The sequence below is a fragment of the Nonomuraea sp. NPDC050153 genome (assembly GCF_044460125.1).
Classification (GTDB): domain Bacteria; phylum Actinomycetota; class Actinomycetes; order Streptosporangiales; family Streptosporangiaceae; genus Nonomuraea.
Map to the genome: position 1 here is coordinate 1 of NZ_JBITJQ010000050.1, position 56,628 is coordinate 56,628.

52 protein-coding genes and 3 pseudogenes (1 of these 55 only partly in view) are annotated in these 56,628 nt (G+C 70.4%); 20 read left to right on the forward strand and 35 right to left on the reverse strand.

Annotated elements, in window-relative coordinates; translation table 11 throughout:
- Positions 1-96: 96 nt before the first annotated feature.
- Positions 97-951 carry a formyltetrahydrofolate deformylase gene (gene purU, locus ACIBQ1_RS57150; protein ID WP_397291598.1) on the reverse strand — a complete coding sequence of 285 codons (855 nt, stop codon included), beginning with the start codon at positions 949-951 and terminating at the stop codon, positions 97-99.
- Between the two features lie 204 nt (positions 952-1,155).
- On the opposite strand from purU, the gene ACIBQ1_RS57155 reads away from it, so the two are divergent.
- Both ACIBQ1_RS57155 and ACIBQ1_RS57160 read left to right on the forward strand, forming a co-directional pair.
- Positions 1,156-2,106 (forward strand): anion permease, encoded by a 951-nt coding sequence (locus ACIBQ1_RS57155; RefSeq protein ID WP_397291600.1) that lies wholly within the window; start codon positions 1,156-1,158, stop codon positions 2,104-2,106.
- A 49-nt stretch (positions 2,107-2,155) separates the two neighbouring features.
- Positions 2,156-2,788: a DUF47 domain-containing protein gene (locus ACIBQ1_RS57160; RefSeq protein ID WP_397291602.1), complete on the forward strand. Its 633-nt coding sequence runs from the start codon at positions 2,156-2,158 to the stop codon at positions 2,786-2,788.
- Between the two features lie 13 nt (positions 2,789-2,801).
- Here ACIBQ1_RS57160 and ACIBQ1_RS57165 read toward each other — a convergent pair whose 3' ends face one another.
- On the reverse strand, positions 2,802-3,767 hold the full coding sequence (locus tag ACIBQ1_RS57165; RefSeq protein WP_397291604.1) for an SDR family NAD(P)-dependent oxidoreductase: 966 nt from the start codon (positions 3,765-3,767) through the stop codon (positions 2,802-2,804).
- Between the two features lie 44 nt (positions 3,768-3,811).
- Positions 3,812-4,699, reverse strand: a complete 888-nt coding sequence (locus ACIBQ1_RS57170; RefSeq protein WP_397291606.1) for a TIGR03620 family F420-dependent LLM class oxidoreductase — start codon at positions 4,697-4,699, stop codon at positions 3,812-3,814.
- A gap of 33 nt (positions 4,700-4,732) precedes the next feature.
- Here ACIBQ1_RS57170 and ACIBQ1_RS57175 point away from each other — a divergent pair, with 33 nt between their 5' ends.
- The gene (locus ACIBQ1_RS57175) at positions 4,733-5,110 is read left to right on the forward strand and encodes an ArsR/SmtB family transcription factor (protein WP_397291608.1); all 378 of its coding nucleotides are present in this window, start codon (positions 4,733-4,735) and stop codon (positions 5,108-5,110) included.
- The gene (locus ACIBQ1_RS57180; protein ID WP_397291610.1) at positions 5,107-5,586 is read left to right on the forward strand and encodes an NUDIX hydrolase; all 480 of its coding nucleotides are present in this window, start codon (positions 5,107-5,109) and stop codon (positions 5,584-5,586) included. The genes ACIBQ1_RS57175 and ACIBQ1_RS57180 overlap by 4 nt, the downstream gene beginning before the upstream one ends.
- Here ACIBQ1_RS57180 and ACIBQ1_RS57185 read toward each other — a convergent pair.
- From ACIBQ1_RS57185 to ACIBQ1_RS57195, 3 genes are read right to left on the reverse strand one after another with little or no spacing between them, the layout of a single operon-like run.
- A complete protein-coding gene (locus tag ACIBQ1_RS57185; protein ID WP_397291612.1) occupies positions 5,570-6,310 on the reverse strand; it encodes an MBL fold metallo-hydrolase in 741 nt (246 codons plus the stop codon). The genes ACIBQ1_RS57180 and ACIBQ1_RS57185 overlap by 17 nt on opposite strands.
- A gap of 14 nt (positions 6,311-6,324) precedes the next feature.
- Positions 6,325-7,116, reverse strand: a complete 792-nt coding sequence (locus ACIBQ1_RS57190) for a hypothetical protein (RefSeq protein WP_397291614.1) — start codon at positions 7,114-7,116, stop codon at positions 6,325-6,327.
- Positions 7,117-7,131: 15 nt separating this feature from the next.
- Entirely contained in the window at positions 7,132-7,749 is a 618-nt protein-coding gene (locus ACIBQ1_RS57195; protein ID WP_397291616.1) for a TetR/AcrR family transcriptional regulator, read from the reverse strand.
- 59 nt (positions 7,750-7,808) lie between these two features.
- On the opposite strand from ACIBQ1_RS57195, the gene ACIBQ1_RS57200 reads away from it, so the two are divergent.
- The gene (locus tag ACIBQ1_RS57200) at positions 7,809-8,735 is read left to right on the forward strand and encodes a zinc-binding dehydrogenase (protein WP_397291618.1); all 927 of its coding nucleotides are present in this window, start codon (positions 7,809-7,811) and stop codon (positions 8,733-8,735) included.
- Between the two features lie 36 nt (positions 8,736-8,771).
- Here ACIBQ1_RS57200 and ACIBQ1_RS57205 read toward each other — a convergent pair whose 3' ends face one another.
- From ACIBQ1_RS57205 to ACIBQ1_RS57225, 5 genes are all read right to left on the reverse strand, one after another.
- Positions 8,772-9,224, reverse strand: a complete 453-nt coding sequence (locus ACIBQ1_RS57205; RefSeq protein ID WP_397291620.1) for a hypothetical protein — start codon at positions 9,222-9,224, stop codon at positions 8,772-8,774.
- A gap of 31 nt (positions 9,225-9,255) precedes the next feature.
- Positions 9,256-10,905, reverse strand: a complete 1,650-nt coding sequence (locus ACIBQ1_RS57210; protein WP_397291622.1) for a tetratricopeptide repeat protein — start codon at positions 10,903-10,905, stop codon at positions 9,256-9,258.
- A 257-nt stretch (positions 10,906-11,162) separates the two neighbouring features.
- Entirely contained in the window at positions 11,163-12,386 is a 1,224-nt protein-coding gene (locus ACIBQ1_RS57215) for a DMT family transporter (protein ID WP_397291624.1), read from the reverse strand.
- Between the two features lie 316 nt (positions 12,387-12,702).
- The gene (locus tag ACIBQ1_RS57220) at positions 12,703-13,191 is read right to left on the reverse strand and encodes a GNAT family N-acetyltransferase (RefSeq protein ID WP_397291626.1); all 489 of its coding nucleotides are present in this window, start codon (positions 13,189-13,191) and stop codon (positions 12,703-12,705) included.
- Positions 13,188-14,738, reverse strand: coding sequence for an XRE family transcriptional regulator (locus ACIBQ1_RS57225; protein WP_397291628.1), 1,551 nt, complete (start codon positions 14,736-14,738; stop codon positions 13,188-13,190). The genes ACIBQ1_RS57220 and ACIBQ1_RS57225 overlap by 4 nt, the downstream gene beginning before the upstream one ends.
- A gap of 374 nt (positions 14,739-15,112) precedes the next feature.
- On the opposite strand from ACIBQ1_RS57225, the gene ACIBQ1_RS57230 reads away from it, so the two are divergent.
- The 4 genes from ACIBQ1_RS57230 (at position 15,113) to ACIBQ1_RS57245 (ending at position 18,645) form a co-directional block, all read left to right on the forward strand.
- A complete protein-coding gene (locus tag ACIBQ1_RS57230) occupies positions 15,113-15,301 on the forward strand; it encodes a hypothetical protein (RefSeq protein WP_355373592.1) in 189 nt (62 codons plus the stop codon).
- A 543-nt stretch (positions 15,302-15,844) separates the two neighbouring features.
- Entirely contained in the window at positions 15,845-16,708 is an 864-nt protein-coding gene (locus ACIBQ1_RS57235; RefSeq protein ID WP_397291630.1) for a mechanosensitive ion channel family protein, read from the forward strand.
- Between the two features lie 9 nt (positions 16,709-16,717).
- Positions 16,718-17,098: a globin gene (locus ACIBQ1_RS57240; RefSeq protein WP_397291632.1), complete on the forward strand. Its 381-nt coding sequence runs from the start codon at positions 16,718-16,720 to the stop codon at positions 17,096-17,098.
- Positions 17,099-17,115: 17 nt separating this feature from the next.
- A complete protein-coding gene (locus tag ACIBQ1_RS57245; RefSeq protein ID WP_397291634.1) occupies positions 17,116-18,645 on the forward strand; it encodes a glycoside hydrolase family 13 protein in 1,530 nt (509 codons plus the stop codon).
- Here the strand turns inward: ACIBQ1_RS57245 and ACIBQ1_RS57250 are convergent.
- The 5 genes and pseudogenes from ACIBQ1_RS57250 to ACIBQ1_RS57270 form a co-directional block, all read right to left on the reverse strand.
- Positions 18,608-19,771 (reverse strand): MFS transporter, encoded by a 1,164-nt coding sequence (locus tag ACIBQ1_RS57250; RefSeq protein WP_397291636.1) that lies wholly within the window; start codon positions 19,769-19,771, stop codon positions 18,608-18,610. The genes ACIBQ1_RS57245 and ACIBQ1_RS57250 overlap by 38 nt on opposite strands.
- Positions 19,768-20,193, reverse strand: a complete 426-nt coding sequence (locus ACIBQ1_RS57255) for an acyl-CoA thioesterase (RefSeq protein WP_397291638.1) — start codon at positions 20,191-20,193, stop codon at positions 19,768-19,770. The genes ACIBQ1_RS57250 and ACIBQ1_RS57255 overlap by 4 nt, the downstream gene beginning before the upstream one ends.
- Positions 20,194-20,207: 14 nt before the next feature.
- On the reverse strand, positions 20,208-20,633 hold the full coding sequence (locus ACIBQ1_RS57260; protein WP_397291721.1) for a hypothetical protein: 426 nt from the start codon (positions 20,631-20,633) through the stop codon (positions 20,208-20,210).
- Between the two features lie 59 nt (positions 20,634-20,692).
- A pseudogene (locus tag ACIBQ1_RS57265) lies at positions 20,693-20,893 on the reverse strand (MFS transporter); the annotation flags it as partial.
- A gap of 79 nt (positions 20,894-20,972) precedes the next feature.
- A pseudogene (locus tag ACIBQ1_RS57270) lies at positions 20,973-21,224 on the reverse strand (MFS transporter); the annotation flags it as partial.
- A gap of 62 nt (positions 21,225-21,286) precedes the next feature.
- Between ACIBQ1_RS57270 and ACIBQ1_RS57275 the strand changes: the two are divergent.
- Together ACIBQ1_RS57275 and ACIBQ1_RS57280 are read left to right on the forward strand one after the other, a co-directional pair.
- Entirely contained in the window at positions 21,287-22,186 is a 900-nt protein-coding gene (locus ACIBQ1_RS57275) for an SDR family oxidoreductase (protein WP_397291640.1), read from the forward strand.
- Between the two features lies 1 nt (position 22,187).
- On the forward strand, positions 22,188-23,015 hold the full coding sequence (locus ACIBQ1_RS57280; protein WP_397291642.1) for a MaoC/PaaZ C-terminal domain-containing protein: 828 nt from the start codon (positions 22,188-22,190) through the stop codon (positions 23,013-23,015).
- Between the two features lie 904 nt (positions 23,016-23,919).
- Here ACIBQ1_RS57280 and ACIBQ1_RS57285 read toward each other — a convergent pair.
- Positions 23,920-24,531, reverse strand: a complete 612-nt coding sequence (locus ACIBQ1_RS57285; RefSeq protein WP_397291644.1) for a TetR/AcrR family transcriptional regulator — start codon at positions 24,529-24,531, stop codon at positions 23,920-23,922.
- A 113-nt stretch (positions 24,532-24,644) separates the two neighbouring features.
- On the opposite strand from ACIBQ1_RS57285, the gene ACIBQ1_RS57290 reads away from it, so the two are divergent.
- Both ACIBQ1_RS57290 and ACIBQ1_RS57295 read left to right on the forward strand, forming a co-directional pair.
- Entirely contained in the window at positions 24,645-25,799 is a 1,155-nt protein-coding gene (locus ACIBQ1_RS57290) for an acyl-CoA dehydrogenase family protein (protein ID WP_397291646.1), read from the forward strand.
- A gap of 4 nt (positions 25,800-25,803) precedes the next feature.
- Positions 25,804-26,019, forward strand: a pseudogene (locus ACIBQ1_RS57295) (CoA-binding protein); the annotation flags it as partial.
- A 123-nt stretch (positions 26,020-26,142) separates the two neighbouring features.
- Here the strand turns inward: ACIBQ1_RS57295 and ACIBQ1_RS57300 are convergent.
- Positions 26,143-26,655, reverse strand: a complete 513-nt coding sequence (locus tag ACIBQ1_RS57300) for a VOC family protein (RefSeq protein WP_397291648.1) — start codon at positions 26,653-26,655, stop codon at positions 26,143-26,145.
- 162 nt (positions 26,656-26,817) lie between these two features.
- On the opposite strand from ACIBQ1_RS57300, the gene ACIBQ1_RS57305 reads away from it, so the two are divergent.
- From ACIBQ1_RS57305 to ACIBQ1_RS57315, 3 genes are read left to right on the forward strand one after another with little or no spacing between them, the layout of a single operon-like run.
- Positions 26,818-28,134 carry an MFS transporter gene (locus ACIBQ1_RS57305; RefSeq protein ID WP_397291650.1) on the forward strand — a complete coding sequence of 439 codons (1,317 nt, stop codon included), beginning with the start codon at positions 26,818-26,820 and terminating at the stop codon, positions 28,132-28,134.
- Entirely contained in the window at positions 28,131-29,078 is a 948-nt protein-coding gene (locus ACIBQ1_RS57310) for a ribonucleotide-diphosphate reductase subunit beta (protein ID WP_397291652.1), read from the forward strand. Before ACIBQ1_RS57305 ends, ACIBQ1_RS57310 begins: the two co-directional genes overlap by 4 nt.
- A gap of 3 nt (positions 29,079-29,081) precedes the next feature.
- Positions 29,082-29,492, forward strand: a complete 411-nt coding sequence (locus ACIBQ1_RS57315) for a hypothetical protein (RefSeq protein ID WP_397291654.1) — start codon at positions 29,082-29,084, stop codon at positions 29,490-29,492.
- 177 nt (positions 29,493-29,669) lie between these two features.
- On the opposite strand, the gene ettA is transcribed toward ACIBQ1_RS57315, so the two are convergent.
- The 11 genes from ettA to ACIBQ1_RS57370 form a co-directional block, all read right to left on the reverse strand.
- Positions 29,670-31,334 (reverse strand): energy-dependent translational throttle protein EttA, encoded by a 1,665-nt coding sequence (ettA, locus tag ACIBQ1_RS57320; protein ID WP_397291656.1) that lies wholly within the window; start codon positions 31,332-31,334, stop codon positions 29,670-29,672.
- A 902-nt stretch (positions 31,335-32,236) separates the two neighbouring features.
- Positions 32,237-33,442 (reverse strand): GGDEF domain-containing protein, encoded by a 1,206-nt coding sequence (locus ACIBQ1_RS57325; protein WP_397291658.1) that lies wholly within the window; start codon positions 33,440-33,442, stop codon positions 32,237-32,239.
- Positions 33,443-34,613: 1,171 nt separating this feature from the next.
- On the reverse strand, positions 34,614-35,426 hold the full coding sequence (locus tag ACIBQ1_RS57330) for a single-stranded DNA-binding protein (protein WP_397291659.1): 813 nt from the start codon (positions 35,424-35,426) through the stop codon (positions 34,614-34,616).
- Between the two features lie 933 nt (positions 35,427-36,359).
- The gene (locus ACIBQ1_RS57335; RefSeq protein ID WP_397291661.1) at positions 36,360-37,982 is read right to left on the reverse strand and encodes a GTP-binding protein; all 1,623 of its coding nucleotides are present in this window, start codon (positions 37,980-37,982) and stop codon (positions 36,360-36,362) included.
- Complete coding sequence (locus ACIBQ1_RS57340) at positions 37,979-40,285, reverse strand: dynamin family protein (RefSeq protein WP_397291662.1); 2,307 nt, start codon at positions 40,283-40,285, stop codon at positions 37,979-37,981. The genes ACIBQ1_RS57335 and ACIBQ1_RS57340 overlap by 4 nt, the downstream gene beginning before the upstream one ends.
- 464 nt (positions 40,286-40,749) lie before the next feature.
- Entirely contained in the window at positions 40,750-41,982 is a 1,233-nt protein-coding gene (gene cobA / locus ACIBQ1_RS57345) for a uroporphyrinogen-III C-methyltransferase (RefSeq protein ID WP_397291664.1), read from the reverse strand.
- Between the two features lie 81 nt (positions 41,983-42,063).
- Positions 42,064-43,077, reverse strand: a complete 1,014-nt coding sequence (gene speB / locus ACIBQ1_RS57350; protein ID WP_397291665.1) for an agmatinase — start codon at positions 43,075-43,077, stop codon at positions 42,064-42,066.
- A gap of 25 nt (positions 43,078-43,102) precedes the next feature.
- Positions 43,103-44,173: a nicotinate-nucleotide--dimethylbenzimidazole phosphoribosyltransferase gene (gene cobT, locus ACIBQ1_RS57355; protein ID WP_397291668.1), complete on the reverse strand. Its 1,071-nt coding sequence runs from the start codon at positions 44,171-44,173 to the stop codon at positions 43,103-43,105.
- Between the two features lie 13 nt (positions 44,174-44,186).
- A complete protein-coding gene (locus tag ACIBQ1_RS57360) occupies positions 44,187-45,032 on the reverse strand; it encodes a sirohydrochlorin chelatase (RefSeq protein WP_397291670.1) in 846 nt (281 codons plus the stop codon).
- Positions 45,033-45,102: 70 nt separating this feature from the next.
- A complete protein-coding gene (cbiE, locus tag ACIBQ1_RS57365; RefSeq protein WP_397291671.1) occupies positions 45,103-46,278 on the reverse strand; it encodes a precorrin-6y C5,15-methyltransferase (decarboxylating) subunit CbiE in 1,176 nt (391 codons plus the stop codon).
- Between the two features lie 81 nt (positions 46,279-46,359).
- Complete coding sequence (locus tag ACIBQ1_RS57370; protein WP_397291673.1) at positions 46,360-47,439, reverse strand: GNAT family N-acetyltransferase; 1,080 nt, start codon at positions 47,437-47,439, stop codon at positions 46,360-46,362.
- An 85-nt stretch (positions 47,440-47,524) separates the two neighbouring features.
- On the opposite strand from ACIBQ1_RS57370, the gene ACIBQ1_RS57375 reads away from it, so the two are divergent.
- The gene (locus ACIBQ1_RS57375; protein ID WP_397291675.1) at positions 47,525-48,541 is read left to right on the forward strand and encodes a Vms1/Ankzf1 family peptidyl-tRNA hydrolase; all 1,017 of its coding nucleotides are present in this window, start codon (positions 47,525-47,527) and stop codon (positions 48,539-48,541) included.
- Here the strand turns inward: ACIBQ1_RS57375 and ACIBQ1_RS57380 are convergent.
- Genes ACIBQ1_RS57380 through ACIBQ1_RS57390 form a run of 3 tightly spaced genes read right to left on the reverse strand, consistent with a single transcriptional unit; the run spans position 48,531 to position 51,206 of the window.
- The gene (locus tag ACIBQ1_RS57380) at positions 48,531-49,100 is read right to left on the reverse strand and encodes a lactate utilization protein C (protein WP_397291677.1); all 570 of its coding nucleotides are present in this window, start codon (positions 49,098-49,100) and stop codon (positions 48,531-48,533) included. The genes ACIBQ1_RS57375 and ACIBQ1_RS57380 overlap by 11 nt on opposite strands.
- Positions 49,087-50,478 (reverse strand): lactate utilization protein B, encoded by a 1,392-nt coding sequence (locus tag ACIBQ1_RS57385; protein ID WP_397291679.1) that lies wholly within the window; start codon positions 50,476-50,478, stop codon positions 49,087-49,089. The genes ACIBQ1_RS57380 and ACIBQ1_RS57385 overlap by 14 nt, the downstream gene beginning before the upstream one ends.
- The gene (locus ACIBQ1_RS57390; RefSeq protein ID WP_397291681.1) at positions 50,475-51,206 is read right to left on the reverse strand and encodes a (Fe-S)-binding protein; all 732 of its coding nucleotides are present in this window, start codon (positions 51,204-51,206) and stop codon (positions 50,475-50,477) included. The genes ACIBQ1_RS57385 and ACIBQ1_RS57390 overlap by 4 nt, the downstream gene beginning before the upstream one ends.
- Positions 51,207-51,291: 85 nt before the next feature.
- Here ACIBQ1_RS57390 and ACIBQ1_RS57395 point away from each other — a divergent pair, with 85 nt between their 5' ends.
- Entirely contained in the window at positions 51,292-51,993 is a 702-nt protein-coding gene (locus tag ACIBQ1_RS57395) for a FadR/GntR family transcriptional regulator (protein ID WP_397291682.1), read from the forward strand.
- Here ACIBQ1_RS57395 and ACIBQ1_RS57400 read toward each other — a convergent pair.
- Positions 51,969-53,390 carry a sulfatase gene (locus ACIBQ1_RS57400; protein ID WP_397291684.1) on the reverse strand — a complete coding sequence of 474 codons (1,422 nt, stop codon included), beginning with the start codon at positions 53,388-53,390 and terminating at the stop codon, positions 51,969-51,971. The two genes, ACIBQ1_RS57395 and ACIBQ1_RS57400, sit on opposite strands and share 25 nt — an antisense overlap.
- Before the next feature lie 106 nt (positions 53,391-53,496).
- On the opposite strand from ACIBQ1_RS57400, the gene ACIBQ1_RS57405 reads away from it, so the two are divergent.
- A complete protein-coding gene (locus ACIBQ1_RS57405) occupies positions 53,497-54,498 on the forward strand; it encodes an LLM class F420-dependent oxidoreductase (protein WP_397291685.1) in 1,002 nt (333 codons plus the stop codon).
- 12 nt (positions 54,499-54,510) lie between these two features.
- On the opposite strand, the gene ACIBQ1_RS57410 is transcribed toward ACIBQ1_RS57405, so the two are convergent.
- Positions 54,511-55,167 (reverse strand): DUF4328 domain-containing protein, encoded by a 657-nt coding sequence (locus tag ACIBQ1_RS57410; RefSeq protein WP_397291687.1) that lies wholly within the window; start codon positions 55,165-55,167, stop codon positions 54,511-54,513.
- 115 nt (positions 55,168-55,282) lie between these two features.
- Entirely contained in the window at positions 55,283-55,930 is a 648-nt protein-coding gene (locus ACIBQ1_RS57415; protein ID WP_397291689.1) for a response regulator, read from the reverse strand.
- Between the two features lie 92 nt (positions 55,931-56,022).
- On the opposite strand from ACIBQ1_RS57415, the gene ACIBQ1_RS57420 reads away from it, so the two are divergent.
- Positions 56,023-56,628: the 5' portion of an ABC transporter ATP-binding protein gene (locus tag ACIBQ1_RS57420; protein WP_397291691.1), read on the forward strand. Its footprint extends 87 nt past the window's final position; 606 of the gene's 693 nt are visible here — the first part of the coding sequence; the start codon lies at positions 56,023-56,025; its stop codon lies beyond the right edge, outside the window.

Sequence of the window (56,628 nt, forward strand, 5' to 3'; positions counted from 1 at the left end):
CCCGCAACCCACCGATCTCCAACTCCATCTCCTGGACCTTCTCGACATCGATCCACGAGACCTACGCTGAAGATCACGCACCTGCGGAAAACGGGCCTAGCGGGGGAAGACGATCGTCTTGTGCCCGTCCAGCAGGACCCGCTGCTCGGCGTGCCACTTGACCGCCCTGGCCAGGGCCAGGCACTCCACGTCGCGCCCGATCGCCACGAGGTCCTCGGGAGAGTGGCTGTGGTTGACCCGCGCCACCTCCTGCTCGATGATCGGCCCCTCGTCCAGGTCGGAGGTCACGTAGTGGGCCGTGGCGCCGATCAGCTTGACGCCGCGGTTGTAGGCCTGGTGGTAGGGCTTGGCGCCCTTGAACGACGGCAGGAACGAGTGGTGGATGTTGATCGCCCGCCCGGCCAGCTTCTCGCACAGTTCGCCCGAGAGCACCTGCATGTAGCGGGCCAGCACCACCAGGTCGACCTGGTAGTGCTCCACCAGCGCCAGCACCTCGGTCTCCTGCCTCGCCTTGGTCTCGGCGGTGACCGGCAGGTGGTGGTAGTCGATCCCGTTCGACTGCGTGAGCGGCCGCAGGTCGGGGTGGTTGGAGACGACCGCGACGATCTCGATGTCCAGGGCCTTGGACCTGACGCGATAGAGCAGGTCGTTCAGGCAGTGGTCGAACTTGCTGACCATGATCAGCACTCGCGGCTTCCTGGCCACGTCGCGCACCTTGAACTCCATGGCGAAGTCCGGGGCGAGCGTCGCGAAGGCGCCGTTGAGCTCGTCCTCGCTCAGCGGCCCCGCGAACTGGACCCGCATGAAGAAGCGCTGCCCGACCCGGTCGCCGAACTGCTGGCTCTCGATGATGTTGCATCCGTGCCGGGCCAGCACGCCGGAGACGGCGGCCACGACACCGGGCCGGTCGGGACAGGACAGCGTCAGGATGTATTCGGCGGGGCTGGGCATGCTTCACTCTCGCGGGCGTGGGATCGTCGGTCACCGTAGGGCTGATCTCGGCAGCGTACCTGGCCGGTGACCATCACAGAGAGTACCCGACGTACGCTACGCGTCCGATCGTCCCATCATCCACCTGATCCCGGGTAGTTAGGGGACATCCCCGGACTTCCGTCACGGGGTTGTCGTCTCGCGGATTGGGATGGAGCGCGGTCCTTGGACGTCGTCGTGCTGATCGTGGTCGCCGGCCTGTTCGCTGTCGTGACGGGGGTCAACGACGGCGGCGCCCTCCTCGCCACCGGGCTCAAGCTGCCCTCGATACGCCCGGCCACCGGCATCCTCGTGCTCGTGGTGCTGGCGGCGGTGGTCCCGCTGATCACACATCGGGTGGCGGTGACGTTCTCGACCAGGCTGGCCTCGTTCCACGAGCCGGGTGGCAAGATCGCGATGACCGTCGCGGTGATCTCGTCGCTGGCCGTGGTGACCGCGCTCAGCCTGAAGGGCCTGCCGACCAGCCTCACGCTCGCCATCGTGGGCGGGCTCGCCGGTGCGGGGCTGGGCTGGGGGCTGGCGGTGTCGCCCGGGTCGGTGCTGCTGGTGCTGGCGTTCGGGGTGGCGGCGCCCTTCGTGGGCGGGCTGCTGGGCTGGGTGCTCATCCGGGTGCTCGTGGCCGTGACCTCGGCCCGCGGGCTGCGGCGCTGGCACCAGGCGGGGTTCCTGCTGCAGAGCGTCGCCTACGCGGCCAACGACGGGCAGAAGATGCTGGCAGTGTTCATGATCGTGTTCGGTTTCTCGGACGCGCGGCTCCCGTACACCTCGCTGGTGGCCGTCCTCTTCGGGCTGGGCACCATGTACGGGCTCCCCAAGGCGGGCCGCACCCTGGGCCGCGAGCTCATCGCTTCCCGGCCGCCGCACGGAGTCGCGGCCGAGCTGGCCGCGGGCACGGCGGTGATCGCCTGCGCGGCCGTGGGCATGCCCGTGAGCATGACCCAGGCCATCGCCGGCGGGCTCATCGGCGCGGGCGTGGCTCAGGGCAGCGGCCGCGTCCGCTGGTACGCCACCGGCAAGATCATCGCGGCCTGGCTCCTGACCCTGCCGGCCAGCGCCCTGCTGAGCGCGGGGCTGGCGGCGCTGGTGAAGGGGATCGCGAGTGTTGAGCTCTCATGAAGGGAACGGCGGACGTGAAGCACCATGACTCCTCGGCGGAGGCCGGGCCGTGAAGCGGCTGCGGCGGATCCGCGACCTCATGACCGGTCGCATGGACAGCGCGCTCACCGAAGCCCTGCTCGGCCAGCTCCGGGCCACCAAGGAAGGCGCGTGGCTGGCGATGTCCATGATCGGGGGCGAGGTGGGCAGGACGGGCGCGCACGAGCAGATGCGCTCGATCGAGCACATCGGCGACGAGGAGCGCGCCTGCCTCGTCGAGGAGCTCAAGACGGCCCTGGTCACCCCCATCGACCCGGAGGACCTGTTCCGCCTGTCCCGCTCCATCGACGACGTGCTGGACTCCTTGCGGGACTTCGTCCGCGAGTCCCACCTCTACCGCGTGCCGGACCAGATCCGCTTCACTCCCATGCTCGACCAGGTCCTCGTCGGCATCGAAGCCCTGGAGAGCGCGGTCCGCGAACTCGCCTCCCACCCCACCGCGGTCGTCCATGCCGCACTGGAGGCGAAGAAGGCGGGCGGGTCGATCCGGCGGATGTACCAGTACCAGATCTCGCGCATCTTCTCGGGCGAGGTGACCGCGGAGGCGCTGAAGGAGCGGGAGCTGGTACGCCGCCTCGAAATCGTCGGCGTCGCCATCGGCAACGCCGCCGACGCCATCACCGACGGCGCGATGAAGCGCTGAGCGCCGCCGGGAGTCAACCGGCGGCGGGGAAGGCGTTGACGCCGGTCAGCTCGGCCGACAGCGCCCACAGCCGCGCGGCCTGCTCGGGGTCGATCGCGTAGCCGCGCACCCCGGGCCCGACGCCCGCCTCCGTGGTCGGCTCGGCGATCTCGCAGTCCTCGCAGTAGACGCCGCCCATGCCCGCCAGCTGCGGCGAGGTGGCCGCCCACACCTGGGTGGCCGCGCCCTGCTCGGGAGTCTTGAACTCGGGGTTGAGGGCGTTGCCCTCCTCGTCGATCCACCCCGCTTCGACCATCTCCTCCTTGGCGAGGTGGCGCTGCAGAGGCGTCAGGATGCCGCCCGGATGCAGCGCGAACGCCCGCACCCCCGCGTCCCGGCCCAGCGCGTCGAGCTGGACGGCGAACAGGACGTTCGCGGTCTTGGCCTGCCCGTAGGCCTGCCACTTGTCATAGCCCCGCTCGAACTGGAGGTCGTCCCACCGGATGCCCGCGTGCCGGTGCCCTGCCGACGAGACGGACACCACGCGGCCCCGGCCTCGCTCGATGGCCGGCCAGAGGCGGTTGACGAGCGCGTAGTGGCCCAGGTGGTTCGTGGCGAACTGCGCCTCCCACCCCGGGCCCACCCTCGTCTCCGGACAGGCCATGATCCCGGCGTTGTTGATGACGATCTCGACGCTGCGGCCGGTGGCCAGGAAGCGCTCGGCGAAGTGCCGTACGCTCCGCAGATCGGCGAGGTCGAGCTCGTCCACCTCGACCCCGCCGATGCCCCCGACCGCTTCCTCGGCGACCTCACGGCGGCGGGCGGGAACGACGACGCGCGCTCCGGCGCGGGCGAGCGCGCGCGTGGTCTCCAGCCCGAGGCCCGAGTAGCCACCGGTGACGATCGCCAGCTTCCCCGAGAGATCGATCCCCTGGAGCACGTCGTCCGCGGTGCTCCTGGCCCCGAACCCCGACCCGATCTTGTGTTGTGGCGTTGTCATGGGACTCACGCTACGAGTTGGAGCACACTCCAGGTCAAACAGGGCTACAGGCCGAGGGGCCCGGCCAGGTCGGTCAGCTGGGTCAGGGCGTGGGCGAGGTCCGGGGCGTCCGGGGAGAGGGGCTGGATGACGACGTGGCTGGCTCCCGCCTCCAGGTGGGCCCGGACGCGCTCGGTGACGGCGTCGGCGTCGCCCCAGGCCACGATGGCGTCCGCGAGGCGGTCGCTGCCGCCGTCGGCGAAGTCCTCGTCGGTGAAGCCCAGCGTGCGCAGGTTGTTGAGGTAGTTGGGCAGCTTCAGGTAGTAGAACATGTGGGCGCGGGCGATCTCGCGGGCCCGGACCGGGTCGGACTCCAGGACGACCGCCTGCTCGGGGATCAGGAGGGGCCCCGGGCCCAGGATCCGGCGGGCCTGCGCGGTGTGCTCCGGCGGCACGAAATAGCTGTGGGCGCCGTCCGCCCGGTCTCTGGACAGCTCCAGCATCTTGGGCCGGAGGGCGGCCAGGATCCTGGGCGCCGGGGTCGAGGGCTTGGGCAGCCCCTGGTCGGCCTGGTCCATGGCCTCCAGGTAGGTGCGCATCGCGGTCAGCGGCTTGGCGTAGTCGTGGCCGCGGCCGGAGACCAGCGGGGCATGGCTGACCCCTATGCCCAGCAGGAAACGGTCGGGAAAGGCGTCGGCCAGCGCGACCGCGCCCGCCGCCATGGCCGTGGCGTCGCGCGCCCAGAGATTGGCGATGCCGGTGCCGACCGCGATGCGCCGCGTGGCCGCCAGGACGACCGCGGAGACGACGAGCGGCTCCTTGCTGCCCAGGCCCTCGTTGACCCAGAGCGAGCCGTAGCCCAGCGACTCGATCGTGGCCGCCGCGCGGCGCGCCTCCTCGGCGGGCGCCTTGCTGATCGACGGATGCCACACTCCGACTCGTCCGATGTCCACGGCCGCTCCCTTCACCTAGAATGTTCGATCGAGATGGAACACTACATCAATGTTCGATCGCGATCGAACAGGACACGCGGTCCGACGCACACGTCCCCGATCGAGGTCTCGCTGCAGGCCGCCCTCGACGCGCTGGGCGACCAGATCCGGCGCCGCATCGTGCGGGAGCTGGCCGACGTGCCCGACTGGACGCGTGCCTGCGGCACGTTCTCCCATCTGCCGGTGGCCAAGTCCACGCTCAGCCACCACTTCACGGTGTTACGGAACGTGGGGCTGCTGGAGCAGCGCGACGAAGGCGCCCGCCGGCTCAACCGCCTGCGCCGCGAGGAGTTCGATCGCCGTTTCCCCGGCCTGCTGGCCCTCGTGCTGGACGAGGAGCGGCAGGGCGACGACGATCGGCCCGAGCGTTGACCGCGCAGGCCGGGGCCCAGGCGGGCAGCAGCGACCGGCCCGCGGCTCGGGTCGTCTGCCTGGATCGCGACGGCCGGGTGCTGCTGATGCACTGGTACGACCCCGTCAGCCGCATGCACGTCTGGGAGCCGCCCGGCGGCGGGATCGACGCCGGCGAGACGGCGCTGGAGGCGGCCAGGCGGGAGCTGGGCGAGGAGACCGGGTTGCCCGCCTCGGCCGTGCGGGAGCGGTTCGTCGAGGTCGCGCGCGACTTCTCGTGGCTGGGCGTGCGATACGTGAAGACCGAGCCGTTCTTCCTGGCCATGTTCGAGGAGACGCGGCCGGAGGTGGCCCCAGGGGAGCTCACCGAGGAGGAGCGGGAGGTCTACCGGGGGTACGCCTGGGTCGAGGAGTTGCCTGAGAGCGTGGAGCCGCCCGAGCTGGCGGAGGTGATCGCGAAGCTCACGGCTGATCCGGCCGTCACAGGTCCAGCGTGAGGCCCGCGGAGGCGACGGACAGCGGGCCGTCGTAGGACTTCGCGGCGGCCGCCAGCGCGGGCGCCGCGGGCGTGTCCGGCCACAGGTGGGTGAGGAGCAGGTGGCCGGCGCCCGCCGAGGCCGCGGTGCGGCCCGCGTCCAGGGCGCTGGACAGGTAGGGCGCGTCCTCTTCCGGGACCCGTTCCGGATAGGTCGCCTCGGCCACCAGCAGGTCCGCGCCCTCCGCCAGCGCCACCAGCGCGGCGGACGGTCCCGTGTCGCCGGTGTAGGCGATCACCCGGCCTCCCGCGCCCAGCCGCAGGCCGGCGTTCGGCACGTGGTGCGGCAGGTCGAACACGTCCAGGCGGAAGGGACCGAGCTCGTACGGCACGCCGGGCCCCAGGTCGCGCGACACGAAGCTGCCCGCCAGCATGCGCGGGTTGTCCAGGGCCAGGACGGCCTCCAGCGCGCCCGGCGGCGCGTACACCGGCAGCGCGGGGGCGGGGACGTCGGCGAGTGCGCGGGCGCGCAGCAGCGGGTTCAGGTCGGCGCAGTGGTCGGGGTGGCCGTGGGTGACCAGCACCGCGTCCACCTCGTCGGCCCGCATGCGCGCGAGGAGCCTCGGCAGGGTGGCGTAGCCGGGATCGACGAGGACGCGGAACCCCTCGGCCTCCACCACGTACCCGCTGCACGCCTGCCCCACCGCAGGCCAAGCGCCGCATCCCCCCAAAACGGTAAATCTCACGCTAATCCTCAGATCTATTTGCCGGGGCCGTCGCGGAAATGGCCCAGTTCGTCGAGCGTCGTCACCAGGAGCCCGCGTAGCATCCGCCCCGCCAGCTTCTCGTGCTCGGGCTCCACGGGCACGCCCTTGCCCACCTTCTCGGCGTACACCTCGCGCTCCCTGGCGTCGGTGTACGGCAGCGCGGTCATCCCCACGGCCACCGTGACCCGGGTGCCGCCCCGGGGCACGATGGCCACCGTGTGCGTGCGCAGGCACGTCTCCTCCGGCGCGCCGTACCAGCCGCTCTTGACCCCGGCCCCCGGCGACCGGATCGCCTCCCGGACCCCGAACGCCTGCGACGCGCTGACCTGCCGCATCCACCCCAGGATGGTCTCCGCGACCGGATCACCGGCGACGGCGGCCTGGGCGAACACCGCGTACGCGGTCGCGACCTCGTCGGCGGCCACCTCGACCGAGCCGAACCGGGAGGGATCGCCGTTGGGCGGCGACCAGGCGATGCCCGTGCGGCTGCGCAGGTCGTCGAGGATGACCCGGGGGCCGATGGCCAGCCACAGGTTGAGCGTGTCGGCGTTGGAGGAGACGATCACGGCGGGCTCGGCGTGCCGCCGCCACCGGTCGGCGTCGGGGATGTGGGCCGCGCTCACCCACGCGTACAGGGGTTTGAGCAGCGAGGCGCAGCGCAGCCTGGCCAGACCCGCGGTGACGCTCACCGTGCGGGCGGGTGGCCCGCCGTAACCGCGCCTGATGCCCGCGGCCTGGACGCTGGCACTCTGATCGAGGTCTTTGAGCAGCTCGTTGAAGCCCACGCCCCCACCGTAGACCTACGGGGCACTCCCCCAGCGACCTTCGTACCACTCCGAACTCGGCGGGTCGCCGGGCAGCTCGGTGGCGCCCGGCGCGCGCAGGCCGTCGAGCGCGATGGTCAGCAGCCGCTCCTTGGCGTGCGGATGCTCGCCGCCCGGCGCCGGGCGGCTGAACTGCTCCATGAGCAGCGCGATGTCCAGCGCGGTGACGTCGCCCCTGAGCACGCCGGCCGCACGCGCCCTGGCGATCAGCCGGTCGGCCAGCTCGGTGCCCTTCCTGGCCGTGCGCCACATCTCGTCGGTGACCTCGATGGTGCCGGCGACCGGCGCGAGGGCGCCCGACCTGAACCCGACGCACGCGCGGATGTAGGAGGCCAGCCCCTCCCACGGGTCCGGCTCGGCCAGCCCGGCCTCGGCCGCCTCGACCCCGCGCTCCATGGCGATCACGCACAGGCGCTGGAGCAGCTCCTCCTTGGTGCGGTAGCGGCGGTAGAGGCTGCCCATGCCCACGCCCGCCGCCTTGGCGATGGCCGACACGGGCGCGTCGAACCCCTGCGTCGTGAACACCTCGTGCGCCGCCCGCAGCAGCCGCAGGTCGTTGCGCGCGGCCTCGGCCTGCCTCCCGCGTGTGCTCATGCCGTACAGCCTATTAGTATTTTCGGAGCGAATCGCTCCGATAGAGAGAAGGGCTGATCATGCGTGCGGTGGTCTTGAGGCGGTACGGCGGGCCGGAGGCGCTGGTCGTGGAGGAGGTGCCGGCCCCGGTGGCCGGGCCCGGGCAGGTGCTCGTGGACGTGGCGGTGGCGGGCATCACGTTCGTGGAGACGCAGGTACGCGCCAACCGGGGGCCCCGGCAGGCCGAGCTGCCCGCGATCCTGGGCAACGGCGTCGCGGGCACGGTGGCCGCGACCGGCGAAGGCGTCGACCCGGCGCTGGCCGGCGCCCGGGTGGTCAGCACGCTCGGCGGCCAGGGCGGATACGCGGAGCTCGCGGTGGCGAGCGCCGGCGACCTGATCCCGATCCCCGACGGCCTGTCGCCCGAGTTCGCGGTGGCGCTGCTCGCGGACGGGCGCACCGCCGTGGGCCTCACGCGGGCCGCCGCCCCCCAGCCCGGGGAGTGGGTGCTGGTGGAGGCGGCCGGCGGCGGCGTCGGGAGCCTGCTGGTGCAGCTCGCCACGGCGGCGGGGGCGCGCGTGGTGGGCGCGGCGAGCAGCGCCGCCAAGCGCGACCTGGCGGGGGGCCTGGGCGCGGAACTGACGGTCGACTACACCGACCCGGGCTGGACCCGGCTGGTACGCGAGGCGACGGGCGGCCTCGACCTGGTCTTCGACGGGGTGGGCGGCGAGGTCGGCGCGGCGGCGCAGGGGCTGCTGAAGGACGGCGGCAGGTTGAGCGTGTACGGCATGGCGGGCGGCCCGATGACCACGCCGGACCCGCGCGTGACGGCGGTCGCCTGGCCCGAGGCGGACCTGCGCGGGCTGGCCCGGGAGGCCCTGTCGCTGGCCGCCGCCGGACACCTGCGCCCGACCGTCGGCGCCACCTATCCTCTGGAGTCGGCCGCCGAGGCGCACGCCGCCATCGAGGCCCGCGCGGTGACCGGCAAGAGCCTGCTCATGATCTGACACGCCTCAAACGCCGAACCGCGCCCACGACACGCCTCAGGCGCCGAACCGCGCCCACGACACGACGAGCGCGGCGGGCACCAGCGCGACCACCCCCAGCGTGGTCAGCACCTTCCACCGCCGCGCCACCCCCGGCTCCGTCACGAACGCCGCCACGGCCCCAGCCCCGGCGAAGACCGCCCCGGCCGTGACGGCGTGCGCGAGCGCGGACGTCCACGACGGCAGCGCCTCGCCGACGAGCCTGAACACCACCAGCACCCCGGCCGCCACCAGCGCCACCCGCCGCCCCGGCCGCACGTCCACCCGCTCCAGCACGAGCGCGGCCCCGGCGAGCAGGGCGAGCGTGATCACCACCACGACGCCGACGGAGGGCGCCAGGCACCCCCAGTCCGCACAGCCGATGCCCGCCCAGACCAGGCGTACGGTGGCCCACCACAGCACCCCGAGAGCGGCGCACACGGCAGCCGCCCGCCCCATTCGCCCCCGCATAGCCCAATAGTCGCACCTCGACCGGCAGCCGTCAGGAGAGATGATCGGCCCGCCGTTCGTCCGCCTCCGCCTCGGCGGCGCGGCCGAGCGCGCGCAGGGCGACGGCCCGGTTGGTGTACAGGTCGCGCTCGGGCTGCAGCTCGATGGCCCGGCTCAGGTCCTCGACCGCCCCCGCCAGGTCCCCTGCCGCGTACCGCAGCACTCCCCGGTTCCCCCAGGCGGCCGCGAGCCCGGGCGCGCGCTCCACCGCGCGGTCCAGCGCCTCCCCGGCCGCCGCCAGCCGCCCCGCCGCCGTCTCCATCTGCCCCAACACCGTGAGCAGGTGCGGGTCGCCGGGCTCCAGGGCGAGCCCGGCCGTGACGTCGGCCAGGGCCTCCCCGTCCCGTCCCGAGGCGGCCAGCAGCCCGGCCCGGTTGATGTACGCGTCCAGGCAGGCCGGGTCCAGCTCGATCACCCGCCCCAGATCGGCCAGCGCCTCCTCGATGTCCCCCCGCACGATGTGCAGCTCCGCCCGGTTGTAGTACGCCTCGGGCAGCGGCGGCCCGGCCCGCATGGCCCGCTCGAAGTCGGCCAGCGCCTCCTCGTGGCGCCCGAGCTTGAACAGCAGGTTCCCCCGCTCCAGGTAGTAGTCGGGAAAGGCCGGGTCCAGCGCGATCGCGGCCGCGTAGTCCTCCATCGCCTCCTTGACGTGGCCGAGCGCGGCCAGCAGCTGCGCCCGGTTGGCCAGCAGCACCATCCGGTGCAGCGGATGCCGCTCCCGCAGCTCGCGCGCCAGCTCGATGGCCGACTCGACCAGCGACAGCGCCGCGCCCGGCCGGCCGTGCCGCAGCTCGATCAGCGCCAGGCCGTTGAGGTCGAAGCCCAGCTTGAACGCCCGGTCCGAGGGCTCCGGCAGCAGGGTGGAGATGGCGATGGCCTCGTTGATCCAGCGCCGGGCCCTGCCCAGGTCGCGTTGCGCGGGGTCGGGGTGGCGGGCGTCGAGCATGGCGGTGCCGTACGCGCCGGCGGCGTGCATCGCCGGATCCTGGCTGGCCGAGCGCACCCGGTCCCAGACCGCCCGGGCGTCGTCGGTGCGGCCGAGGCCGCCGAGCGCGGTCGCCGTGCGCTGCGCGAAGCGCCACCAGGGCGCGCCGCCCGGCTCGGTGCGCGCCATGCCGCGCTCCCCCAGCTCGACGGCGGAGTGCAGGAAGCCGTCGCGCATGCACCGGTCCACCAGGGCCCAGAGCTCGTCGGCGCCACGGGTGTCGGGCGGCGGGTCGGGGCCGCCGGAATACAGCATGATCGTGAGGAGGTCCGGCGGGATCCGGCGCATCATGACGTCGAGCAACTGGATGTCCGTCGGGTCGGCCTCGGCGCCGTTGCACACGGCGATCGCCCGCCCGGGGCGTACGGCGTCCATGAAGAACTCCGCGAGCCCGTTGGCCAGCCGCAGCGTGCGGCGGGGCGCGGGCACGAGGATGCGCTCGTCCTCGGACAGACCGGCCTCGATCGTGACCCGCCGGACCGGCACGAGAGGGGCCAGTTCGGGCGCGGCGGCGCGGATCTCGATGTCGTGCGCCGCCACCAGGTCATCGTCCCGTTCCAGAGCCTGCGGCACCAGGTGACGCAGCAGGGCGGCGGCGACAGTGTAGGGGCCGCGCGGCCGGCGATGCCCGTCGATCAACGGTGTCAGCAGCCGCACGGCCCCCCATTGAGCAGGTGGTTCGCCGTGAACCCTGAGATGGGACCTTGCCTCGCTCACCCCTTGTGAATGACGCTGGAGGTCCCCGCAAGCCGCGCGGTGCCAGGCTTGCGGACGATGATGCGCTTCATGACTACCTCTCACCTTTAGGGCTATTTTCCCATTATTAGGGCGCCCCGCCGAATATCAAGATTTATGGTGAGTAAGTGGGAGGTTAAAGCACGAAAAGCGCCTGCCTTTTGATTGACACCTGTAACCTATTGGGGCCGAAACCAACGTGGGAGGGCTTTCGTTCGAGCCTGCTCTGCCTCCCCCATAAGATCGCACAGGCACCGCCCGAGCAACGTGACCGAACGACAGCACCCCGGCCCCGGCAGACTCCGCGCCCGGACGATGACCGTGGCCCGCTCGATCAGCCGCTCCAGGCTGGGCTCCCCGCCGCCCTTGAGCGAGCGCGTGTGCCAGGGACACGACTCGACGTTCGCACAGGCACCCCGGTCGAGGTACGGCGTGTGGTCGCCGCCCAGCGGCAGCGGATCCTCACGTTTTATCCGCAGATCGGCCAGCGTCCTGGCCGCCCGTGCGGCGACGGTGAGCAGGGCCCGGTTGGCGTTGACGCGTTCTTTTCCCAGCGCGGCGGTCCTCGCGGGGAGGGCGAGCAGCATCGCGCCGGCCATCAGCCCGCCGCCGACGACCATGCTCCAGCCGATCTGCTCGTGGAACCAGATCACCGCGATCGCGGCCACCCAGAGCGGCTGCGACGACATGAGGATCGCGCTCGGCACGGCCGAGACGTGCGCCTGGCCGTACGAGCGGGCCAGGAACCCCAGCGCGCACGACACCACGGCCAGATGCCCCAGGATCAGCCAGTCGGACCCCTTCGACGGCACCACGATCCCGTCGCGGACGGCGACGACCCCCGTGGACAGGCCGATGGTGAACAGCTGGATCACGGTCAGCGCGTACGCGTGGAAGCTCTCCCCGCGCTTGGACAAGTGCGCCAGCAGGAGCGTGTGACCGGAGTAGAGAGCCGCGGCGGAGAGCGTGACCCCGAGCGCGAGCACCGAGATCTCGTGATCCTCCACCCCGCGCAGCAGCGTGAACACGGTCATCCCGGCCAGCGCGAGCACGACGCCCGCCCAGATCCTGCGCGGCACCTTCACCTTGAACAGGACGAGCGCCAGGATGGGTGTGATCACCACGCTGCAGCCGACGGCGAACCCCGACAGCGACGACGGCAGGCCGTGCAGCGCGACGGCCTGGCCGGTCTGACCGACGCCGAACATCACCCCGAGGATGACCCCGTTCATCCACGTCCTGCGCGGCAGCCTCCGAAGGCAGCCCGGCCTGATGGCGAGCAGCGTGAGGGCGGCGATCAGGTAGCGCTCGGCGAGCAGATCCTCCACCGGTAACCGGTGGATGAGATCCTTCATCAGCGGGAACGCCGACCCCCAAGCGGCGCTGACGAACAACAGAAGCACAGCTCCCAGGAGGGGTCGGGGAGCGGGCACGACTGCCATGGCAAAAGCATCTCACTACTATTCGCAGCCACTGATGTACAGGGAGCAGCCGGTGAGGTTCCTCTACAACTCGGTGTTAAGAGCCTCACCCGCGGGTTTGTACATCAATACCGCAGCGCCCAGAACTGACCGTTTCCTGGAAATGGACAGTCGTCGCCGCGTACTGCGGGTGACGGAAGGAATATCGGCGGTGAAGTCACGCCGGAGCCCGGGACGGATCACCGGGTTGGGAGGAAAGCGGCCCCTGGAGGGGTGAGGGGGCCGTGCGCGGGAGACTCTAGAGCTCGACGACCGCGGGAGGCGCCAGGCGTTTCTCGAGGAACACGACGGTGTGGTCACCGACCTGCTGCCTGGAGAGCTCGCGCCATCCTTCCCGCTCGTAGAGCGCCAGAGCGGCCTCCTGAACGAGTGTGGTGTCGCCTCTGACGCGTTCGAAGCCGAGCTCGACCGCGCGTCGTTCGAGTGCCAGCAGCATGGCCGCGCCGAAGCCGCGCCGTTGGAAGTCCGGGTGCACTCTCAGCCGGCACATCTCCGCCGTGGCCGTGTCGACGGGTTTCAGCCCGCCCATGGCGACGACGCGAGAGCCGACCTCGCCCACCAGGAAGTCACCGCCGCAGCCCAGGTAGATCTCCTGGATGCGCGGGAAGTCGTCGTCGTAGTAGACGCCGTCGCCCGGCACCAGCCCCACCTCGGCGAGGGAGATCCGGTGGAGTGCGAGAAGGGTGTCGAGATCGGACCACCGATAGCGCCGGATCTCCAAGTTCATGCACCGCCCCCTTTCACGTGGGCCCTTGGCCGGCGCAGTTCGGCCCTGTACTCCTCGAGCTTCTCCTGGTTCGCGCCCTTGCCCGCGATCGCCTGTTCGAGTGCCAGGGCGGGACGCATGATGAAGTCGGTCATGTACTCGTCGCCGAGCATCCGCAGCGCTCTGGTGCCGAGGTCCAGCGCGGAGTCGAGCTCTCCGTCGATCATCCGGCACTGGGCCTGGTCGAGCCTGATCAGCGTCTGGTCGAGGATGTGGTCCTCGTACTTCTCCAGCGCCTGGTCGAGGACCACCTCGGCCTCCAGCGTCTGGCCGAGCTTGGTGAGCACGTCGCCCTGGTAGAAGTAGAGCTGCTTCTCCGTGTAGCCGAAGGCCATGTCCTCCTGGTGCTCCGGCCGCATGTGGGAGAAGGCGTTCCTGGCCCTGGCCAGCGCGCGTTTCGCCTGGTCGACGATCTCCTTCTTGTTCTCGGCGCCCGCGAGCATGGCCAGCGCCCTGGCCTCGACGACCGGCGCCATGGCCTGCGCGGGGCAGGGCATGGCCCCGGCCAGGTCGCGGCTCTTCTTCGCCAGGTTGAGCGCTTCCCTGGCGTCTCCGAAGTAGAGGGGGACGAGCGACTCGCGGGCGCTGATCCACGCGCGCAGCGCGCGGTCGCCCGTCTCGTCGGCCGCGGTGCGCCCGGTCCTGAAGAAGGAGCGGGCCAGCCGGTGGTCACCGAGATTGATCATGATCATGCCGCTCAGCCCCGCCAGCTGCGCCGCCATCCGCAGCAGGCGGTCCGCCAGGTCGATGGGCTGACGGCGGGACATCGCCGCGCGTACGGCGCTCATCTCGAGCAGCACGTCGCACAGGAGCCGCAGCGGGGGCGTCGTCGTGTACTGGCGGCCGAAGCTCTGCGTGGTCTCTTCCCACTGGTCGAGCATCGCGGCCGACACCGTGGCCGACACGAGCGTCTCGTCCATCCGGCGCCTGATGCCCTCGCACGCGCCGAGCACCGGCCCGTCGAGCTCGGCGGCGACGTTGGCACCGGGGTTGAGCAGGTTGAGCATGGTCCGCCGGAGGATGTTCTCGTCCTCCTCGGCCTCGGGCTGGGGAGGCGGCGGCTCGCTCAGCAGCTCACGCTCCTCCAGCGCTAACGGCCGCTCTTTGCCGTCCCCGAGCAGCAGCACCGGCATGCGGTGCCCCTGGCCGCAGATGCACGGGCCGTCGAAACCGAGCTCCTGCGGCTCCACCCGGTAGACCGTGCACAGATAGTGCATGTACTCGGGTCCCGGACGCTTGAGCCCGCTCTCGTAGGCCGACAGCAGGGTCTCGCCGATGCCGGGCATCGACTTCTTGTCACGTTCGAACAGGGCCCTGATCTGCTCGATGACGTCGGCCAGCGCGATGCCGTAGGAGAGACGGTGTGACTTGATGCGGCTGGTGCCGAACTGCGGAGTGCACTGCTCATGGATCTCGTCAGCTATCTGGGCCGAAGTGCGCCCGGCGGCCAGGCCCTTGGCTCTGATCCGCCTGGCGATCTCCGTTTCCCTGTGCTGTCTGCCGGACATCCCGGCCCCTCTCGCGCGTGTCTCGACCGGTCCACAACTGGTGACTCAGCGTAGCGTCCGCGTAGCTGTGCGCCTACCCATGAGTGTGAACCAATGTCGCCAGCTTGAAAACGTCCGGCATCCAGCGTACGGATAAGGATCGTCCACCGAGGGACTGTTTCTTACATCCCATGAGGGAGAAGCAACTCCCCGTGACCGGGAAGCCGGCGTTGCGCCCGCCGTTGACATGAGCCATCTTTGGCCCACCAGCCAGATTCCCAACGAGGAGGGGACGAAAGGTGGGGGACGACAACTTCGAGCATCTGAAGCGTCTCGTATCCGAACTCGACGCTCACGGCTTGCTCGCGAGAGTGGTCCAGACTCAAGGTGGGCGCATGTTCGCACGGGTCATCAACCCGAACGCGACGAGCCTGTCGGAGAACGTCACCTGTCGGTCGACGAGCGCATCCGACGTACAGGACTGGTGGTACTGCTGGTCCTGGGGGGAGCGGATGCACAAGGCCGATGACCCGGCTGGAGCGGCCACAAAGGTCGCGCGCGTGCTGGCCGCCGTGGGGGAGTGACAAAACGGTGACCCGGGTGGAGCGCAGCCACCACGGCTCACCGTGCCCACGACGGCGTCAACGGAGCCGGCGGGGTGGCCGGTGCGGAGGGTTCCCGTATGCCGGAGCCCTGGTCGCCCCGTCGGTTCCGGCCAGGCACGGTCTCGCATGCCGTGCCTGCCCACAGCCGCCCGCCCGGGTGTTCCGGGCGGGTGTTCGGGGGGATCCCTCCCGGAACCGGGACGGGACACGCTTCCGGGTGCGTGGCCCGTTCCGAGTCGTCCGTCATCGGAGCGTCCGCTCTCGCCCTCCGCGGCCCAGAGAGCAGGCGTCCCCGTCTTCCCCGGCGTGATGTGACGGCGGGCGGTCCGGTCGGCGGTATTTTGGATCGAATCGGTCCAAAGCAGCCGACCGTACCGCTTCCGGAGGGGGATCTACCCAGTGTTACTGCTGGTGACAGCGTCGCAACCACCCACTTCTCAGTTGGACTTCGAGAAGTTGACCCAGCAAATGGCTGGGAGCTGCGAGAACGACCCGGCGGGCATTTGCTCTACCCTTGTCGGGATGTTCCAGAATGCGACCTGGGCGCCCTTGGTTGCCAGTCTGATCACAATCGTCCTGATCCTCGTGCTCGCGTTCGTGCTCCGCAACGTCGCACACCGGGTCATCACGAGAGTGGTCAACCGCGCGGCCACGGGTGGTTCGATTACCAGCAGGTTCCGCAAGACCGCGGTGCCTGACACCATCGACGCGCTGCTGCACGAGCGCCGCAAGCAGCGCGCCGAGACCATGGGCTCGGTGCTCAAGCACGTGGCCTCGATCGTCATCCTCGGCACCGCGGTGCTGACCGTGCTCGACCGGCTGACGATCCCGATCGCACCCCTGCTCACCAGCGTCGGCATCCTCGGCGTGGCCATCGGCTTCGGCGCCCAGGAGCTGGTCAAGGACTTCATCGCGGGCATGTTCATGCTGCTCGAAGACCAGTACGGCGTGGGTGACGTGATCGACGCGGGCGCCGCGGTCGGCACGGTCGAGGCCGTGACCCTGCGCGTCACCAGGCTGCGCGACGCCGACGGCCGCGTCTGGTATGTCCGCAACGGCACCATCACCCGGGTCGGCAACGAGTCGCAGGGCTGGTCGCGGGCCTACATGGACGTCCCGGTGGCCTACGACGCGGACATCATGACCGTCCGGGTGCTCCTTGAGCACGTGGCAGAGGAGATCTGGGCCGACGGCGAGTTCCGCGAGACCAAGATCGTGGAGCAGCCGCAGGTGTACGGCGTCGAGCAGATGTCCGACAGCACGCTGGTCTTCCGCATCACCGCCAAGACGCTCCCCACGGCGCAGGCCGAGGTGTCCAGGGAGCTCAGGTACCGGGTCAAGTCCGCGCTCGACTCCGCGGGCATCCCTATGGTCGCCTCGGCATAGGCTGAGACCGTGACTGAGACCTCCTTCTACGACGCCGTCGGAGGCGACGAGACCTTCCGGCGCCTCGTGCACCGCTTCTACGAGGGGGTCGCGGAAGACCCGTTGCTGCGGCCGCTCTACCCGGAGTCCGATTTCGAGGGCGCCGAGGAGCGGCTGCGGGGCTTCCTGATCCAGTACTGGGGCGGCCCCAACACCTACAGCCAGGAGCGCGGCCACCCTAGGCTGCGCATGCGGCACATGCCGTTCGTGATCGGCGAGCCCGAGCGGGACGCCTGGCTGCGGCACATGCGTGACGCGGTCGACTCGCTCGACCTGCCGGAAGAGCTGGAGACCAGGCTCTGGGACTATCTGGTCTACGCGGCCCACAGCCTGGTGAACTCGCCGACATAGCGGGCATGACACGCCACATGGATATCCCCTGGTGGCGTGATGCCGTCGTCTACGAGATCTATGTTCGCAGCTTCGCCGACGCCTCAGGAGACGGCGTCGGCGATCTGGCCGGAGTGCGCGAGCGCCTGCCGTATCTTCGGCGGCTGGGGGTCGACGCCATCTGGCTGACGCCGTTCTACCCCTCCCCCATGGCCGACGGCGGCTATGACGTGGCCGACTACCGGGGTGTCGATCCGCTGTTCGGCACGCTGGCCGACTTCGAGTCGCTCGTCGCGCAGGCGCACGACCACGGGCTGCGGGTGCTGGTCGACATCGTGCCCAACCACAGCTCCTCCGCGCATCCCTGGTTCCAGGCGGCGCTGCGGGGCGAGCGGCGCGACCGCTACCTCTTCCGCGACACCACCAACAACTGGCAGTCGACGTTCGGTGGGCCCGCCTGGACGAAGGTGGCGGACGGGCAGTCCTACCTGCATCTGTTCGCCCCCGGGCAACCCGACCTCAACTGGCGCGATCCGGAGATCCACGCGGAGTTCCTCGACATCCTGCGGTTCTGGCTGGACCGGGGTGTCGACGGGTTCCGCATCGACGTGGCCATGGGCCTCTACAAGGCCGAGGGGCTGCCCGACGTGGGCGACCAGTCGTTCGCTTCGGTCTCGCCGATCTGGGGGCGGCCCGAGGTGCACGGCGTCTACCGCGACTGGCGCCGGCTGCTGGACGGCTATCCGGGCGACCGGATGGCCGTGGGCGAGGTGTGGACGGACAGCTCCGAGGACCTCGCCCTTTACGTGCGCCCGGACGAGCTGCACCAGAGCTTCAACTTCGCCTGGTTGCAGGCGCCGTGGTCGGCGGCGGCGTTCAGGAAGGTCATCGACGACACCCTGGCCACCGTGCCGTTCGCCACGTGGGTGCTGTCCAACCATGACGTCGTACGCCACCGCACCCGCTACGGGACCGCCGACCCCGGCACGGGGCTCGCGCGGGCCAGGGCGGCGCTGCTGGCGATGCTGGCCCTGCCCGGGTCCGCCTACCTCTACCAGGGCGAGGAGCTGGGGCTGCCCGAGGTCACCGACCTGCCCGACGAGGCCAGGCAGGACCCGGTCTTCTTCCAGACGGAGGGCGAGCAGCCCGGGCGCGACGGGTGCCGGGTGCCGATCCCGTGGACGGTGGACCCGCCCTCCCACGGGTTCTCTCCCGGCGGGGTGGAGCCGTGGCTGCCGCAGCCGGCCACGTTCGCGGAGCTGAGCGTGGAGAAGCAGGAAGGGGACGCCGGCTCGACGCTGGAGTTCTACTGCCAGGCTCTGGCCTACCGCCGCGACCTGGGCGGATCAATTCCTTATACCTTGGAGTGGCTGGACTCACCCGAGGGTGTGCTTTTCTTCACCCGCGGCCCGCTGACCTGCGCCATCAACTGCGGGCTCCGGCCGGTAAGCCTGCCCGAGCACGACACCGTGCTCCTGTCGAGCGGCCCGCTCCGGCGGGGCCTGCTGCCGCCCGACACCGCCGTGTGGCTCATGGCCTCCCAGGACGCTCGCCACGGACGGGAATGACGGGCAGCGAGAGCAGCGCGCACGCCAGGCCCCCCGCGAACCCCGCCCAGAACCCGGCGTGCTCGATCAGCACGCCGGCCAGCGGCGTGATGGCGAGGGAGACGGTGTTCTGGATGGTGTTGTGGGTGGCCAGCACCCTGCCCGCCCAGGCGGGTCCGGCCAGCTCGCCGGCCGAGAGGTAGGCGAGCCCGTTGCCGGCCACGGTCACCACCGCGGCCAGGGCGAGCATGGCGGGTCCGAACGCGCCGCGGGTGAGCGTGCCGGCGACCAGCAGCGCCAGCACGCCGAGGGTGGCGATGGTGATCAGCAGCAGGGGCCGCATGCGCAGGCCGGACCTGTCGGACCAGCGCCCGGCCGCGATGCGCACCACCGCCCCGCCGATCGCCGCCACCCCGAACAGCTGGCCCGCCGCCACGCTGTCCCAGCCGTACAGGCGCACCAGGCAGGTCACGCCGTACGTGCCGACCACCATCTGGGGCACCACGTGCAGGGCGCTGGTGGCGTGCACCCGCCACAGGGCGGGCTGCCGGTACGGCGTGCCCGCCGGCGCGGTGCCCGGCCCGGAGATCGTACGCGGCGGCTCGGCCAGGAAGATCGCGGCCAGCACGGCGGCCACCAGGCTGACGGCGGCGCAGACGGTGAGCACGCCGGTCAGGCCGTGCGCCCGCGCGACCGGCGGGAGGACGAAGGCGCTGATGGCCATGCCGAGGGTGAAGGAGACCTGGCGCACGCCCATCGCGACGCCGCGTTCGGGCGGCTCGAACCAGCGCAGCACGATCCGTCCGCCGCCGACCAGCGCGGCCGAGCCCGCCGCTCCCGCCAGGGCCAGCAGCGCGATCACCGCCCAGGTGCTGTCGACGACCGCGACCGCGGAGAACAGCACCGCAGCCAGGCCCACGCCCGCGCCCAGGACCACCCGTTCGCCGTGCCGGTCGGCCAGCGCGCCCCAGGCGACCAGGGCGAACAGGATGCCGAGGCCGGGGGCGTTCGCGATGATCCCCGCGACCGGCAACGAAACTGCGAAATGTCGCTGTATTTCGGGCAGGATCAGGGGCAGGCCGCCCAGGCCTAAGGTGATGCTGGTGTGCGCGTTGACGCCCAACGCCAGCATCAGCCAGCGCTTCACGAGAAGCGTTTGAGGTAGGCCAGTTCGCTCTCGGTGAGCCTGCGCGGGGCCGCCCGCTCGACGTCGTAGGCCGCGAGGACCGAGGTGGCGGTGACGTACACCGCGCTGTCGTCGCGGATCTCGTACCGGAGCGTGAACCGCACCGATCTGATCTCGGTCACCCACGTCTCGACCAGCACCGGCTCGGCGCGGAAGCCGAGGGGGCGGCGGTAGTCGATCTCGTGGCGGGTCACCACCAGACCCTTGAACGGCTCCTCGCCCGCGTTGTACGGATCGATGTGGAACATGCCGAATCGGGCGTCCTCGAGATAATCGAGGAAGCGCACGTTGTTCACGTGCCCTTGGGAGTCGATGTCGGCAAATCTCACCGTTCTGGGGTATACGTGCCGCTGGGCTTGGGAGCGTTCAACCACGTCCGCCACCGTACCCGCCCCGGTCAGGTGTCCCTGCGCCGGGCCAGGCAGGCCGGCACCGTGAGCGCGGAGACGGCGGCCATGGAGGCCGGCGCCCAGCGGTAGCCGGTCATGAGCTGCCCGACCGCGCCACCCGTGAGCTGGGAGAGCGTCCCGGCGAAGACGCGGGCGTGCAGGGCGGCGGGGAGCGGCGCGTTGATGATCGACAGGACCAGGGCGGTGCCCACGACGTTGCCGGTGTTCTGCAGCATGAGGCGCATGGCGTTGACGATGCCGGGCCGGGCTGAAGGCAGGCCGTGCAGGATGGCGGTGTTGTTGGCGGGCAGGAAGACGCCCGACCCGAGGCCGATGAGCACGAGCGCGACGGCCATGGCGGCGTACGGGGTGGCGGGTGACATCGTGGCGAACAGGACCGACAGCTCGCAGGTGGTCGTCGAGGCCCCGGCCACGGCCAGCGTGCGCGCGCTCCCCCGCGTCGGGGGGGCTTCGGCCTGAGCACGAGCGCGCCCCAGACGAGGCAGACCAGGCCGACCGGCACGTTGAACCAGAACACCCAGCGCCAGCCGAGGCTCTCCACCAGCACCCCGCCCAGCGTCGGCCCGATCAGCCCGGCGATCGAGAACGACGCCACGTAGACGCCCATCCCCTCCCCCAGCCGCTCGCGCGGGAAGGCGTCGCTGACCAGGGCGGCGCTGTTGGTGAGCAGCATGGCGGCGCCGGCCGCCTGCACCACGCGCAGGGCCACGATCACCCACGCGCCGGGCGCCGCCCCCCGCCAGCAGGGCGGCGGTCGTGTAGGTGGCCAACCCGAGGAGATACATCCGGCGCCTGCCGAACATGTCGGCTAAACGACCGAATACCACCATGAGGACGGTCGTGGTCAACTGGAAGCCGAGGAGGATCCAGCTCGCGGACGTGGCGTCGGCCCCGGTGTGCCTGACCACTTCGGGGAGCGCGACGTTGATCGCGCTGCCACTGAGCCCGGTCAGCACACCGGCCAGGCTCACGACCGACAGTGTGCGCCAGGCGTCACCTATCATTTCTAGATTTTAATACTAGAATCCTATTCGCACAGCCCGTCAAGGATCGAGGTGTCTGTCGTATGAGCGGGATAGTCGAAGGCCGCGTGGTGATCGTCACGGGTGCGGGCAGGGGGATCGGGCGGGGGCACGCGCTCGAGTTCGCCAGGCAGGGGGCGAAGGTGGTGGTCAACGACCTGGGCGCGGACGTCGACGGCACCGGCACGTCCGCCGCCGCGTCCGAGGTGGTGGCCGAGATCGAGGCGATGGGCGGCGAGGCCGTCGTCGACGGCGAGGACGTCTCCGACTTCGACGGCGCGCAGCGGCTGGTCCAGACCGCCGTCGACCGCTTCGGCGGCCTGGACGTGCTGGTCAACAACGCGGGCATCCTGCGGGACCGGATGCTGGTCAACATGACCGCCGACGAGTGGGACGCGGTGATCAGGGTGCACCTGCGCGGCACGTTCGCGCCGCTGCGCCACGCGGCGGCCTACTGGCGGTCCAAGGCCAAGGCGGGCGAACCGGTGGACGCCCGGATCATCAACACCACGTCCTCCTCCGGGATCTACGGCAATCCCGGGCAGGGCAACTACGGCGCGGCCAAGGCCGGGATCGCGGGGCTGACCGTGATCGCGGCGAAGGAACTGGAGCGGTACGGCGTGACCGTGAACGCGATCGCCCCCGCCGCGCTCACCCGGATGACCGAGGGCCTGCTGCCGCCCGGCGCGACCGGCGCCGACCCCGACGACATCGCGCCCCTGGTGGTCTGGCTGGCCGGCGCGGAGGCCAGGGGGATCACCGGGCGGGTCTTCAACGTGCGCGGGGGCGCGATCAGCGTGGCCGAGGGCTGGCACGCCGGCCCCGGCGTCGACAAGGGCTCGCGATGGGACCCGGCCGAGCTGGGCGCCGTCATCCCCGCCCTGGTCGGCAAGGCGGCCCCCAACGCGCTGACCAGCGGCCGCATCCCCGGCCGGGAGGACTGACATGGCGCTCGACCACACCCTGATCGGGGTCGACGGCCCGGCGCACGAGCGCACCTGGACCGCCAAGGACACCATGCTGTACGCGCTCGGCGTCGGCGCGGGGACGTCCGAGCTGGAGTTCGCGACGGAGAAGGGGCAGCGGGTGCTGCCGACGTTCGCGGTGCTGGCGGCCCAGGCACCACCGGGGCGGCGGCTGGGCGACTTCGACCCGGCCATGCTGGTCCACGCCGAGCAGTCCTTCGAACTGCACCGCGAGCTGCCTCCGGCCGGGGGCGTGCGCACCACGTCCCGGGTGACGGGGATCTACGACAAGGGCTCTGGGGCGCTGGTGACTCTCTCGGCCACCGCCGTTGACCTGCGTACCGAAGAGCCGGTGATCACCTCGCGGAGCGCGGTGTTCATCCGGGGCGAGGGCGGCTTCGGCGGCGACCGCGGCCCCCGGAACCGGTGGACGGTCCCCGACCGGGCGCCCGACCACAAGGTGACGTACGCGACCCGGCCCGAGCAGGCGCTGATCTACCGGCTGTCGGGGGACTACAACCCGCTGCACAGCGACCCTGAGTTCGCCGCCCGCGCCGGCTTCGACCGGCCGATCCTGCACGGGCTGTGCACGTACGGGGTGACGGGACGGGCGCTGCTGCACGCGGTGGCCGGGTCGAATCCTGGGCGGTTGCGGGGGATGTCGGGGCGGTTCACCAGTCCGGTGTTTCCTGGGGAGTCGCTTACGGTGTCGGTTTGGGAGGAGGGGGTGGAGGTGCTGTTCAGGACGTCCAAGGACGACGGAACGGTAGTCCTGGACCACGGCCGCGCCACCATCCTCCACCCCTGACCGCCCACCCACCGGTCACAGACACCACCAACGACCACCGCCCCACCCGCACTCTCCAACCACCGCTCCACCCGCGCCTTCCGACCACGGGGCGGCACCGCCTTCCCGCACCCTCCAACCACCGCCCCACCCGCACCCTCCAACCACCGCCCCGCCTGCACCCTCCGACCATGGAGCGGCACCGCCTTCCCGCACCCTCCGACCACAGGGCGACACCACCATCCCGCTCTCCGGGCTCACAGAGCAACGTCCACCACCATCCCGCTCCCAAAGCGACGGCGACGACCTCCATCTCGCTCGCGAGGCTCCAGCGATGACCGCCATCGGGTTCGCGGAGCGACGCCAACCACCGCAATCCGGCCGGAGGACGGCACTGACGACCGCCCTCCGGCCACGGGGCTAAGCCGCCGCTATCCCGCTCGCGGAGCGACCCCGACGACCGCCATTCGGTCGCGGGACGGCCCTGACGACCGCAATTAGGACGCAGGACGGGCCTGACGACCGTAATTAGGACGCAGGACGGGCCTGACGACCGTAATTCGGACGCGACCCACCCCGTCCGATCGGCCACCTCACGCGCCGCCGATTACCCAGCGTGACCATTGCTCCGATCACTCACCGCCCAGCGGCCCCACAATCCGGCCCCGTTACCAAGCGCACCCGCCACCCGCCACGCCCGTGCCCGCGCCCCGCCTACGTTTGCCCGGCCTATCCACCGCCCAGTAGATCCCCCATCCGGGCCCGCCCGCTGTCGCAACGCGCCCGCCCACCGCACAACCACCCAGTTGCCCGGCACGTCCACCGCCCGGCACGTCCACCACCCGGCACGTCCACCATCCCAGAACGCCCACCCACCGCACAGCTACCCAGCTGTCCAGCGGCCCGCCATCCCGGCCAGGCCCGGTCAGCCCTCTTCGAGGACCTTGAGGGGGTCGAGGCGGTGGATCAGGGTCATGGCAGCCTCGATGACCTCCTGCGCCTCCTCCTCCGTGTCCGAGGTGGCGACCTCCCGCGCGGCCTCACCGATGATGCTGGTCAGCACAGCCACGGTGAACCGGGCGAGCGGATCGCTCCCGGCCCCCAGCAGCACGGCGTTCTGACGTACCCACTCCCGCCCCCGCGTGCGGCGGATCAGCTCGAACCCCGGCGGCCCGTCCCCATCGATGAAGAGCCGCACCAGATCGCGCCGGTCCCAGGCCCCGGCGAGGTACGCGCGAGCCCCCGCGATCAGCAGCTCGACGGGATCGTCCACACCGGCCTTCTTGGCCCTGGCCACGCTGGCGGCCGACGCCTCCTCGTGCGCCGCCTGGTGATCCTCGTACAGGGCCAGGAACAGCTCGGTCTTGCCCCCGAAGTGGTGGTAGAGGCTGCCGACGCTGGATCCGGCGCGGGCGACCACCTCGGAGACGCTGGCCTCGGCGAAGCCGTGCTCGCCGAAGACCTCGCGAGCCGCCTGCAGCATGCTTTTGCGGGTCTGAGCCGTACGGCTCCACTCCCACGAGGACTTACGTGCCACGCAGCAAAGTATAGACCCGGCCGATTCTAGAATCCGATTCTTGACACTCCCCACGGTCGCTAGAATCCCTTCCTAGAGAAGGATTCTAGAAATTTTGTCCAAGGAGGCGTCCGATGGACTTCTCGCTCACCCCCGAGGAACGCCAGATCCGCGACACCGTACGGTCCTTCGTCGAGAAGGAGATCATGCCGCTGGAGCCCGAGGTGCTGCGGAACGAGCGCCAGGGCCGCCCGGCGCTCGCGCCCGAAACCCTGCGCGACCTGCGGGCCAAGGCCAGGAAGTCGGGCTTCTGGGGCATCAACACGCCCGAGGAGTACGGGGGCGCGGCGCTCGGCCCGGTCATGTCCGTGATCGTCGCCATGGAGCTGGGCAGGACGTTCGTGCCGTTCATGTTCGGCGGCAGCGCCGACAACATCCTGTACGCGGGCACGGACGAGCAGAAAAGGCGCTACCTGATCCCGACCATCGAGGGCGAGCGCCGCTCCTGCTTCGCGATCACCGAGCCCGGCGCCGGGTCCGATGCCCGCAACATCCGTACCAAGGCCACCCGCGACGGCGCCGAGTGGGTGATCAACGGCGAGAAGACGTTCATCACGGGCGGGAACGAGGCGGACTTCGTCATGGTGTTCGCGGTGGCCGAGGAGTACGGGGCGACCTGCTTCCTGGTGGACCGGGACATGGGCTGGAAGTCCGAGCCGATCCCGACGATGGGCGAGTGGGGTCCGGCGTCGCTGGTGTTCGAGGACGTACGGGTGCCGGAGGACAACATCCTGGGCGAGCTCGGCAAGGGCTTCGAACTGGCCATGCAGTGGATCGGGCAGGGCCGCTACATGATCCCCGCCCGGGCCATCGGGTCGGCCGAGCGCATGCTCCAAATGGCCATCGACTACGCCAAGATCCGCAAGTCCATGGGGCAGACGATCTCGGAGTACCAGGCCATCCAGTGGATGATCGCCGACTCCCAGGTGGAGATCGAGGCGGCGAAGTGGCTGACGTTGTACGCGGCCTGGCGGGTGCAGGAGGGCATGGACGCCCGGCACGCCTCCTCGATCGCCAAGCTCAACGGCGCCGTGATGGCGAACCAGGTGGTGGACCGGGTCCTGCAGATCCACGGGGGCATGGGGTACACCAAGGAACTGCCGATCGAGCGTTGGTATCGGGAGCTGCGGCTGCTGCGCATCTTCGAGGGCACCGACGAGATCCAGCGCCGTACCATCGCCCGCAACCTCATCAAGGGCCACGCCAAGCTGGGGCTCATCGGGGAGTGATCGAATGTCGGTCCAGTCGCTGTTCAACCCGCACTCGATCGCGCTGGTCGGGGCCACGGACAAGTCGGGGTGGTCGATCAGTACCCTGGTCAACCTGCGTACGCACGGCTTCTCCGGCCCGGTCCACCTGGTGAACCCGCGCGGCGGCGTCGTCCACGGCGTCCCCGCGTTCCGGAGCCTGACGGAGATCCCCACGCCGGTGGATCTGGCGTACGTCATGGTGCCGACGGCCTCCGATCGCTGCCCGCCCAGGGTCGGGAGCGGAGCGCGCCGAAGCGGGAGCGCCTTCTCGTCGCTCGCCTCCGCCCCCACCCCGGATGGCTCCCCACGAGACTCCGAGCCTTCAGGGGCTGGGTACACCGTTGCCGTTTCGCCCCCGGCCGGCCAGCACCTCCTCCAAGGTCGGCCGGACGTCGCCCGGCTCGCGCGGACCCGGCTGGGCCAGTTGGATCAGGACGCCTTGAGCCTCCTTCGGGTGCAGGAAGACCTCGCGCCAGCGGGGATCCGCCTGGTTGAGGCCGTGCAGGCGGTAGCCGCGGGCGGTCAGCAGGGACACCGCGGCCGCCAGGTCGTCGACGTGGAAGTTCAGGTGGTGGACGCCGCCTCGCCCCCTGGTGAGCTCGAAGAAGCTGTCGAAGAACGTCGACCCGGCCAACGGCTCCATGAGCTCGACCTTGCCGCCGTTCGCATAGGTGAGCTGTAACGTGCGGTAGCCGGCGGCCCGGTTGTCGCCACCGCCGCCCAGGTGCCGGCCGCCGAGCAGGTCGCGGTAGATCGGCAACAGGTCCCTGATCCGGGGAGCGGCCACGGCCGTGTGGTCGAAGGAGACTTCGAGGCCGTCGAGTTCAAGATCCAACACACGACTCCTTACTCCAGGCGATCCTAGAATTTGATTCTAGCCACAGTCGAAGATCTCACCCTTGACGACGGGCACAGTGAGGAGCAGCATCACAGAAATGAATTCTAGAGCTAGCTTCTAGAACGCATGGCGGGGGTCCAGCCCACAGAAAGGCAAGCCATGAGGCTGTCCTACGTCCGCGAGCTCGACGAGTACCCGACCGGCGCCCGCCGCATGAAGATCCTCACCATGGCCGTGCTGGCGATCCTCATCGGCTCCTACGAAGGGCAGATCGCGCCCGTCGTACCTCTCCTCCTCAAAGATCTCCACATGTCGCTGGCCACGTACGGCGCCGTGTCGGGCGCCGCGGCGGTGGCCGGGGCGATCGCCTCCATCCTGGGCGGCAGACTCACCGACCGCCTCGGCCGGGTGCGGCTGCTCATCCCGCTCATGGGCCTGACGGCCGTGTGCTGTTTCGCCATGACGCTCGTGCACAGCCCGCGCGACCTGTTGATCGCCAGGATCGTGCTGGCATTCGTGGACGGCGTGGCCATGGCCAGCACCGCACCGCTGATCCGGGACTTCTCACCACGCCTGGGGCGGGCTCAGGCGTTCGGCTTCTGGACGTGGGGACCCGTCGGCGCGAACTTCCTGGCCGCGGCCATCGCAGGCTTGACCCTGCCGATCTTCAACGATTCGTGGCGCTCGCAGTTCGTCATCATGGGCTGCTTCTCGCTCGTCATTTCGGCGGTCATCGCATTCAACATCGCGGACCTGTCTCCGGAGCTGCGGGCCCGGATCCAGCACACCGAGCAGGCGGCGGCTCAGGTGGTGGATCTCGAACGACCGGCGCGCGTGCGCTCGCTCTTCGTCAGGCGGAACATCTGGGCGCACGTCATCGGCATCTCATTGTGGCTGGTGCTCTACATCACGCTGTCGCTCTTCGGGCAGACGATGCTGGTCGACGCGCTCGGTATCAGCAGTGCTCAGGCTTCGACGATCATGGCGGCGTTCTGGAGTCTCAATCTGCTCACGCTGATCGTAACAGGGCGCCTGTCCGACCGGACCCAGCTGCGCAAGCCGTTCTCCCTCGGCGGAACCATCGCCGCCGTCCTCGTCACCGCCTACCTGGCCGTCTCCCTGGGCCAGGAAGGCGTCTCCACCGGCATGCTCATGGTGGTCGGCGCGCTGCTCGGCGGCTCGCTCGGAGTGGCGTACGCGCCCTGGATGGCCAACTACTCCGAGGACGCCGAGGACGCCGACCCGCGGCTGCAGGGCACCGCGTGGGGGCTGTTCGGGTTCCTGACCAAGGCTATCGCGGTGGTCGGGCTGCTGGTCATCCCGCGCGTTGTCGCGGCGACGGACTGGCAGACGTGGCTGTTCGTGGCGCTGGGCTGTCTTGTCCTGTTCATTCCCGCGATCGTGATGTTCAATGGGCCGTGGCGCCGACCTGCCCGCACGCCCGTCACCGTCGCCCTCGGGGAGGCCGAAGGATGACCGAACTGTCCGACGTCGCCGGCTCCGACCTGCGCGGGATCCGTCACCTCGACATCGACGACGTGCTCGCGTACGTACACCGCGACCTCAAGCGGCTGCCCGACTACACCGAGCTGTACAAGCGCTACCTGCGCCAGCGATGGGACGTCTACGAGCTGGACTTCTCCCAGGACGTCATCGACTGGCGCGAGCGCATGTCGCAGGAGGAGCGGGACGCGTTCGTCGGGATCTCCGCCGGGTTCCATCATGGGGAGCGGCAGGTGGAGGTGGAGCTGCCGGTCTTCATGATGGGCGGCTCCGAGGAGTCCAAGATCTACATGTCCAGCCAGATCGAGGACGAGGCCCGCCACACGGTGTTCTTCGACCGTTTCTACCGCGAAGTGGTCGGCATGCCGGGCGACTCGGTGCAGGAAGTGCTGGACGCGTCGTTCGAGCACGTGTCGGAGACGTTCGTGGGGCCGTTCGGGCTGCTCGCCTACCAGGCCGACGAGCTGCGGAAGGACCCCGAAGACCCGGCCGCCCGGGTCCGCTACGGCACGACGTACTTCCTGTGGATCGAGGGCGTGCTCGCCCTGTCCGTCATGAAGATCACGCTCACGTACTGCCGGGAGCGGGGGTTCCTGCCCGGTTACTACACCGGCTTCACGGCCACGTGCCGGGACGAGGCCAGGCACGTGCAATTCGGGATGCGGTTCCTGCGGGACTCGGTGCAGGAGGATCCGCGGCTGCTGCTCCAGATCCACGAGACGCTCCGTACGATCCTCGCCATCAACGGCGCCACCAGCCGCAGGCTCGCCCTCGAGTCGCTGGGCTGGTCGCCGGAGGAGGTCAGGCGCCTCATGATCCGCCAGCTCCACATGAAGCTGGTGGACGTGGGCATCGCGCTCCCTCCGGACATCCAGGACATGGTCGCCCGCATCGCACCAGAGCTCGCCGGAGGCTGACGCATGCGCTTCTTCACCCCGGAATGGGCCGAAGCCGTCCGCGCCGCCGTGACCACGGGACCTCCCCAGAAGGGCAAGCTGCCGGCGTACTGGGATTGGATCGAACGTGCCCGCGCGGGCTACACCGCCACGTGGGCCCTAGGCGTACGTGAGACGGGCACGTACCTGGTCCTGACCTGGAAAGACGGCAAGTGCGCCGAGGCGGCGATCACTTCCGACCCCGGAGATGCCGACTATGTGCTGGCGGCCGGGGAGTCGACGTGGCGGGAGCTGCGAGAGGGCGCCGATCCCGGACGGGTGGTGATGTATCGGGGGATACGCCTGGAACGCGGGGACGTGTTGGCGTTCTTCCGGGTCATCTACTTCTTCGTGGAATCACTCGCCGCCCTGTCCCACGTCACCGTCGAGCCCTGAACGCCCGCTACGGCCGATCACCGCCGAGCATGTGCGAGCCTGCCCGGCGGCCGCCGAAGGGTGACGTCACGCCGCGCTCCGGCGGAGCAAGCGAGACGTCCGGCCGCAGTGCGGCAGACGACGTCGCCCGCGCTCCGCCGTTCGGGATCCCATCCGGAACGGCGGAGCGCGTGCGGGTCAGTCGCGGTGGAGCTTCCGGTACGTGACGCGGTGCGGGCGAGCGGCGTCGGCGCCCAGTCGCTCGATCTTGTTCTTCTCGTAGTCGGCGAAGTTGCCCTCGAACCAGAACCAGTTCGAGCCTTCCTCCCACGCCAGGATGTGGGTGGCGATGCGGTCGAGGAACCACCGGTCGTGCGAGGTGATCACCGCGCAGCCCGGGAAGTCGAGCAGCGCGTTCTCCAGCGACGACAGCGTCTCCGTGTCGAGGTCGTTGGTGGGCTCGTCGAGCAGGAGGACGTTGCCGCCCTGCTTGAGGGTGAGCGCGAGGTTGAGCCGGTTGCGCTCGCCGCCCGACAGCACCCCCGCCTTCTTCTGCTGGTCGGGCCCCTTGAACCCGAACGCCGCGATGTACGCCCTGGACGGCATCTCCACGTTGCCGACCTTGATGTGGTCGAGCCCGTCGGAGACGACCTCCCAGACGTTCTTGTTCGGGTCGATGCCGCCGCGGCTCTGGTCCGCGTACGAGATCTTGACCGTGTCACCGACGGTGATCGAACCGGTGTCGGGCGTCTCGTTGCCGGTGATCATGCGGAACAACGTGGTCTTGCCGACGCCGTTGGGGCCGATGATGCCGACGATGCCGTTACGCGGCAGGTCGAACGTCAGCCCCTCCATCAGCAGCCGATCGCCGAAGCCCTTCGTCAGCTCGTCGGACTTGATCACCGTGGTGCCCAGGCGCGGGCCCGGCGGGATCTGGATCTCGTCGAAGTCCAGCTTGCGGAACTTGTCGGCCTCGGCCGCCATCTCCTCGTACCGCTGGAGTCGGGCCTTGCTCTTGGTCTGGCGGGCCTTCGGGTTGGACCGAACCCACTCGAGCTCGTCCTCCAGGCGCTTCTTCCGCTTGACGTCCTTCTGCCCCTCGACCTTGAGGCGCTGCGCCTTGGCCTCCAGGTAGGTGGAGTAGTTGCCCTCGTACGCGTACGCGCGCCCGCGGTCGAGCTCCAGGATCCAGCCCGCGACGTTGTCGAGGAAGTAGCGGTCGTGGGTGACGGCCAGCACCGTGCCGGCGTACTTCTCCAGGTGCTGCTCCAGCCACTGCACGCTCTCGGCGTCGAGGTGGTTGGTGGGCTCGTCGAGCAGCAGCAGGTCGGGGGCCTCAAGGAGGAGCTTGCACAGCGCGACCCGGCGACGCTCACCACCGGACAGCTTCGACACCTCGGCGTCGGGCGGCGGACAGCGCAGCGCGTCCATGGCCTGCTCGAGCTGACTGTCGAGGTCCCACGCGTTGCGGTGCTCAAGCTGGTCCTGGAGCTTGCCCATCTCCTCCAGCAACTCGTCGCTGTAGTCGGTGGCCATCTGCTCGGCGATCTCGTTGTAGCGCTGGAGCATCGCCATCGTCTCGGCGACGCCCTCCTGCACATTGCCGAGGACGGTCTTCTCCTCGTTGAGCGGCGGCTCCTGCTGGAGCATGCCCACCGTGAACCCCGGCATCAGCTTGGCCTCGCCATTGGACGGCTGCTCCAGGCCGGCCATCATCCGGAGCAGCGTCGACTTCCCGGTGCCGTTCGGGCCGAGAACGCCGATCTTGGCTCCGGGCAGGAACGACAGCGTGACGTCGTCAAGGACAACCTTGTCGCCGTGCGCCTTGCGCACGCGCTGCAGCGTATAGATGTACTCCGGCATGCCCTCTAGCTTAGGGGCTCTCCACCCAGGCTTCCGACGCTCCTCCCGGTAAGACCCGAAAGACGGGCACCGTCCACACGTCCACGGCAAGGCCCCGCTCCCAACCCGCACACAAAGCAGCACCAAGAGCCAGAGACACAGCGAGCACGGCCCCCTGAGACTCCCCAGCAACACCCGCAACATCCCACCTCCGGAACCACAATCCGGTACGCCCCCACAAACCGCCTCGCATCCGGAACCACAGTCAAGTACGCCCTGCAACGGCCCCACCTCTGCACCCGCGCACTCAAGTACGCCCGCGAACAACCCCACGTCCGGAAGCACACTTCAGCCACACCCGTAACGACACCGCAGGCACACACCCAGACCAGCGCCCCAGGCCACACTCCGTAACGACACCTCAAGCACGCCCGAACGGCCCACAGGCCCGGGACATCAGGCTTTGGACATCAGGCCCCGGGCGTCGGGCCCCGGGCACCCCGGTATCAGGCGCCGGGCATCGGACCCAGCCCCTGGGCATCGGGCCCTGGGCATCGGACCGGCCCCTGGCATCGGGCATCGGGCATCGGGCATCGGGCATCGGGCGCCAGCGGTACCCAACGCCAGCCACCCCGAACGCTCGCCTCGACCCAGGGCACAGCGCACCCGCACAGATAGCACCGCCAACGCGACGCCGACGCCGACACCGACACCGACACCGACACCGACACCGACACCGACACCGACACCGACACCGACACCGACGGATCGTGCCCCAGCACCGCGCGTCCACGCGGACCGCGCTCGCCGAACACGAGCCATCGGCGACTGGCAGCACCTCAAGCCCAGAACGCTAACGCCCGCAGAACCGACATCACCAGCCAACCAGCCAAGGGCTAACTGCAACGCGGGGGCGCAGGAAGTTAGGAGTTGTGATCGTCGCTGGGCAGGGAACGCGGTGGTGGTGATTGGACGACGGGGATGCAGACGCGGTCCCGCCCCAGCTCTTTCGCCCGGTAAAGCGCCAGGTCAGCAGCCGCCAACAAGTCGATCAGATCGTCTCCGTGCACGCTCATCAACGCGACCCCCGCCGAAATGGTCACCCTGACGAGGGCGTCGTCGACAGGGATGGCCATGTGGCCGATGCGGGTACGGAGGCGTTCGGCCACCTGGCGGGCCTCGTGCATGTCGGCGCCGGGCAGAAGGACGACGAACTCCTCACCCCCGAACCGCCCCACGACGTCGTAATCGCGCAGTTGGCTGCGCAACGTGGACGCCACCCCCACCAGCACCTGATCGCCGACCAGATGTCCGTAGGCGTCGTTGACGCGTTTGAAGTGATCGATGTCGATGATCAGGACCGCCAGCGTTTCCCCCGTCCGGCGCGCCCGGACGATCTCGGTGTCCGCCTCGCGCTGCCAGGCGGCGGCGTTCAGCAGGCCCGTCTTGGCGTCGGTACGGGCTGCGGCCTGGAGCTGGGCGTGGAGGAGGCTGCGCTGCAGCAGCACCACCGGCGGCAGCGTCAGGATCAGCAGGGCCAGATTGAGTCCGCAGCAGATCGAGACCGTCACACCCAGGCAGAGCTCGACGACGTCCAGCAGCACGCTCTCCCTGTCCCACAGGACCTCCCGCCAGGCGATGTCGGGATCGGCGGTGTGGGCGGCGATGGCGATGAGGGCGATGTTCAGCAGGGCGAACAGCACAGCCGCCCCAACCACGCAAAGGATCGGCGGACCGCTCCCGAGCGACAGCACCCACGGGTCCTCGATGAGCCAGTGGAACGTGACGGACGCCGCACACCCGGCCAGACCGATCGCGGCCGCGCTGAACACCCGGCGGTAGAGAACGGTTGCCCGCACTCGTACCTGGAGCAGAGCTTGCAGGACGATCGGGGCGAAAATGGCGTAAAGCGGCGGCAGCAGCAGCGCGACCGGCAGCCACCAGGCCGACAACAGGTCTCGCGAGACACCGGCGGGCATGCCCAGCCGCCGACTGGCCTCGATGCAGACCGCCCCGCACGCCATGAGAGCACCGAACGTGAGCAGGTCCCGCCATTGGAACATGGTGGTCACCGCGAACACCATGATCGCGGCAAGGTCGAGAGCGACGATCGCACACAAATAGATCACGAGCGGGCGACGTTGCCCGAGCAACGGCCAACGGCCGGCCAATGTTGACACACCGTCGCGAGACCCGATCGAGGCGTGACTGGTCGCCGCCATCTCGTCTCCTCCCTAACTAACGATGTGTAACACAATAATTGCGGAGTGTGCGATGTGCGATGGGAACGGATACGTTGGCAGTGACTACCCACACCTGCTCATGCCGTGAGTAGGTCGTGTTGTACAGCCGTGCCGGAAAGGAGCAGCCATGGTGCGGGGCGTGACCTGGACCTGACAGATGCTCTAGCCATCTGCCGCGGACAACACCACACCATCGGCCGCCCTCGGGGGTTGTCAGTAGACGGGAACCACGGCCGGTGCCCCCTCCCCCCTCCTTCCCCTCCATCTCAACCTTCGCCTGCCCCCTTAGATCACCTCCCTTTCCAGCAACCTTCTCCCCTTAGACCGCTCGCCCTGGGAATCTCGCCCCTTCTCCAGGCGCGGCCAATGCCATATGACGAGGGCTTCCGTTCCTCTGCCTCGTGCCGTCGCAACTCGCCAGGGCTTCCCCTCTGTGATTTCTGCCGCGCGATTGCTCCCACGAGAGCTTCCCCTGCTTCAGCCACCGTCGTCATGGCTCACTCGCGAGGGCTTTCCCGGCGTCTGCCAATTGCCAGCGCAGGTCGTGGGAACCTCCGTTTCTCCAGCTACTGCCGCCGCAACTCAGCTCACAAGGGCCGCCCCTTCTTCCGGCTACTGTCGTCGCAGGTCATTCGCGAGGGCTCTCCGGCTTCTTCCTTCGCCAACGCACTCACAAGGGCCTCCTTTCTGCGGCACTGCCGTCGCAGGTCACTCGCATGGACATGCCTTGGCTTCTGCGGTTGCCCGCTCGCCCAGAGGCTCCCCTTCCATGGCTACTGCGGTCGTGGCTCGCTCTCTGAGAGCTGCTCAATTCCGGGTCTTCGCCGCTCACGCTCCCTTCGAAAAGACCTCCCCCGTCCTTCTTTTCTCTGAGAGCTGGCTTCCCTCGATGTCGTCCGTTCGAAGGCCTTCTCGCCGCCTGCGTCTGCGCTCGAGATCGCTGGTGCTGCGTCTCGGGATCCCGTCGGCCGGCATCCGGACGTACAGCAAAGGTCAGCACCGATGGGCGGCGGACGTGAGGGGCACAGGTTGGCCTATCGGTGCCCCTCATGTGCGCCTACGCCGCTACCCGTTCCTCCAGCAACTGCTCTTCAGCGTCGCTGTCTTCTTCCTCGTCGGCGCTCGCCTTACTCATCTTCTCGTCGGTCTCGGGACCGAGGAAGCGGACCGTGTGCTCTCCCATGCCTGGGGTGCGCCTCGTGCCGTTCTCCTCCCCTGCGGAGCGCATGGCGTCGTCCTCACCTCCTGAGGAGCCTGCGGTGTTGCCTTCCGTGCTCAGTGTGTGCACGGTGCTGCCGTCCTCTCCCGGTGAGCGGCGCTCTGGCGCAAGGGCGGGTGCCGCGTCGTGAGATCCCGAGGTGCGGTCGGTGCTCAGGGCGTAGAAGGGGTCGGATTCGGAGGTGGAGCCGGAGCGAGGGAGGCTTCGGAAGCTGCGGGTGCCCATGGCCCAGTCGCGGGTCTCCTCGTCCAGGCGGTCGCGCATCTCCTTGCTCATCGAGGCATTGCCAGAACGGTCCGGCTTGGTGAAGGCGCCGGTGCCCCAGCGCAGATCGTGCCCGACCGCGCTGGCCTCTATCTCGGGCACGAACCGGCGGTCACCCTCCGGGCCGAACTCGCGGATGCGCAGCTTGCCGGAGACCACCACAGGGTGTCCCGCCCGAATGGAGGCGGCCACGTTTTCGCCCAAGGCTCGCCAGCACCGGACCGTGAAGCACACCCTGTCGCCGTCGATCCATTGCCCCGCCTTCTTGTCGAAGTAGCGGTGTGAGGAGAACACCCTCAGCGAGGTGACCCTGCTGCCGTCATCGAAGCTGTATTGCCTCGGCTCTGCTGCGACGTTGCCGGTGAGCGTGATGTAGATGTCGTTCATCCCGTGCCTCCCATGCGGCGGGCCGGCTGCCCGCGATCTGGGATCAGGGTGCCGGGGAAGGGCTTGGTCGCGGGCGCTGGAACGCGGTTCTGTGGATAGGCGGAGCTGTCTGGGTGGGGCCTGTGGACGAGAGGCTTGTTGGGTCCTGTATCGGTGTGAGGGGTCGTGCCGATGCAGGCAGGCGTGTGGCGGGGTGCGGGGTGCGGGGTGGCTGGCCTGCTCGTGCGTGGCAGGAGGCCTTCTGCTCGCGCGAGGGCAGTGGGTCCCATGGCGGTCCCATGGCGAAGGTTCAAGCGGTGGGCGTGCAAGCATACGAGAGCCGCGATGCCAGCCTGCGAGCAAGAGGCTGCAAAGCGCCTTAGGACGCGAGGTCATCGGGCTGCGGATGTGGGCGCGGCTGTTCCTAGGACGCGGGCGCAAACGGTCGCAAGTGGTGGCGTACATGCCCGCGAGACAACAGCACAACAGCCGAAGGACGCCAGCGCGAACGCCCGCGAGACGACGGCGCAACAGCCGAAGGACGTCAACGTAAACGCCCGCGAAGCGGCCGGGCAAGCAGCCGAGGGGCGTCGGCACAAACAAACGGGCTTGACGCGTCGGCACAAATGCCCGCGAGACGTCGACGCACACCTGTGAGACGCCCCGGCCGATGCCCGTGAGACGCGGACGGGGCCCGTGAGACGCGGACGATGCTGGCCGCGGCTCTGGGAGGCGGCGGACATGCGGCCGGCTCCTGGGAGACGGCGAAGGTGCGCTCGGCTCCCGGGAGACGGCGGAGGCGTGCGTTGGCTCCTGGGAGACGGCGGAGGCGTGGGTTGGTGCCTGGGAGACGGCGGAGGCGTGGGTTGGTGCCTGGGAGACGGCGGAGGCGTGGGTTGGTGCCTGGAAGGTGGCAGGGGTGTGGGGTGGCGTGCGGATGGGCCGCCGAGGGCGTCAGGTCGACAGGTCTCGGAGGGCGGTGTAGAAGGCGTGGTGGCGGGTCAGTTCGCGTTCGACCGGCTCCACGACCATCGTCGTCGACACGGCCGCCACGCGGCGACGCATCTCGCGTTCCAGCCGCTCCCGCTCCCGCGAGGCGCCCAGTTCGACGAAGTTGCGGGAGGCGATCCCCGACAGCGCCCCCAAGCCGAGCACGGACGCCATCATCAGCCCCACCCACGGCAGCGTCGCGCTGTCGCCCAGCAGTTCCAAGGACGGAGGAAGCTGGCCCGGCATCAACAGGCCGACGACCAGCCAGGCCAGGCCGGCCGCGAACGCCGCCACCAGGACGTACTGCCACACCTTGAGCGCGCGCCACCACCCGGGTACCCGGTCGAGCTGCGGCGCGACCTCCGTGAGGTCCTCAGTGAGGGCCTGCGGGAGCTGGCCGGAGCGGGAGCGGGCCGCCTGGTGGACCGCCGTGCGCCACACCGGGTGCATCCCCACCGACAGCCCGTCGGCGAGTGCCTGTACGGCGTTGGCGACCTCGGCCGACTGGGCGCTCACCGAGCCGGTCGTGATGCCGCGGATCTCCTCCCCCACGTCCTGCAGGCGCAGACTCTTGAGCGGGTTCGAGCGGAACTTCGAGAACCACCGCGGGTACGGCCAGCCCACCCAGTGGCTCGACCGTTCGGCGTAGACGTTCTCCATGGCCTCGCCCACGGCCGGTACGCCCACCGCATCGCACAGAGCGTCCGTGAGCCCCATCCGGCGGGCCTCGTCGACCGAGGACGGCGCCGACAGGGCCTCGCCCAGCGGCATGGCCTTGCCGAGGCGCTGCTCCAGCCGGTGCAGGTCGGCCTCCAGCTTCTGGATGGCGGCGCGCCGGCGGGCCACCGCGGTCGCGATGACACTCCTGAGGCTCTCGATGCCGCGGCCCGTGACCGCGGAGGTGGGTACGACGCTGGGATGCTCGACGCCCTCGCGGCGCAGCAGGTCGTTGAGGTCGATGACCAGCTCGGCCAGCTCTTCCTTGGTGAGCCTGTCGGCCTGGTTGAGCGCGAACACGGTCACCGCCTCATGCCCCGCCAGCTCCGTCACGTAGCGGCGGTGCGTGGACGCGTCGGCGTACTTCTGCGGGTCGAGCACCCACACCACCAGGTCGGCCAGGCCGATGAGCCGGTCGGCCTCGGTGTCGGTGAGGGCCCTGATCGAGTCGTGGTCGGGCAGGTCGAGCAGGATCAGCCCGTGGAGCTGGCTGTCGCCCTTGTCGAGCGCGCTGGCCCGGGAGAAGCGGTGCCGCCACTGGATCTGCAGCCAGTCGAGCAGCGGGCCCGCGCCCTCCAGCCCCCACACGCAGGCATGCGTACGGGCGGTGGTCGGCCGGCGCACGCCGGTGGGCGAGAGCTCCAGCCCCGAGATGGCGTTGAACAGCGACGACTTGCCGCTGCCCGTGCCGCCGGCCAGGGCGACGACGGTGTGCTCGGAGGACAGCTTGAGCCGCTCCCCGGCCTGCGTCAGCAGCGCGTTGGCCTCGTTGAGCAGCTTCTTGTCCAGCCGCCCGGGACCGTGCTCCACCACCTTGGTGAGCGCGGTCAACCGCGGAGCCAGCCCAGGCCTGGTCGTCATGGTGGTCATCGGGCGACCTCGAGGTTGTACGTCGCCTGGTAGAGACGGGTCGCCACGGACTCGTCCGGAATGCCCGCGGTGTCGAGGGCTTGCACGTAACGCATGGATTCCTCGTCGAACAGCATGCCGATCCTGGCCCGCAAATCGCTGAGCGCCTTGGCGCCGATGCCGCGCAGCGACTCCGCGCCGAGCAGGGCGTTGACCAGCCGGTGCGGCACCCCTTCGCCGTTGGTCCCGCTGAACATCGCGACCGTGAAGATCAACGAGAGCGAGTCGGGATCGAACGACACCAGCTTCGACACCGACCGCTTGGCCACGCCGTCGGTGCGTACGAGCTCGCCCAGGTGCTCCTGCCACGACGCGATGGCCCGGCCGGCGTGACGTACGAGATGGTCGGAGGGCCTGTCGAGGCCCTCACCGAGCTTGGCGCCCAACTCGGAACGGTGCCGCCAGCGCGCGGCCACCTCCTCGGTGGCACGGTTGGCGGCGGCGACGATCACCGACTCGAGCCCGGTCCGGATCGCCGCCTTGAACGCCAGCACCCGCTCCGGCGCGTGCTTGGCCGACCGGCCGCGTTTGCGCACTTGGAGCGAGCGCATGAGGTCGCCGGAGCCGGCGAAATCCTGCCAGCGGGCCAGCACCTCGCCGTGCAGCAGCGAGCCGTTCTTGGACGCCTTGTCGACCTCGGCGAGCGCGCCCCGGAAGGCCGCCTCCACGTCGCTGCGCAGCTCCGTCCGGAACGCGACCTGCCCCTCCAGGTGCCTGGCCAGCGCCGGCACGCGGGTGCGGAAGCTGTTGAGCACGCCGTTGAGCGTCTCGCGCACGGCCTGGGCCCTGCGCTCCTCGTCGACCGACAGCTCGGCCAGCCAGAGCCGCAGGTCGGTGACCTCGCCGTCGGGCAGCCTGCCGTCGGTGACCTTCGCCTCGTTGATGACGAACCTGTCGATCTCACCCAGGCCGTATTCGGTGAGCATCCGTACGAAATGCTTCAGAACCACATCGACCGACCTGGGCTGCACCCGCGACAGCACGATCGCGAGCCGGGCGCCGCGCTCCTTGGCCAGCTTCAGCAGGTTCCACGCGGGGGCGTCGGCGTAGCGGGCCGCCGTGGTCACGAAGATCCACAGGTCGGCGGCGTCGAGCATGCGGTGGGCGACCTCGTGGTGCTCCTCGACGACCGAGTCGATGTCGGGGGTGTCGAGCAGCGCGACGCCCTGCGGGAGCTTCTCGGTCGCGACGACGACCATGCTCCGCATCCCGGCCTCGGGGGCGGGCTTGTCGAGCCGCTGGAGGCTGCCGAGCAGCTCTCCCTCCGCGAACCACTTACGGTCGTCCGGGTGACAGACCAGCACGGGGGTGCCGGTGGTCGGGCGGCGCACGCCGGTGCGTGAGACGTTCCTCTCGGCCAGCGTGTTGACCAGGGTGGACTTGCCGGCGCCGGTGGAGCCCGCGACCACGATCAGGGCGGGGGCGGTGCTGGTCCTGACCCTGGGGAGCACATAGCCCTCCAGCTGGGCCAGCAGCTCGGCCTGCGTCTGCCTGGCCTCTTCCGCGCCGGGCAGGTCGAGGCCGAAGCGCAGGTCCGCGACGCTCACCCGGAGCGTGTCGAGCGCCGCCATGAGCGCCTCGGCGGCCTCGCGGGGCAACTCCTCCCCGCGCGCCGGCTTCTCGGCAGATGCGCCGCCGGCCTCAGGCTTCTCGGCAGATGCGCCACCGGTCTCAGGCTTCTCCCCAGGGGCGTCGCTCGCGGACTTCTCACCGCCCCGGGACTCCTCACCACCCTGCGGCTGCTCGTCGGCGTCCGCCTCGCCGGCCGGGGACGGCTCGTCAACCGTCGGCTCGGCCTGCGACTGCTCGTCGCTCGCTTCCGCGCCCTGAGGCTGCTCGTCACCCGCCTGCCCGTCGTCGCTCAGCTCCGCATCGCCCAGCTCCGCGTCGCCCGGCTCCTCGTCCTCCGTGGCCGCCACGTCGTCCTGAAGCTGCCTGTCCTGAAGCTGCTCGTCCTGAAGCTGCTCGTCCTGAAGCTGCCCGTCGAGTGACGGCGGACCGTCCGGCGACGACGGCTCCTCGGCGCGCGGCTCAGGCTCGGCCTCGAACTCCTCCTCGAAGTCCTCCTCGAACGAGTCCTCCGTCAGGAAGGACGTCCGCTCGCGGCTCGCCTCCTCCGCGCCAGGCGGATCGGGCACGGCGGGTACGTCCGGCGCGGACGGCGCCTTGCCGGCCCCAGGACCGCCCAGCGCGGCCGGCTTCACGAAGAGGGAGGGCCGCTCGGCCTCGCCCGCGTCCACGGGATCGTCGGCCTCCTCAGGCACGTCGTCATCCACCGTGGCGGCCGGACCCGCCTCGGCGGCGGTCGCGCCGCCACTCGAAGCGGCGGCCTCGGCATCACCCGAAGCGCCACCTGAAGCAGCGGCGGCAGCATCACCCGAAGCGGCTGCGGCATCGCCAGGAACGGCGACCGGGTCGCCGCCAGGAACGGTGGCCTCGCCGGGCTCATCCGGAGCCGGTGGCTCCGGAGAAGGCGCGGAGGCCACAGAAGCCGGTGACTCCGCGGAAACCGGTGACTCCGCGGAAGCCGCGGAGGCCGCAGAAGCCTCGCGCTCCCCCGAAGCCGGTGGCTCGGCGGGAGCCCCGCGCTTCTTCCGCGCGCTCTTCGTGCCGAAGGCGTCGAAGGCGTCGTCGCCCTGGACCTCTGGTAGGTCCTCGTCACGCACCGGGCGGAAGCTCAACGTCTGCTCTCCCGGTGACTCCTGCCGCCCATCATCCATGGCCGTGTTCACGGCAAGCGCTCCGCTCGAACCATCTCGACCTCCTGGCCGACCCTCACGACGTCGCCGACGATGACGATCGCCGGCGGCCGGATCCCAGCCGCGGACACGCGGTCGGCCACGGTGGAAAGCGAAGCGGTGACCGCCCGCTGGGTCGGAAGGGTACCGTCCTGCACCACCATTGCGGGAGTCTCCGGGGGACGTCCGTCTCGGATGAGTGCCTCCGCCACCTTCGCCAGCCGCTCGACGGCCATCAGCAGCACCAGCGTGCCCTGGGAACGAGCCAGGGCGGGCCAGTCGACGGTGGACTTGGGGTCGTCGGGCGCGACGTGCACGGAGATCACGTGGAAGTCCTGGCTGACCCCCCGATGGGTCACCGGCACCCCGGCCGCCGCGGGCACCGCCACGGCGCTCGTGATGCCGGGCACCACCAGCACGGGAATGCCGGACCGGGCGCAGGCGATCATCTCCTCGCCGCCGCGCCCGAACACGAACGGGTCGCCGCCCTTCAGCCGGACCACGAACTTGCCCTGTCTGGCTCGGTCCACGAGCAGCTCGTTGATGGTCTCCTGGGACAACGCCCGGCCGTAGGGGACCTTGGCGGCGTCGATCAGCTCCACGTCGGGGGCCAGCTCGTCGAGCAGGGCCCGGGGCGCGAGCCGGTCGGCGACCACCACGTCGGCCTGCGCGAGGAGTTGCCGCCCGCGCACCGTGATCAGGCCGGGATCGCCGGGGCCACCGCCCACGAGGGCCACGCCGACCGGTTTGGTGCGGTTGCGCCGGGCGTCGACCGTGCCGTCGCGCAGCGCCTCCACGACCGCGTCCCTGATGCCGGCGGCCCTGCGCGGGTCACCACCCGCGGTGACGGCCACGTTGATCTCGTCGACCCGCCCGGTGGCGGGCGTCCAGGCGGCCGAGGCGTCCTTGTCGTCGGCCCGCACGCACCACACGCGTTTGGCGTCCGCCTCGGCGGCGATCGCCGTGTTGACGGACCTGTCGTCGGTGCAGGCCTGTACGAGCCAGGCACCGTCGCAGTCGCCGACCTCGTAGGGCCGGGCGTGCCAGGTGACCCTGCCGGCGGCGATCAGGTCGTCGAGCGCCGGCGTCACACTCGGCGACACGACCGTGACCTCCGCACCGGCCTCTAGCAGCGCGGGAACCCGCCGCTGTGCGACGCGCCCGCCGCCCACGACGAGGACCCGGCGGCCGGAAAGCCGCAGGCCGAGGAGGTAGGGGCCCATGGGGGGAATCTCCCGTTCGCGAAGGTTCTGTGTTAGGACGTAAACCTACCGGCTCCGGAACCGTCATTTGCTGCGCCCGGGTTAACGACCGTCGAGAAGGGGCTGCCGCGGATCCCAGCGAGGCCCGCCCTGAGCATCCTTCCGGCGTCTGGCCATCGCTGACAGTGCCTCAAGGATAACCCGGTTTCCCAGGTAGGCGGTGATGTCCGCATGATCGTACGGCGGCGCCACCTCGACCACCTCCATTCCGGCCACGGGCAGTTCGTAACAGATGCGACGAACGGAATCGAGCAGTTGCCTGGCGGTCAGGCCCCCGGGCTCGGGCGTGCCGGTGCCGGGGGCGTGGCCGGGGTCGCAGACGTCGATGTCCACCGACAGGAAGATCTGGTCGCACTCGTCGAGCGCGATCGTGAACGACTCCGTCAGGCACTCCTCCAGCCCGCGGGCCACGATCTCCGTCATTTCGTACGAACGCATGTTTTGGGAGGCCATCCAGCCCAGCGTCTCCGGCTCGGGCCAGTAGCCGCGCAGCCCGATCTGCAGGAACCTGTCGCCCCTGATGGCCCCGGACTCGATGAGCCGCCGCATCGGCTGGCCGTGGCCGTAGAGGTGGCCGAACGCGATGTTCCCGGTGTCGGCGTGCGCGTCGAAGTGGATCATCGAGGTGCGGCCGGCCGCGTACGCCCTGGCGGTGCCCCTGGCGTCGGGCAGCGCCACTGTGTGGTCACCCCCGAGCACCAGCGGGATCGCCCCCGAGGCGGCCACGCGGTGCACCGCCTCCTCGATCGCGGCCAGCGAGCCCTCGACGTCGCCCGAGTAGCACTCGACGTCACCGGCGTCCAATACCCGCAGGTCGCGCAGGGCGTCCACGCGCAGCGCCAGGCTGGGCCTGGAGCCGTCGTGCGGCAGGTAGCAGGCCTGGCGCAGGGCCATCGGGCCGAACCTGGCGCCGGGGCGGTTGCTGGTGCCTCCGTCGAAGGGGGCGCCGACGATGACCACGTCGGCACCCTCGTAGGAGGCCGGATCGTTGACGTCGCAACGGTCTACGCCCAGGAATGTGATGTCAGGACCGTACATGGGACCGTAGCGGGACACTGCTCACCTCCAGTGTCCTCCATCATCACATGGTCTTTTCGGTCACTCCCGCCGAATCGAAGGTCGCGACGTCATGCATCACCCGTACGGCCGCGCAGACCACCGGATACGCCAGCAGCCCGCCCGTGCCCTCGCCCAGGCGCAGCTCCAGGTCCACCAGCGGGCGCAGCCCGAGGTGGACGAGCGCGGCGGCGTGGCCGGGCTCGGCCGAGCGGTGGCCCGCGACGCAGTGGTCGATCGCGGCCGGGTCCAGCGCGGCGGCCACGAGGGCGGCGGCACCGGCGATCACGCCGTCGAGGATCACCGGCACGCGGGCGGCGGCGGCGCCCAGGATGAAACCCGCGATGGCCGCGTGCTCGAACCCGCCGACCGCGGCCAGGGCACGCAGCGCGTCGCTGGGCGTGGCCAGGGCCCCGGACAGGCCGTTCGTGCGCAGGGCCGAGCGCACGATGCCCACCTTGCGCTCGTACGTCTCGTCGTCGATCCCGGTGCCCCTGCCGGTCACCTCGGCCGGGTCGCGGCCGGCGAAGACGGCGATCAGGGCGGCGGAGGCGGTGGTGTTCGCGATGCCCATGTCACCGGTGATCAGGCAGCGGGCCCCCGACGCCACGAGGTCGCGGGCCACGCCGATGCCCGCCTCCAGCGCCCTGACCGCCTGGTCGACGCTCATCGCGGGGCCCTCGGACAGGTCCGCGGTGCCGTGCGCGATCTTGCGGTCGATCAGGTTGGGCGCCTCGGGCAGGTCGGCGGCGACGCCCACGTCCACGACCGTCACGGACACTCCGGCCTGGGCGGCGAAGGCGTTGGCGACCGCGCCGCCGGCCAGGAAGTTGGCCACCATCTGCACCGTGACCTCCTGCGGCCACGGGGTGACGCCACGCGCGTGCACGCCGTGGTCGGCGGCGAAGATGGCCAGCGCCGCCGGCTCGGGCATGGGCGGCGGGCTGACGCCCGCGGTGCCCGCCAGGCGTACCGCGATCTCCTCGAGCACGCCGAGCGAACCGCGGGGCTTGGTGAGGCGGTCCTGGTACGCGCGGGCCTCGGCGATGGCTCGGGCATCCGCGGGACGGATCGCTGCGAGCGTCTCAGCGAGCACGGCAAACCTCCACTTACGGGACGAGTTGGAGCGCTTCCTCGTATCGGTCGATCACGATGTCGGCCAGGGTCTCACAGTCGCCGATCACCTCGGCGCAGCGGATGTCGAGATCGGGGTGGCCCGCGCCGTACGCCAGCGCCTGCGCCCACACGCGCTCCAGCATGCCGCCCGCGAACAGCAGGTACGGCACCACGATCACGCGCTTGGCCCCCAGGCGGCGGCAGCGTTCGAGCCCGCCGGGCACCCCGGGCGGGGTGACCGACACGAAAGCGGTCTCGACGGTCATGAAGTCGTAGGCGTGCGTCTCCCAGAACAGCCGGGAGACCCGATGGACCTCGGCGTTGGCGGCCGCGTCCGTCGAGCCCTCGCCCACCAGCACGACCGCCGTCTCGCCCGGCTCGACGTCCTCGAGGTGGTCGTCGACGGGCAGGGAGTCGACCGCACGGAGCCGGGGCCTGGCGCCCACGAGCTCCAGGGCGCGCGGCTTGGAGATCTCAGTGGCGGCCTCGTTCAGTCGCTCGGCCAGCAGGCCCAGCACGCGGGGGTCGGGGCCGAGGGGGCGGCCGTAGTCGTACATGAGCGTCGGATGGCGCTTCTGCTCCAGCTCCATCGCGGCCGGGAACTCCTCGCTCATCCTGCTGAGGCTCAGCGGCAGCGCCACGATCCGGTGATGGCCCTTGGCCACCAGGGAGGCGACGGAGTCGCTCAGCCGCGGGGAGGCACGTTCGAGGTAGCCGCCGGACACGTCGGCACCCGTCTGGTCAAGGCGGCAACGCAGCCGATGGACGAACCGGCCGAACTCCGCGGCGTAGGCGTCATCTTGTGAGCCCTGCCCGATCAGCAGGAGCGGCGGCTTCATTGTGAGGGAATCTCCGGTGCGTTAGACAAAGACACGCGAGGATATCCGATGCGCCCCGGTAGGGAACAGGTCACTCTGTGTGCGCGGGCCTCGCATGCACGACGAACACGGGGTCGGAAGCGCTCAGACGGTGTGAGCCGTCGGGGTCGAGCGCCAGCTTCGAGGCCAGGATCTGGGTGCCCTCGCCGCGGTAGCCGTGCTCGCGCAGCCGGTCGAGCACCGCCGAGACCTGCTCGACCTTCCTGAGCGCGCACACCAGCGTCCGCGGGCCGCGGGCGGCGCAGGCGACCACCACGTCGAGGCCGCCGCCGCCCACGTAGACGGCGTCGGGGTCGGGCAGCGGCTCCAGCGCCGGCGGCGCCTGGCCCCTGGTCAGAGCCACCTTGACGCCGTGCTTGAGCACGTTGGCGCGCAGCCGGGCGCAGGACTCCTCCTCGCGCTCCACGGCCACGACGGCGGCGCCCATCCGCGCGCACTCGACGGCGATCTCGCCCGCTCCCGCGCCCACGTCCCACACCAGGTCGCCGAGCCGCGGGCCCAGCTTGGCCAGGATGAACGCCCGCACCTCCGGCGGCAGCGCGCTCTCGAACGGCAGCGCCCACTCGTCCGGGCCGGGCTGCGCGCCCGCCAGCCAGCCCGGCTCCTTGGGCCGGTGCAGCGGGTCGATGACGAGGACGACGTCGGGGTCCTTCCAGGGCCTGGTCGTGGCCTCGCCCATGCGACTGTGCGTGACCCGCTCGTCCGGGCCGCCGAGGTCCTCGCAGACGATCAGCGCGCGGGGCGTGGTCGGCGCCAGCTCCCTGGCGATCTCCGCGGGGCCGACGCCGGGCGCGACGAGCAGCGCCACCTTGGGATGGGCCCGGCAGGCGTTGACGACCCGGTCGAGCCGGCTCGGGCCGGACGGGGCCACGACCAGCGCGTCCTCCCAGTTGAGCCCGGCGCACGCGAAGGCGCGGGTGATCAGCGAGATCGCCGGCACCACGTCCGGTTTGATGCCGTGCGCCCGCAACGTGCGGACGACGCCGAAGAATCCGGGATCGCCCTCTGCGACCACGACCGCGGGGCCTTCTCCGTGTTCGAGGTGATCGTCCAGGACGTCGAGCAGCGCGCCGTCGGCAGCGGTCGGCGCGGAGAGCCTGAGCTGCCCGAGAACGGCGTCGGGGCCCACGACGAGCTTCGCCTCGTGGAGCTTGTCCAGCGCCTTGGCCGAGAACTCGCGCCCGTCCCACCCGACCACCGTGATCATCACGCCTCACCGTCCTCACCTCAAGGGTGACGGCTGCGGCGGGGTTTCACAAAGGGGTACCGGGGTCAGTCCGGTGTGCCCTCAGGCCAGGTCGGACGGGATGAGGCTGTAAACGATCACGTCCTGGCCGCCCAGCGAGGCCCTGGCGACGCCCTCGCGGACGAAGCCCGCCTTCTCCGCCACCCGCTGGGAGGCCGTGTTCGTGGCAAGGGCGCGCAATTGCAGCCGCCGGAAGCTCTGCCGCTCGAACAGCCAGCGCGCGATCGCCACCACGGCCTCGCCCGCGTACCCGTTGCCGCGGGCCCACGGCGCGGTCATGTAGCCGATCTCGGCCGTCCTGTGGGCCCAGTCGACGTCCCGCAGGTCCACGTTCACGGCGAAGCGGCCCGTGTCCAGCTCAACGACCGTCCAGGTGATGCCCCCGCCCCGCATCCGGATCCGTTCGGCCGATCCGACGGAGGCCCGCGCGTGGTCCTGCGAGTAGTCGCGCGGATAGCCCGTGTTGGCCTGGGTGATCGGGTCGGCGACGGTGGCCGCCAGGTCGGGCACGTCCTCGGCGGACGGCTGCCGCAGCAGCAGCCGCTGGGTACGCAGCTCCGTCCGGGGCAGGGCCTCGCCCTGGCGGCGGCCGTCGTAGGCCAGCAGGCCGAACATGACCAGGTCGTGCGGCCCGTCTTCCTCCAGCACGGCGTCGCGCAGCAGCCCCTCCCAGGTGAAGCCGGCTTTCAGCGCCACGCGGAGCGAGGCGAGGTTGTCCAGCTTGGCGGTCAGATCGACCCTGCGCAGCCCGATGGTCTCGAACGCCCATCTCACCAGCCCGCGCACGGCCTCGGTGGCGAAGCCGCGGCCCCGGTAGAGGGGGTGGACGCCGTACCCGACCTCGGTCGTCCCCGCGCTCCATGAGGTCTTGAACAGGCTGATCGCGCCCACGATGACGCCCTCGGCGTCGACCATGGCCAGGTGCACGCCCTGCCCGGAGCGGCGCAGCTCGTGCACCCCGATCGACAGCCACCGGGGGATGCCGGAGGCCTTCTCGGGAGCGCCGGGCGGCAGGAACCGGACGCCGGACCGCACGATCGTGCGGATCCTGGCGGAGTCCTTGAGGCTGAACGGCCGCAGGGTCAGCCGTTCTGTGGCGATGCTCACGTCAGCGTCGAACACGCTCGGCAGGGTACACACTCGCGAGGTTTGCTCAGGAAAGCGGGGGTAGGGGCGCAATTGAGAGGTGTAGCGGAGGTGGTGAACGGTGCGGCTCGACTTCATCCGCCCGCTGTACGAGCGGCACGGCCCGTACGCGTCCGTCTATCTGGGCGCCTACACCGGGCAGGAACGTGAGGCCCACTGGCGCGGCGTACGCGACCAGCTCGAGAAGGACGAGGCAGACAAGGCCACCCTGGAGGCCCTGGACGAGGAGGCCGAGCGCCCGGCGGCCGGGCGGGCGATGTTCGCCGCGCACGGCGACGTGGTGCTGGCCGAGTGGCTCCGGCGGTCACCGGGGGAACTGGGCAGGTGGTCGCCGTTGCCCCATGTCACGCCCCTGCTCATGGGGCGCGGCGAGAACGTCCCGCACATCCGGGTCATCGTGAACCACGCGGGGGCCGAGCTGGCGGTGTTCGGCGGCGGGTCACCGCGCACGGCCGTGGTGGAGGCCGAGGACTGGCCGCTGCAGAAGACCGCGCAGGGCGGCTGGTCGCAGAAGCGGTACGAGCGGGCCGTGGACGAGACCTGGGAGAAGAACGCCGTGGCCGTCGCGCACGAGATCGACGAGCAGGTACGCCGCATCGGCCCCGAGCTCGTCCTGGTCGCCGGCGAGCCGAAGTCCCGCTCGTACCTGCTGCATCACCTCAACACCAAGTCCGCGGACCGGGTGATGATGGTCGAGCACGGCAGCCGCGCCGACCACGGGCAGTTCGACGAGGACGTGGAGCGGGCGCTCGACCAGTGGCTCGACCGCAAGCGCGCCGAGCTGCTGGAGCGCCACCAGGAGACGTCCGGGCCCACAGGAGTGGCCCGCGTGGCGCACGCGCTGCGCGAGGGCCGGGTGCAGGCGATCCTCATGCCCGGCGAGCTGCCGCGGGAGATCTGGATCGGCGACGGCGGCACCCAGCTGGCCACCGATCCGGAGGAGCTGCGGCGCTGGGGCGTCGCCGAGCCCGTCCGGGAGCGGGCTGACTCAGCCCTGGTCAGGGCCGCCGCGATGACGGACGCGGAGCTGTGGTTCTCCGGCGACGTCGCCGACGTGGCGGCCGTGCTCAGGTACTGATGATCACTTCGAGGGTCCGGGGGCCGTGCACGCCCTCGACCCGGTTCAGCTCGATGTCGCTGGTGGCCGAGGGGCCGCTGATCCAGGTGAGCGGGCGCGCCGGGTCGAGCCTGGCGACGGCCTGGGGCACCCCGGCCACGATCTGGTCGGCCCGCACCACGCACAGGTGGTAGTCGGGGACCAGCGTCTGGGCTCGCGTGCCCTGGCCGGGGCCGTGGTCGAGGACGATCGTGCCGGTCTCCGCGATGGCCACGGCGCAGTACGTGATCACGCCGTCGGCCGTGTCGAGGTCGCTCCAGCCGCCCTCCCGGTCGAAGCCGTCGGGGACGATCATGCGGCGGCCCGCCACGGTCTCGTCGATCTTGGCGGGCACCTCGGCGGCGGGGAGCACGTGCACGATGGCCCGGTAGTCGTCCACCCGCTCGGCGAACAGCCGCACGATGTCCGCCGCGTCGTCCGCGACCTCATAGGTCGTCCGGTAGTGCCGGGGGATCTCGACGTCCGCCGCCCCCGCCACGGCCTTGCCGATCCTGGCGAGGATCTCCTCACGCGCGCTCATTCCGCTCCCACCAGTCTCTGAAGGATTCTTCCGGGATTTCCGGCAAGTCCCTGGTGTCCGTCCAGGCCGAGAGCGGCCCCGGCAGGCGCCTGGGTACGAGCCCGCGCAGCCGGGTGGCCGCCCGCTGGGCCGTGGCCAGGCGTTTGTGGTCGTTGAAGATCCAGCCCGCGACCTTCATCCCGGCCCGCTCGGCCGCCGCGTGGGGGGCCTTGGCACGCAGGTCGACCAGGACCTCGGGGATGTCGATGGCGACCGGGCACACCTCGTAGCAGGCCCCGCACAGGCTGGAGGCGTACGGCAGGGAGGCGTCCAGATCCGACGACATGCCGCGCAATTGCGGCGTGAGGATCGCGCCGATCGGGCCCGGATAGACCGAGCCGTACGCGTGGCCGCCCGCGCGCTCGTACACCGGGCACACGTTCAGGCAGGCCGAGCAGCGGATGCAGCGCAGCGCCTGGCGGCCCACCTCGTCGGCGAGCACGTCCGTGCGGCCGTTGTCCAGCAGCACCAGGTGGAACTCCTGGCCCTCGACGGCGCCCGTCCACATGCTCGTGTAGGGATTCATCCGCTCGCCTGTGGAGCTTCTGGGCAGGAGCTGGAGGAACACCTCCAGATCCCGCCAGGAGGGCAGGAGCTTCTCGATCCCGACGACGCTGATGAGCGTCTCCGGGAGCGTCAGGCACATGCGGCCGTTGCCCTCCGACTCCAGCACCACGAGCGTGCCGGTCTCGGCGATCATGAAGTTGGCGCCGGAGATCGCGACCTTGCTCTTGAGGAAGCGTTCGCGCAGGTGGAGCCGGGCCGCCTCGGCCAGGGCGGGCGGGTCGTCGGTCAGGTTCGGCGGGACCTTGGGCATCTTCTCCAGGAAGATCTCGCGGATCTCCGACCGGTTGCGGTGGATGGCCGGGACCAGGATGTGGCTGGGGAAGTCGTCGCCGAGCTGGACGATCAGCTCGGCCAGGTCCGTCTCGTACGCGGTGATGCCCTGCGCGGCCAGCGCCTGGTTGAGCTCGATCTCCTGGGTGGCCATCGACTTGACCTTGACCACCTCGGTCTCGCCGGTGGCCTTGACCAGGCTCGTGACGATGGCGTTGGCCTCGGCGGCGTCCCTGGCCCAGTGGACGGTGCCGCCCGCGCGGGTCACGGCCGCTTCGAGCTGGATCAGGTAGCGGTCGAGATGGCGGAGGGTGTGATCCTTGATCGCCTTGCCGGCCGCGCGGAGCTCCTGCCAGTCGGGGAGCTCGCCGACGACATTCGCGCGCTTGCCGCGGATCGTGTGGGTGGCTTTGCGAAGGTTGAAGCGGAGCTGCGAGTTTTGCACCGCTTTTGCAGCATTTTTCGGGAAATTGCCGGGCATTCCGATGAAGGTCGCGCTCATTGGGCCTCCTCCGTCGACGCCAGGATCTCCGCCAGGTGCATCGTCCTGACGCCGGTCTTCTGGCGGGTCAGCGTGCCGCCGATGTGCATCAGGCACGAGTTGTCCGCCGCGCAGATCACCTCGGCGCCCGTGTCCAGGATGTTGCGGGTCTTGTCGGCGCCCATCGCCGCGGAGACGGCCGGGTTCTTGACCGCGAACGTGCCGCCGAAGCCGCAGCACTCCTCGGCGCCCGGCAGCGGGACCAGCTCCAGGCCGCGCACGTTCCGCAGCAGCCTGGTGGGCCGGTCGCCCAGGTGGAGGCCACGGAGCGAGTGGCACGTCGGGTGATATGTCACCCGGTGCGGGAAATATGCGCCTACGTCGTCGACCTTCAGCACGTCCAGCAGGAATTCGGACAGCTCGTACACCTTCGGCACGACCTCCGCGATGGCCGTCGCTCCCCTGCTGCCCGGCCTGGCCAGCTTCGGGTACTGCTCGCGCACCATGGCCGCGCACGACCCCGACGGCGCCACGACCGCGTCGTACCCGGCGAACACCTCGGTGAAGTGGCGGGCCAGCCGCACGCCCTCCTCGCGGTAGCCGGTGTTGACGTGCATCTGGCCGCAGCACGTCTGGGCGGCGGGGAAGTCCACGTCGCACCCGAGCCTGCGCAGGAGCGACACGACGGCCTTGCCGGTGCCGGGGAAGAGCGTGTCGTTCACGCACGTGATGAACAGGGCGACTCGCACGGCTCTCCTTCCACTCTATGGTCTGACCACAGTATGGTCAGACCATACCGAACCACATCCTTTCCGGCCACCATGAGGGGGTCCGTTGGACGACAGCGGCTGGCGTCCCGTCAAGCGAACGCGGACGTTCGAGGACGTTCTCGCACAGATCGAGCGGCGCATCGCCGAGGACGGCCTCACGGTGGGCGACCGGCTGCCGGCCGAGCGCCACCTGGCCGAGCAACTCGGCGTCAGCCGCTCGTCGGTACGCGAGGCCATACGCGTGCTGGAGACCCTCGGCGTGGTGTCCTCCCAGGTGGGCCGAGGTCCGGACGCGGGGGCCGTGCTCACCTCACGCCCCGACACGGCGCTGACGGACCTGCTCAGGCTGCACCTCGGCCTGGCCAGCCTGGAGATGCGCGAGGTCATCGACACCCGGCACATGATCGAGCAGTGGGCCGCCGCCCACGCCGCCGCCGCACGGGCCGACACCTCCGCACTCGCCGCCGCCCTTGCCGGGATGGACCGGGCGAGCACGGCCGAGGAGTTCGTGGAGCACGACACGGCCTTCCACTGCGCAATCGCGGACGCGTCGGGCAACCGGCTCATCGCCGCCATCATGCGGTCGCTACGCGACTCGATGCGGAGATACTCGGTCGAAGCGGTGCAGCGCCTGGGTGACACGTCGATCCTGCGCGCCGACCACGTACGCATCCTCGACGCCATCGCCCGTGGCGAGGCCGACGAGGCCACCCGGGCGGTCTCCGATCACCTGGCGCACGCCTACCCGTCGCTGTTCGAGCCCTGACGGAGGTCGGCCTGCCGGCAGGTGGCGCCCGAGCAGGCCACCATCGCGTCCAGCCGCTCGCGCAACCCCCTCACGAGCGCGGGATCGGCGCGCCCGGCCAGGTTGTGCAGCTCGTACGGGTCCTCGCGCAGATCGTAGAGCTGGCTCTCCCCTGTCGCGTACCGGACGTACTTGTACCGCTCCGTACGCAACGCGCGATAGGGCGGCACCGGCGTCTGCGCGCCCGACGACTCGTCCGTCGGCCTGGCGAACTCGATCAGCACGTTCCGCCGCCACACCGGCGGCTTCCCCTTCAGCAGGGGCAGCAGCGACCGCCCCTCCGCGAACGGCGGCGCCACGGCCCCGCCCAGCTCCGCGAACGTCGTCGCCAGGTCGACCGACGAGGTCAGCCGGGTGACCGTGGCCTCCGCCTTGATGCCGGGGCCGCGCACGACGAGCGGAACCTTGATGGCCTCCTCGAACGGGGTGGTCTTGCCCTGCCTGAGCCGGTGCGTGCCGAGATGGAAGCCGTTGTCCGAGGTGAAGAAGATGTAGGTGTTGTCCAGCTGGCCGGTCCGCCGGAGTTCGTCAACCACGGCCCCGACGAGGTCGTCCACGCCGAGCATGGACCGCATCCTGGCGCGGTAGCGCTCGTCGACCTGGTCGATGATCGGCTCCTCCAGGCTGGGCCGCGAACGCAGCCACTCCGGCTCCTCGCTCACGTCCAACTGGTTGAACGACGGCGTGCGCGGCGCGAGCGCGCCGGCGAACGCGTTCGCGTGCCGGACGGCCGGGTTGGCCGGGTTGTGCGGGCCGATCGGCGCCAGGTACAGGAAGAACGGATCCCCCTTCGAGCCGGAGATGAACTGGCGGGCCTTGCTGGCCAGCACGTCCGACAGGTAGTCGCCGTCGGAGAAGCCGTAGTCGCGCACGGAGCCGTTCTCGTTGAGCCGGTAGTCGTACTCCTCGTAGAGGCGCCGGACGGGCACGTCCCACTCGTCCCAGCCCGGCGGCACGAACTTCTCGTCGGCCGTCGCGCCCGGATAGTGGTTGAGGTATTTGCCCATCAGCGCCGTGCGGTAGCCGGCCTGCTTCATCCACGTCCCGATCGTGGAACGCTCCAGATCGGTGGTATGAAAGCGGTCGAACCCGCCCTCCGGCGGCGTGTTGGTCCACACGCCGTGGCTGTGGACGTACTGGGAGCGCAGGATCGACGACCTCGACGGGCAGCACCAGGAGTTCGTCACGAAGTGCCGGTCGAACGAGGTGCCCCGCTGCACGAGTTCCCGGGTGATGTTGGGAAAGTACGGCAATGTCCCGTATTCGAGGTCGTCGGCCATCACGAGCACGATGTTCGGCCGGGACTCGCCCTCGGCCATCGCTGGGCCTGCCGCCAGCAGTAGTAGCAGCAAGCACACGAGTCGACACAGACCGTTGACCACAGGGTCTGACTACCCCGGAATGTCCACCATTGACACTCTCGACCGCCACAGCCGTAATAGAACTTAATTCCGGAGGTGTCATATGAAGCTGGGCTTGAACCTGGGTTACTGGCAGCGCCACGCCGACGACGCGACCGAATCCGTGCTCGCCGCCGAGCGGCTCGGCTACGACTCGGTGTGGACCGCCGAGGCGTACGGCAGCGACGTCTTCACGCCGCTGGCCTGGTACGGAGCACGTACGAGCCGCATCAAGCTGGGCACCTCGATCGCCCAGATCTCCGCCAGACCGCCCGTCACGACGGCGATGACCGCCATGACCCTCGACCACCTCACCGGCGGCCGGCTGCTGCTCGGCGTGGGCGCCTCGGGCCCGCAGGTCGTGGAGGGCTGGTACGGCCAGCCGTTCGCCAAGCCGCTGGCCAGGACGCGCGAGTACGTCGAGATCATGCGCAAGGTGTGGCGCCGGGAGGAGCCGGTCACCGGCGACGGCCCGCACTACCCGCTCCCCTTGGCGGACGGCCTGGGCAAACCCCTCAAGCTCATCACGCATCCGCTCCGCGCGGACATCCCCGTCTATCTGGGGGCGGAGGGGCCCAAGAACGTCGCCCTGGCCGCCGAGCTGGCCCAGGGGTGGCTGCCGCTGTTCGCGTTCCCCTCCAAGATCGAGGAGATGTACGGCGAGTCGCTCGCGGGCGCTCCCCCGGGCTTCGACGTGGCCGCGATGGTGATGGTCGTGATCTCGGACGACGTGCGGGCGGCGCTGGACGGCGTGAAGATGATGCTCACGCTGTACATCGGCGGCATGGGCGCCCGGCAGCGCAACTTCCACGCCGACATCATCGGCCGGATGGGGTTCGCCGAGGCCGCCGAGCACATCCAGGCGCTCTACCTGGCGGGCCGCAAGGACGAGGCGTTCCAGGCGATCCCGGACGAACTGGCCGACGGCATCTCGCTCGTCGGGCCGCCCGGGCGGATCAAGGAACGCCTGGAGCTCTGGCACAAGAGCCCGGTCACGAGCCTCCTGGTCATGGGCCCGCGCGACGAGCCCTCGCTGAAGCTCATCCGCGACCTGGTGCTCGGCTGAGCCCCGCCCGAGCTAGCCCGTACGGCCGATCGGGGTGGAGCCGGGCGCCGGATGGGGCGGCTGGGGCGAGAACGCGTGCACCGTGCCGGGCTCGACGGCACGGGGCGCGCGGGCGCCCCGCTGGAGGCGCGTCAGCTCGCGTACCGTCCCCGCGCACAGCAGGGCCGCCAGCGCCGAGCAGATCAGCTCGGGCAGCCCCACGCCCGTCAGGTCGCCGACGGACGAGTCGAGCGGGAGCCGGATCGTGATCAGCGCGAGCATGGCCAGCCAGCTCAACCACCACCCGGCCAGCAGCGCCAGCCATCTCACCCTGCGGCCCGCGGGCGGCCTGGTGCCGCGCCACACCTCGTCCACCAGCGCGACGGGCGCCACCAGGTTGTAGCCGGGGACCAGCCAGGCGGCCGCCACGGGGCCGGAGACGGCCGAGCGGTCGTTGGCCTGCCTGGCACGTACCAACCACGTCACGTAAGCGGCGGCCGCGGCGATCGAGGTGCCCGCCACCAGCATCATCAGCACCGCGAACGCCGTCACCGCGCCCACCACGGCCTCCGCGTCGGCTCCCTGCGGGCGACCGCCGAACGCGGCGAGCTGGACGGCGAGGTGGCGCCCGCGGGAGTGTTCGAAGATCACAAGGGCGCCGAGGGAGAGAACCTGGGTGGCAAGCGTCACATATACGGCAGAGGCGGCTCTCGTCGGTGGTGTCTGTTCATAGCGCACGTTGTTCTCCCCCCGGGCCATGCGCTGAGGTTCTGATTCACTTGTATCCCGGGAGCCCCGCTGTTAATCAGCTCACCACGCCGGATTCCCACGCCCAAGCTGCGATTTCGACTCGATTTCTGACACCGAGCCTGGCCTGGATGCTGCCGAGGTGCGTCTTGACCGTCGAGAGCGACACGAACAGCTCCGCGGCCACCTCCTGGTTCGTCCGGCCCCTCGCGACGAGGCGCACGACGTCCAGCTCGCGATCGGTCAGCGGATCTCTCATGGCGGGCGCGGCCCGCCTGGGCTGGGCCAGGTGCTGCAGCAGCCGTACCGTCACCGACGGTGACACCAGCGCGTCGCCCGCCGCGGCCGCCCGGACCGCCTCGATCAGCAGGGTGGGCCCACTGTCCTTGAGCAGGAAACCGGTCGCGCCGGAGCGGAGGGCTCCGTAGACGTACTCGTCCAGGTCGAACGTGGTGACGATGACCACCCGCAGCGGGTTCTCCACCCCCGGTCCGGCCAGCGCCCGGGTCACCTCGATCCCGTCGAGCTTCGGCATCCGGATGTCGAGCAGGCACACATCCGGCCTGAGCCGCCTGGCCTCCGACACCGCCTCCGCGCCGTCGGCCACGGCGGCGACGACTTCCATGTCCGGTTGAGCATCCAAAATCATCTGGAAGCCGGTTCGTACCAATTGCTGGTCGTCGGCGATGAGAACCCGAATAGTCACGGCCCCAACTCTAAGGATCGGCCGTTCGGCCGAGGCGGAAATGGTCGCACGGCCGATCCGCCGCACCCCCGCCCGCCGGGATTCTTGACGCCATGAACGACGTGCTTGTTGGACATGCCCTGACCAAGAGGTTCGGGCAGACGGTCGCCCTGGGCGGCGTGGACATCGCGGTACGGGCGGGCGAAGCCGTGGCGATCATGGGGCCGAGCGGTTCCGGCAAGTCGACGCTGCTGCACTGCCTGGCCGGGATCATGCGGCCGGACTCCGGGGAGGTGCACCTGCTCGGCCGACGCATCGACGCGATGGGCGAGCGGGGGCGCAGCGCGCTGCGCCGCACCCGGTTCGGCTTCGTCTTCCAGTTCGGCCAGCTCCTGCCCGAGCTGCCCGCCGAGGAGAACGTGGCCCTCCCGCTCATGCTGGGCGGGGTGCCGAGGGCCCAGGCGGTACGCCAGGCTCGCGAGTGGTTCGCGCCCCTCGGCCTGCACTCCATGGAGGCCCGGCGGCCCGGCGAGCTGTCCGGCGGGCAGGCCCAGCGGGTGGCCATCGCCAGGGCGCTGGTCACCAAGCCGGCCGTGGTGTTCGCCGACGAGCCCACGGGGGCGCTCGACCAGCAGACCGGGCACGACACGATGCGGCTGCTCGTCGAGGCGACCAGGCACAACGACGCCTCCCTGATCGTCGTCACCCACGACCCGAAC

Excerpts from the sequence above, each read along its gene's own strand:
- purU (WP_397291598.1), bottom strand. The coding sequence starts at position 951 with ATGCCCAGCCCCGCCGAATACATCCTGACGCTGTCCTGTCCCGACCGG.
- ACIBQ1_RS57165 (WP_397291604.1), bottom strand. The coding sequence starts at position 3,767 with ATGACAACGCCACAACACAAGATCGGGTCGGGGTTCGGGGCCAGGAGC.
- ACIBQ1_RS57175 (WP_397291608.1), top strand. The coding sequence starts at position 4,733 with ATGGAACACTACATCAATGTTCGATCGCGATCGAACAGGACACGCGGT.
- ACIBQ1_RS57195 (WP_397291616.1), bottom strand. The coding sequence starts at position 7,749 with ATGAGCACACGCGGGAGGCAGGCCGAGGCCGCGCGCAACGACCTGCGG.
- ACIBQ1_RS57200 (WP_397291618.1), top strand. The coding sequence starts at position 7,809 with ATGCGTGCGGTGGTCTTGAGGCGGTACGGCGGGCCGGAGGCGCTGGTC.
- ACIBQ1_RS57205 (WP_397291620.1), bottom strand. The coding sequence starts at position 9,224 with ATGCGGGGGCGAATGGGGCGGGCGGCTGCCGTGTGCGCCGCTCTCGGG.
- ACIBQ1_RS57220 (WP_397291626.1), bottom strand. The coding sequence starts at position 13,191 with ATGAACTTGGAGATCCGGCGCTATCGGTGGTCCGATCTCGACACCCTT.
- ACIBQ1_RS57225 (WP_397291628.1), bottom strand. The coding sequence starts at position 14,738 with ATGTCCGGCAGACAGCACAGGGAAACGGAGATCGCCAGGCGGATCAGA.
- ACIBQ1_RS57230 (WP_355373592.1), top strand. The coding sequence starts at position 15,113 with ATGTTCGCACGGGTCATCAACCCGAACGCGACGAGCCTGTCGGAGAAC.
- ACIBQ1_RS57235 (WP_397291630.1), top strand. The coding sequence starts at position 15,845 with ATGTTCCAGAATGCGACCTGGGCGCCCTTGGTTGCCAGTCTGATCACA.
- ACIBQ1_RS57245 (WP_397291634.1), top strand. The coding sequence starts at position 17,116 with ATGGATATCCCCTGGTGGCGTGATGCCGTCGTCTACGAGATCTATGTT.
- ACIBQ1_RS57275 (WP_397291640.1), top strand. The coding sequence starts at position 21,287 with ATGAGCGGGATAGTCGAAGGCCGCGTGGTGATCGTCACGGGTGCGGGC.
- ACIBQ1_RS57280 (WP_397291642.1), top strand. The coding sequence starts at position 22,188 with ATGGCGCTCGACCACACCCTGATCGGGGTCGACGGCCCGGCGCACGAG.
- ACIBQ1_RS57290 (WP_397291646.1), top strand. The coding sequence starts at position 24,645 with ATGGACTTCTCGCTCACCCCCGAGGAACGCCAGATCCGCGACACCGTA.
- ACIBQ1_RS57305 (WP_397291650.1), top strand. The coding sequence starts at position 26,818 with ATGAGGCTGTCCTACGTCCGCGAGCTCGACGAGTACCCGACCGGCGCC.
- ACIBQ1_RS57310 (WP_397291652.1), top strand. The coding sequence starts at position 28,131 with ATGACCGAACTGTCCGACGTCGCCGGCTCCGACCTGCGCGGGATCCGT.
- ACIBQ1_RS57315 (WP_397291654.1), top strand. The coding sequence starts at position 29,082 with ATGCGCTTCTTCACCCCGGAATGGGCCGAAGCCGTCCGCGCCGCCGTG.
- ettA (WP_397291656.1), bottom strand. The coding sequence starts at position 31,334 with ATGCCGGAGTACATCTATACGCTGCAGCGCGTGCGCAAGGCGCACGGC.
- ACIBQ1_RS57330 (WP_397291659.1), bottom strand. The coding sequence starts at position 35,426 with ATGAACGACATCTACATCACGCTCACCGGCAACGTCGCAGCAGAGCCG.
- ACIBQ1_RS57335 (WP_397291661.1), bottom strand. The coding sequence starts at position 37,982 with ATGACCACCATGACGACCAGGCCTGGGCTGGCTCCGCGGTTGACCGCG.
- cobA (WP_397291664.1), bottom strand. The coding sequence starts at position 41,982 with ATGGGCCCCTACCTCCTCGGCCTGCGGCTTTCCGGCCGCCGGGTCCTC.
- ACIBQ1_RS57360 (WP_397291670.1), bottom strand. The coding sequence starts at position 45,032 with ATGAAGCCGCCGCTCCTGCTGATCGGGCAGGGCTCACAAGATGACGCC.
- cbiE (WP_397291671.1), bottom strand. The coding sequence starts at position 46,278 with ATGATCACGGTGGTCGGGTGGGACGGGCGCGAGTTCTCGGCCAAGGCG.
- ACIBQ1_RS57380 (WP_397291677.1), bottom strand. The coding sequence starts at position 49,100 with ATGAGCGCGCGTGAGGAGATCCTCGCCAGGATCGGCAAGGCCGTGGCG.
- ACIBQ1_RS57385 (WP_397291679.1), bottom strand. The coding sequence starts at position 50,478 with ATGAGCGCGACCTTCATCGGAATGCCCGGCAATTTCCCGAAAAATGCT.
- ACIBQ1_RS57405 (WP_397291685.1), top strand. The coding sequence starts at position 53,497 with ATGAAGCTGGGCTTGAACCTGGGTTACTGGCAGCGCCACGCCGACGAC.